Raw genomic sequence first — 57671 nt, forward strand, 5'->3', positions numbered from 1 at the left:
GTTACGCCCTACCTTGTCATTGATGTCGTTGGCACCAAAGCCATCAGCAGACTTTATTCCGTCTTTCACAATCAAAATTCGGTTGCCTGTCATCCCACGGATCGTAATGTTTTGAGGTCGACCAGCTCCCCCAGAAACACTGACTCCAGGCTCACTCTTTATTGCGTCATAAAGCTCCGTTGCGCCTTTTCTTTCTAGATCTTCACCCGTGATCACGGCAACTGAGCCCGCGACTTCAGATAATGGTTGCTCTATTTTATTGGCTGTTACAATCACTTCTTCAAAGTGGTAAACCTCAGATTCGGCGTGCACGAGGTTGGCAGCAAGTACACTCAGTACTGCCGCTGATAGGGGGGAAAGCTTCATTTACTGCTCCGCTTTAATGTCTTTCAGGGTAAGTGATAAAAGAAATGCGTACTCAAACGCTTGTTGCGATTGGGACTGTCGCCTGTCTGTCGAGTGTCCTTGAGTAAAATTTGTCGATAATAGGTAAGGGCCGCTTCCAGTCGTAAGTTCACTGAGTTTTGCGTAATACTTAGCCCCTTCCCAATAAGGTACGCGGCGGTCATTCAGTCCAATCTGAATCAATATTGGTGGGTAGTTTTGTTCGCTAAGATTCAGATAAGGGTCATATTGCTGCATTACCTTCAATTCATCGGCGATATTTGGGTTGCCCCACTCACCGTACTGCTGAGCCGTTAGAGGTAATGCAGAATCAGACATGCTGTTCACAACATCGACAAAGGGCACTTTAAGGACAGCACCGTCAAACAAGTCAGGAGCCTGATTTAAAGCTGCAGCAACAAGAGTGCCACCAGCACTGCCACCCATCGCATAAATAGGGCGCTTACCGAGATTGTATGCAGTCAAATCACGAGCAGCGGCGATGAAATCCAAGATGGCATTTTCTTTTTTAATTCCCTTACCTGCTTGATACCAAGCGTCACCATAGAAGCCACCACCTCGAACATGTGCAATCGCATAAATTACACCCTCATCAAGTAGGCTAATGATTTGGGGCATAAAGTAGGGCTTCATCGTCATGCCATAAGCACCATATCCATACAAAAACACTGGAGAGGTCTTTGTAAGTTTATCCTTGCGATAAGCCAAAGTGACAGGGATGGATACCCCACCAGAATTCACCATGACCTGCTCGGTTTGATACGCTGATTGTTGGTATTGAGGGTAATCGTCTTGAGAAAAGCGTTCTCGTTGTAAAGTATCAGTATTCAACCGGTCCCACTTCGCAGGCTGAGTCAAAGACATGCTGCGAATGTGCAATTTGTTACTTTGATAGTCGCCAACTTGGCTTACCCAAGCAACTTGGCCTGCGTCAGCCAATAACTGGCTTGAACGATAGCGATTGTCATTATCGAAGAAGTGCAAAGATTGAGACGCGCCACTCTGACTCACAACAACAGCGCCAGACTCAAACAAATAGAAGTTACTGATTCTAGATTCGTCCGTTGGTTCAAAAACCGTTCGCCAAAGGTTGATATGTGTAGCCTGAGTAAGTGGTGCAGAGTAAAAAGCAAAATCATTGCGCTCGTGATTACTGTTGGCAAACAACATAGAACCCGCAACATCAACGTAGTATTCCACTCCCGCTTTGCGTGGTAAAAGTGGTTCAGAAACTTCGCCGCTATCAAGGTTTAACAAACGTTGCTCGCTCGAGTTTTCACTGTTTGCCTGAACCACAGCAAATTGCGTATCACTAGAAAGGTAATACGAAAGCAACCAAGCGGAATCCAGCTCTTCCGTTAATTGAATCGGCTTTGACTCATTTAAGAAGTATTTTGTTAACGCATATGGTCTCGAAGTTTGTTGTTCAAGTTGAATCAAATATAGGGATTGACCGTCTTTCGACCACGCAAGCGAACTGTCTACATTTTGAGCTACTGATGTGACTTGCTGAGTTTTAAGATCAACAACACTCACTCGATACTGTTCAGTGCCCGTAATATCTTCTGCTATCGCGAGCTTGGTTTTAGTTGAGTCGAGCGCCCAATCACCTAACTGATAGTAATCATGTTCGGCAGAACGAGCATCAATGTTAAGCAACTCGGTCAAATCCTCACTCCCAACTAATCGGGACAACAAGGCTCTTTTGCCCTTGTGATTTAGGATCGCATACTCGTAACCACCGATTTCCTGCCATGGTTTATCGGCGCGTTCAGGGCGATTGTCTTGCCATTTCTGTTGTAGGGATTCGCTCAGAGATCGAATACGTTCTTGATATAACTGAGTTTTATCATTCTGTTGATTAAGATAATTGAGTACTTTACTTGCACTACGAGAATCATCTCTGAGCCAAGAGAACTGATCAGATACGCTAACCGCTCCCGTCAGTAAGAGCGCAAAAGCTAACAACACACACGCTTTCATAAATACAACAAATCCATACGCTAATTTAATAAATTTCGCGTATACTGCACCCAAACGATAATGAGATCAATTATCATTTACATAATTATGTGAGATTAATCACGAGAAGGGCATCAATTAATAATGGATTACTATTGTAATCATGGAAGGAATTTATATTTAGATAAGCCTGATAAATCAGTCGATAGTGTTTAGTTCAATCAGAAAACTGACCGTTTACAGAATAAGCAAACGTTTACTAAGTTTGTGAAGCGACTATCTCCACTAAGGCAATTTTGAAAATTTGGCTAACGTCGTTAGCTCAGCAAACTTTACTGACCGTTCTCAGCAGCTCTGATTCTTTCAATCGCTTCTACCCTTCTCAGCTGCTGTGGCTGAAAATGAGCTTCTCTAAGCTGGGCGATCGTCTCTTTTTGTTCAATTTCTGAGAGTGCTGAGTCATTCAAAATGTCATTTCGTTCAACAAAGTAAATCTCTAAAGCTCCATCAAAGTCCGCCCTTTGTTGATCAAGCGCTTCGAGCCTCTGCGTCGCTTCTTCGCCAACCAGTTCGCTTCTCTTCAAGTATTTTCCTTGTTCATCTAGGCCTTGTGAGCTGGATAGTTGCTGTAATAACACCTGATTTTGATAACTGGCTTGAACGTAATCTGGTTGTTCAGATAGATAAGATTCAAGCCTTTGCTGATATTCTTGTTCCTCTAGCCCTTCTTGTTTCAGAAGTAACTTTTCTAAAGCGATTTCCCTCATTTTATTGTCATGGGTAAACAGGATACTTATCTCGCTCTCACTGAAAAATTGAGTTTGAAAGTCAAGCAGAGCTTGATTCAGTGCGCGTAAGTCCTCTGCGGATATTGAGGTGGTGTCGAATTGAACATCCAATGCTGTCAGTGCCGACTTGTACTCGATGTACTTTGCGAACAATGCTTCATCGACCACCGCGGCTTGTGATTGCTCGTGGTGTTTTGCCACATTGTCGCGAATATCTTCGAGGGTTAATTCGGTATTACCGGATACGAAATATTCCATCATGTCTTTGGCTGATGCGTTATCGATTTCGGTATCTTGTTGAGAGGCCACCTTCAATGAAGAAGCGCTTTGTTCGTTGTCACTATATGAATTTGGATCTTCCTTTTGTAGATACAAAAAGACCGCCGCTGTGCTCATCAGGGCTATCGTGGTTATCGACAAAATGGCGGTCTTTTTCATCATACTTTCCTTGTTCTCTTTATGAATGGGCAGTGCAACTTAAAGGCCAGCCAACTTCAATCGATTAGCGTGTTGGCGATATAGCGTCACGGGATCGGTCTCAAAGAGGTGGTGAATACCCAATAACCCATTAATCTCGTCTAGGTGGTTCATCTTGTAATCATCACCAATCACTTTGCCCAAATGCGCGCTGCATGCTCCCACTAAACCATCATTAGGTTCATTGAATGCTAAGCCAAGGATTGCCATAGCTCCGTCGGTAGGATCAAGAAGGTTGGTAAAAGTGGAAGACCCTGTCCATGAATAGTAATAAACGCCGTTACTTGCTTGCCATTCACCATCGCCACACTCAGACGTCGGAACGCCTTCAGGATAAAACTGATTGAATGCAAGCGAACCTTCGGTGGTCAACGCTTCAAGGGAAGCAAGGCCATCTTGATCAAGATCCGTTCCGCCAGATAATAGGTTGATAAGCGTCGTCAATCCACCAGCCAACTTAACCGCAATACCTTCCGCGGCTGAGCCTTCTGATACGGTTCCACGCACGAGGTCGGCGACTTTCGAGCCTTTATGAACACCACCAATGCTCGTCACCGAAGCAACCAAATCAGGACGTACTGATGCCACATAGCGCGCTGTTGGTCCGCCGTGGCTGTGACCAACTAGGTTCACCTTACTTGCCCCTGTCGCGGCTAACAGTGTTTCAACTTGAGCCAACAATTGCTCGCCACGTACTTCAGAGCTATTGGTGGCTGATACTTGCGCTACATAGACGCTCGCACCATCTTTGGTTAGGGATTCAGGTACGCCATAGAAGTAATCGACACCCGCTAATGTATCGAAACCAAACAGACCATGTACCAACATAATGGGGTATTTCGTTTGTGTGTATCCACTGACCTCTAATGCCGATGCGCTTGTTCCGGCATAAGCGCCAAAACTGGATAGACAGGCTATCGTCCAAATTAATATCTTTTTCAATGCTCTTTCCTTAAACAGATTAGACCTCTGATGAGTAAAGAACCGTAGTTGATGATTTTATAAAACAGAAAATAGCAACTCGATATTTGTGATGTTGAACTTGAATTAAACAGTTGTGATGAACATTAGACAAATAGAATCAGACCAGACATCGAAATACAATAAGCTATTGATTAAATTAATATTTAATAAGAAACCATGAAGCTATAACTTCAATTATCTTGACCAAATAAAAACCAACATTCACAAAACAATTTATCTCGTTTAGATCTTCGGCGACAAACTGGCAAGTCATAGCCCACTAAAATCGAATATTAATGATAAATCCCTCGCTTCGACTTGATTGTTTTTCAACCAGAAAGTCGTTGGAAATTTGATACTTATACCAATTATGAAACGCCAACAACCTGAATGTATTGACGAGAATTATTGATTCTAGATATAGGTCGTACCAGTTGTTTACTTATCCAACTATCAACAAACAAGAGGCAACAAGAAATAGACAACAAGCAACAACGTTTTGTTTGGCTCACTAAATACAAAAGAGAATACAGTGATGAAAAATACGGCTTTAATACTCGCGTTAACCATACCATTTGGGGCTTATGCTGCTGATGACTCGATACCGACACCAGAATCGATGACATCCGCACAAGTGCTCAGCACACAAGGTTCAGAGACCTATTCTTATGTTCGATGTTGGTATCGAACCGATGCATCGCACGACTCTGCAGCCACCGACTGGAAGTGGGCGAAAAAAGAAAACGGCGACGATTACACGATCAACGGATATTGGTGGTCTTCTGTCTCTTTCAAGAACATGTTCTACAGTGATACCCCACAGTCTGAAATCAAACAGCGTTGCGAACAGACTCTCGGCATCCAACATGACGCAGCTGACATTACCTACTTTGCCGCAGACAACCGCTTCTCTTACAATCACTCCATCTGGACCAACGATAACGCTGTGCAAGCCAATACCATTAATCGCATTGTCACTTTTGGTGATAGCCTCTCTGACACTGGGAACCTATTTAATGGCTCTCAATGGGTTTTCCCAAATGCAAACTCATGGTTTCTAGGGCACTTTTCAAACGGTTTGGTTTGGACCGAATATTTAGCAAAAGCCAAAGACGTTCCTCTTTATAACTGGGCCGTCGGTGGCGCAGCAGGTACCAATCAATACGTGGCACTGACTGGCGTCTATGATCAAGTCTCCTCTTACCTAACCTACATGAAAGTCGCTAAAAACTACCGCCCAGAAAACTCACTATTTACTCTGGAATTTGGCCTCAATGACTTTATGAATTACGACCGAGAAGTCGCTGATGTGAAAGCTGATTTCAGTAGCGCTTTAATCCGATTAACGGAATCTGGTGCGAGTAATATTCTACTGTTTACATTGCCCGATGCGACCAAAGCCCCGCAATTCAAATACTCGACTGAGCAAGAGATCATTAAAGTTCGTGGCAAGATCTTAGAGTTCAACCAATTCATCAAAGCGCAGGCCGAGTATTACCAAAGCCACGGGAAAAACGTGGTGTTGTTCGATGCAAGTGCATTGTTCGCCAACATTACCGATGACCCAGAACAACATGGCTTTCGAAACGCGAGTGACGCCTGTCTTGATATTAATAGAAGCTCAGCAGCAGACTACTTACGAAGCCATAGCTTGACTAATGATTGCGCAACCTATGGTTCAGACAGCTATGTATTCTGGGGCGTGACACACCCAACTACAGCGACTCATAAATACATTGCCGATCATATTTTGGCGTACTCGTTCTCTACCTTTGATTTCTAACGAGGAAACCTCGTCGAGTATCATCAAATACCGTCTGTAAGTACCAGAAGCTAAGGGCTTACACGAAGTACAGGTATAAAAAAACCGCCATCATCGGCGGTTTTTTATTTGCATCAACCTTTCAAAGCTAAGCTTTTAGGTCACGCAAGTTGATTACTCGTCGTCCACTTTTGGTGCGACTTTCTTCTTAGGGATAAACACGGTATCACCCACAGCCACATTTTGGTGGAAGCTCTTATCGCGCTTAACCGGTTTTTTCGGCGTTTTCTTAACTTGGGTGCTGGTCTTCTTCTTCGCAGGTCCGCCTTTAGCAAAAGCAGGTTTACGAGGCTTAATACCTTTGAATTTACCTTTTAGACCTTCAAGCACAGAGAAAGTAAGATCTTGTTGAAGGTAAAGCTCAACACGCTTAAAGCTGTCCCAGTCTTTTGGACCAACCAAAGAGATTGCATCACCTTTGTTACCCGCACGACCAGTACGACCAACACGGTGCACGTACTCTTCTGTATGCTTAGGCATATCAAAGTTGATAACGTGGCTTACGTTTGGAATATCGATACCACGCGAAGCAACATCGGTTGTTACCAAGATCTTGTAAACCGCACGCTCAAATTGACTCATGATCGCGTTACGTTGCGTTTGGTTTAGGTTGCCACTCAATGCAACGGCTTTAAGCTTCTTCTCGTTTAACTTATCCGTTAAACGATCAGTATCGGCACGAGTTGCGGTGAAGATCATCACCTGACGGTATTCAGCTTCTTCAATCACACGATCCAAAATCGCTTCTTTATGATCGAGATGGTCACACAGGTAGAACTTCTGAGTGATATCAAGGTGCTGCTCGTTAGAAACACCAACAGAGATACGCTTAGGTGCGTCTAGCATTTCATTTGCAATGCCATTCACTTCCGCGTGATCAAGCGTCGCAGAAAACATCAACGTTTGACGACGACGGTGCTTAGCTGCATTTGCAATGCGACGCAATTCAGGTGCGAAACCTAAATCCAGCATACGGTCAGCTTCATCAAGAATTAGCGTTTCAACACCATCTAAAAACAGTGAGCGGTGCTCAAGGTGATCGGCCAGACGACCTGGAGTCGCAACAATAAAACGAGGGTACTTACGCAGGGCTTTAACTTGGTCGTTAAAGTTTTCGCCACCCAAGATAAGTGTGGCTTCGTAAGACAGACCGCCAAGCATGCTACGCAGCTCGCCGTAAACTTGTTTTGCTAGCTCACGAGTAGGAGCCAAAATTACACCACGAGGATCTTTAGCAGAAAACGCTTTTGTTTTTAATGCTTTATGTATCATCGGCAACACAAACGCCAATGTTTTACCTGATCCCGTTTTTGATGAAGCCAATAGATCCTTACCAGCAATAGCAACAGGGATCGCTTTTGATTGGATCTCTGTCGCTTTCTTGAAGTCGTAATGTTTTAAGTTCTTCAGTAAGCGGTTATCTAAGCCTAAATCTTTAAAGTGCAAAGGACTCTCCAGTCATGATGGTATTGAATAAAATTAATTTAACGTGACATGATACCGCGAAAGTACTTTATAAGGATAGAGATCACAGTAAATTTATCCTTTTATCTGATGTTAACTAGAATATTGTATGCGTTGCTAACAAAGGGACCACTCTCCAAAGTAGTATCAAAACGACCTCGAAACCCCTCATCTCAGAAATGAGACAGAACGTGATGCTTAGCTAATTACCTCAAAAATTTAGCAATTTCTTTAGTTATTGTTTTTGCAGTTAAAAAATTAGTCGCTACAATCATTAATGAAGCGACTATATGATAAAGAATGTATAGCGCATCTTTTGATGATAAATAAGCAAGGAGTTCTTATGAATAAGACGTTAATCGCAGCTGCAGCCTCAGTATTTATTTTAGCTGGTTGTTCTTCAGAACCTGAAGAAGCAGCAGTATCAGAAATGGACCAACTAACTAACCAAGTTGCTGAGCTAAGCAGCGAAGTAGAAGCACTTAAGAGTGACAAAGCGGCTGCTGAAATGAAAGCTCAAGAAGCATCAGCTGCGGCTATGGCAGCAAAAGAAGAAGCGGATCGTGCTAACGACCGTATCGATAACATTGCTGAGTCTTACACTAAGTAATTGAGATAGAAACTCAATGAAGCTGTAGATTTCAAAAGACGTATATACATGCAGTAAATTGAAAACACCACCTCTTTCGAGGTGGTGTTTTTTTATTGAGGGAAAAGAAAAAGAAGGCTATTGGGCTTTACTCACAACCGATCAAATTAGAACTCAATCACAGGCGGTGCTATTTCAACAGGCACACCATTTTGAGCAAAGATCACCGCTTTCGCCTTTGAATTAGGCAGATCTGCGTCTTCAAGCCACCATTTTAGTTCAACAGGGATTTGCAGTAATTTCTTAGAGCCATCACTTCGCGTCAAAGGTTCGTGAGCTTCAACAAATACACTTCTATCTGGCTCCAAAGACACCTTAATCGGCTCATCGATTATTGTGACTTGTTCACCACGACTCACCTGTTCAAAAAGCCACTCGATATCTTTAGGTTCCATACGGATACACCCAGAACTGACTCTCAAACCTATCCCGAAATCCTTATTAGTACCATGTATCAGATAATCACCAGCACCATAAGCAAGTCGCAATGCATATTCACCTAAAGGATTTTCAGGCCCAGCGGGAACCACTCTTGGTAGCTCAATCCCTTTTTCTAAGTACTCTTTGCGAATTGAGCTTGGAGGAGTCCAGGTCGGGTTAGGTCTTTTTTGGCTGATCTTAGTGATCATCTCGGGAGTATCACGCCCTACTCGACCAATACCGACAGGGAAAACATGCACCTGATTTTTCTCAGGCTCAAAGTAGTACAACCTCAACTCGGCAAGGTTAATCACAATGCCTTTTCTCGGAGTATCCGGCAGAATCAAACGGCTAGGAATACTTAACACATAGCCTTCAGCAGGAAGAAAAGGGTCGACCCCTTTGTTTGCCGCCATTAAAGAGAGAAAGCCAATATCGTATTGCTTTGCAATGATCGCCAAGGTTTCACCCGCCGCAACTTCGTGTTGCTGTATTCTGCCCACGATACGGCTTTCTGTTGGTGGCAACTCAAAAGTTGCAGCAGACACCCACGACGAAGTCATCGCGCCAGCAAGCAAAATGATTACCCGAGCAAGTAAAGCTGTTCTCACAGCAAACAAAGTCGTTCTAATCGTAATCAATGTGGACTTAACAGCGATCAATGTGGATTTAACAGCGACCAACGCTAGCTTATGTAACCTTGTTTTCGTCTGTAACTGTGTTTTCATCGAGTGCGAAGGCGTCGAGTTAGCGCAATACGACATACAATTCCTTGGTTTGTCTCTTTATCAAAGTTTAGATTATCGCTGATCAAACGTCTCTACAACGTATTGTTGCCTCCAAGGCAATATGCAACAGATTTAAATTTCGAGCTTTATCTTTAAATATCGAGCAATTTACCCATACAAAATCGATTGCCTTTACGCTTTCAACATATTTGGTTATCAATATTAATAAAACTATAATGGCAAAGCGGTTTTGTGACTAAAGTCTCATGGAGCCTCGTTTTAACTCGCTAATATTGCCTCAACAAAACGAATTCAATTCAACAGAATCGGTAATTGATTAAATCCTGTTCCTATCATTACCGTTTAAACTTTGGAGAACGACCATGGCTACACCTCATATTAATGCTCAAGCTGGTGATTTCGCAGAAACAGTACTTATGCCGGGCGACCCGCTTCGCGCAAAATACATTGCAGAAACATTCCTTGATGACGTGAAGCAAGTTTGTGACGTTCGCAACATGTTTGGTTACACAGGCACTTACAAAGGTAAGAAAGTTTCTGTAATGGGCCACGGTATGGGTATCCCATCATGCTGCATCTACGTACACGAGCTTATCGCTGAATACGGCGTGAAAAACGTTATTCGCGTAGGTAGCTGTGGTGCGGTACGTGACGACGTTAAACTAATGGACGTTGTTATCGGTATGGGTGCTTCTACAGACTCAAAAGTAAACCGCATTCGTTTCAACAACCACGACTTCGCTGCAATCGCTGATTTCGGTCTTCTAGAAGAAGCTGTAAACCAAGCACGTGCACAAGAAGTTCCAGTTAAAGTTGGTAACGTATTCTCTGCAGACCTTTTCTACACTCCAGAAGCTGACCTTTTCGAGAAAATGGAAAAGCTAGGCATCCTTGGTGTTGATATGGAAGCGGCTGGTATCTACGGTGTTGCTGCGGATCTTGGTGCTAAAGCACTAACCATCCTAACAGTGTCTGACCACATCATCCGTGGTGAGAAATTAAGCTCTGAAGATCGTCAAAAATCTTTCAACGACATGATGAAAGTTGCTCTAGAGACTGCAATCAACATCTAACGACTTGAATAAGATACATTGAAAAGCGTTACCCCGCAGCCAAGCTTACTTGGCTGCTCAAATAATCCCGAGGGGGAGATCGTGTCTAACGACAAGCTGCCAAAAGATGCGGATGGTTTGCAACTCAACTTTTGTAAAACATTGGCGTGTGACAACTTTGGCTTGAGCGATGCAAAACGGTATGTTTTGCAACACGCAAACCCTAAGCGTCCGGCGATGGTTTGTCGTGAATGTGGAGCTTTCCCCCCCTTACTTAACAATCGTGAAGTGTTAAGCGAACTTCATCGCCTAAGACAACTTCACAGCGATGGCCTTCCTGCTTGCCGCAATGATGATTGCGATAACTTTGGCCTATCGGTTCACACCCACAAACATCTTTATCATGCCTTCGGTTACAGCGGTGACAGGCAGCGTTATCGATGCAAAGACTGCCAATCAACCTTCGTTGACAAGTGGTCTGGATCCAATAAAAAACTTCAGTTTCAAGAGAACCTCATGGGCTTGTTGTTCATGGGCTATTCCGTACGTGAAATCTGCAGAAAACTAGAGATCAACCCAAAGACTTTCTATGATCATGTTGACCACATCGCGAGCCGTTGCCGTCGTAAATTAGCGATGATCGATGCACGATGGGTTAATCATGCCAAAGATTATCAATTCGCTTCTCACTATCAACGTCTACAACCGCAAAGCAACAATGGTGTGGTTTGGATAGCGACGGGTGAGGCGCATTCTGGCTATATCCTTTGCCAACACGTCAACTATTCTCAAAATGAAGAGCCTTCAGGGAATGTTGATCACAATCCTTACGATGACGTTGCGCGTTTTGTATCCAAAGATCACTCATCAGAAGCGAACCTCGAACAACCTCAGCCATCTGACAAGTTGAAAGAGCGTATTGAACAGCAGTACCAAGTGATTTTAGCGAGAGGTAACGTTGAGGATCCTATGGGTAACCTCACCACATTTAGCTACCCTTCGAAAGGCGCGCTGATTCGACCGCCTTATACCTCTTATGCTCACTTCCTACATGTGCTTGATATGTGTAATGAAGATAAGCATGTCGCTATCTATATGCCACAAGATCCATTACTAAGATCTGCCGCTTTAAGTGTATGTTTGCCGCGCATTCAGAGTCAAAATATTGACCTTATGTATGTAGAGGAAGATCCCGGCTGGCAAGACGATCAAAGTTTCGAAAAGATCGACATCGTTCACATGAGTTGGTGGCGCGATCGTTGGGCTATCGCAAATCAAGGTGATAACCAGAAAGGTATTTGCTACCTAACGGGTAACAATCCAGAACCAAAACAGTGGTTTAACACTGCCTCAATTCAGCAAACCAAGTTCTATCAACAACGCTTCCAGCTGTTATTTGATAGCTTCATTAATGAGCCCAGACGTAAGCTTCGTCCTGGGGGCATTCTTCCATTACTCGACATATTTAGAGCTTGGCACAATCTGTGCTACCAAGATAAGCAAGGGCTCACGGCAGCGCAGCGCTTAGGTGTAGCAGAGCAGCCATTGACCCTAAAGCAACTACTTTCATAGAAACAGACCTCTAGATAATTATTCGGGAACTCATTGATTTTAAAGCAACAACATGAGGTAACACCCATAATTGGAAAAGATACATGTTCCTTTAAGGCCCTAAGAAAGATAATTGGTGCTTATCTCAAATCACACTCTTATAATGATTGTGTTATCAATATGTTCGATAATTATGGATCTAACTCTTGGACAAAAATCAGTACCTTCTTGAAGCAGAACTAGAACAACTCAAAACTCGTGTCGACTCTGAGCCATCGGTGATCCTAGAGATTGCTCAACAGTGCCTAGTCCGATCGGAGCAAGTTCTGTTTGAAGAGGGTGCTATCCAGTCGTTAATGTTAATGGCAAGGTGTAGCTGGAACCTGATGGATTACCAAAAAGGTTTGAAGTACATCAAGGAAGCCTATAAGCGCCAGAACCGATTAGATACCGACCTTTTCCTCCCTGAAATCCTCCATTTACACGCGCTCCAGTACTGGGGACAAGCCAAGTACTATTCCGCCCAACAGTTCTGGATCAATGCCTTAGAGCAATCTGCACTGGTTGATGAAGTCGAGATTCAAATTGAATGTCTCATTGGGCTTGGCAACATTTGGCGAATGACTCATGAATATAAGCTTGCACGTTCTACCCATCAGCTTGCCGTTAAAGTGGCTAACAACAGCCGCATTGGTTGGCTAGAAGGCAAAGCAAGAATACTGCTCGCTTGGGATTACTACCTGCTTAACAACTATGTTGAAATGCTGTCGGTACTCGACGGTGCAGAAGAAGCGTTAAAAGAGCATAAAGATAACACTTGGCATGCCGAAGTATGGGACTTTCGAGGCCTTGCTCTGCTTGGGCTTGAACGCCTAGATGATGCAGAGCGCGCGACAGCCAAAGCGCACAATCTAGCCGTAGAACACAACCTCGTTTGGATGAAAGCGCACTCTTACATCAGTCGAGCTCGATTGGAGCTCCTGAGAAAAAGACCAGAACATGCGGCAGAATTGCTGAAACTCGCTGAACACTCTGCAAATGAATTCGATAATGGTGAGTTGCTTAGCCAGATTTGTTACCAACAATCCTTGGTTGCAGAAGAAAACCAAGATTTCAAAGCTGCGTTGGTCGCCTTTAAAAAGTACCGTCAATATTCCATCGGTATGCTTAAAGAGCAAACTAATCGTGTCGGTTTAGACAAAGCGCGCAGTTCAAAACGCCAGCTTGAACAGAGAGCACGAAAGCTGATTAATCGTATTCGTGGCCAGCATGAGTACGATCCTGAAAAGCACCTCTCTTATGTCGTTTCTGAAACCTTTTGGTGGGAGAAGCTGGTCCTCTTTAAGACAGAACTTAAGCGCTCGAACCACAGCATCATTATGTTCCATCATGTCGATACCGATTACTTAGATGTCTGTACCGAGATTGCTCATACCTTGTGTAATCAAAACGACTTCATCGCTAGGCTGAGTTCAGAGCGTGTTGCTATGATGCTTTCAGAGAAAGGCGAAGCCGCAGAACAAACCTTCCAAACTCTCAGCACCATGCTAGAAATATATCCATGGCATAGAAAAGGATTAAAAGGTTCGAGACCTACCGTCAGCCTCAATGATATTTTGACGTTCCCGTTCACTCTTGAACAATTAGAAGAAGACGATGCTGAGGTAATAGAATAATGGAAACCCTATTACGCAAGATCACAGATGCTGGTTTAGACCCTTCATCGGTATCGGGTGAAGAAGCGATCATATTCTGGAACCACATTCGCCAGCACGTTTCGACCACGCAAACTGAGCAAGCGCACTGCTATATCATCAGCTCTGAGTACCGTGCCGAGTTACAACAAAATCAAACCAGTATCGAAGAACTCAGGCTGGCACTCGACCTACTCCACCTTCCTGTTGATATCGAAGACATTCTCACAGTAAAGACCAGCCTAAGCGACCGCTTGGTTGAAATTGGTGATTACACATCGGCACTGAATGAATTCGTCAGCTCATCGACAATTGCGGTTGAACACGGCCATATCGATGAATATGTATTGGCTATCTTAGGCATGGGGAACCTGTGTGATGCCTATGGTGATCACAACAGAGCTCTTCGCTATTACCAAAAAATCAGCAGTATAGACCACGCGATAAGCAGTCGCTCACTTCGCCTCAAATTCAAGCTGCATATGGTAGCAAGCCTACTTCTGCTCAACCGCATTACCGCGGCCAGCGATTTACTGAATGAGTGCGAAGAATTAAGTATTCTAGTGAGTGACAAGTTGCTCACAGCTCAAATATTGCTCTACCAAGCGAAAGTGCTTCGTGCTAAGAAAAAATACCATGAAGCCTTACGTTGCCTATCAAAAGTTCAATACCCAGCCAACAGCACTCAAGCAAGCTGGCTCGCAACCATGACTCGTCTCGAGTTAGCACATTGCCTAAGTGCAACCGGAAAGCAAGACTATGCGAGCATGATTTTGTCGAGCACAGACAAACGTGTAAAAGCCTACTCATCGCCAGTGCTTGCGAAGCGTTTCTATGACTCTTTGAGTGACGTATGTATGAATCAGGGCCGTTTTCAAGAAGCTCTAAGCTATGAGAAAAAAGGTTACCGAATTGAAACGGATCTGATGAAGCAGATCCCGATCAGCGAACTTGGTGCAAGCCAACTACGCCGCCTATCGCGTTTTGAGTTACAACTCAAACTCATTCTCTCTGAACAAGAAAATAGAGAACTCAAAGAGACGACTGAACAACACAAGAATACAGTTGCTCAACTACAACAAGATGTTTTCACCGACCCACTGACCGGGTTACACAACCGTCGATGGTTAGATGTGAAACTAAAAGACCTGCTGCTTCACGAAGCACCTTTCGCATTAATGGTTGTTGATATCGACCACTTTAAGTCTATCAATGATGAATTAAGCCACTTAGTGGGTGATAAAGCGATTGTCAGCGTTTCTCAAGAGTTACGTTCATACTTTAAGTTTAGAGGCGCGTCATGTGTCAGATTTGGCGGAGAAGAATTCCTCGTCATTCTTGAGAACACTGATCTTCCTAAAGCAGAAATGCACTCTGAAAATTATCGAGAGCGCATCTTCCAATTCGGTTGGCATGAGATACTTGGGGAGCGCGGTTTGACCGTAAGTATCGGTATCACTTTACATCGTGACGGAGAGAATACTCAGCGTACCTTCTATCGTGCCGATAAAGCGCTATACCGAGCTAAAGCCAACGGCCGTAATCAAGTGTGTACAGAGTAGTGGCATGTAGCTCTGTGACTCTATAGCTCTGTAGCTCTGTAGCTCTGTAGCTCTGTAGCTCTGTAGCCAAGCCTGCATCTTATTGATAAAAGAACAGAGATATTCCAGCAAGGGCAGCAAGCGTCCCTATGACGCTTTGCTTTGACACCTTCTCCCCTTTAATCGCATAAATCACCAAAATAAAGACCGGACTGGTCGCTATCAATGTTTGTGCAATCGCAGGGTTCGCATTCTTCAATGCAACTTGCTGAAGCCACAATGCCAAAAAGGTTCCGACAAATATCGCCCCTAACAACCAAAGCTTGTCGAGTTTAGTCATCGCCCATAAATCTCTTTTTATCGATGAATACGGCTTCTTTTCAAAAAAAGGGATAATCAGCATTACGGCAAACACACCTATCGTGAGACGAATCAGTGCACCTAATAATGGTGGGATATCACCCGCTACTAACGCGTAATGAGAAATCACCACACCGGATGCCTGACAAACACTCGCCACAAGCCCATAACCAATGCCACCCCACTGTGCTTTGTCATTCGATTCACCGCTCGCCGATTTTGATGGTTGGAAGACAACGAAGGTCACTGCTAGTGTTGTAATCACGACACCGAGCCAACTTTGCAACGTTAATGCGACACCAAGAAACATGAGTGCCAGCACACCAGAAAGAGGCGGTGCTAAAGATTCCAGTAACAGCGTCTTATTGGCACCGATTCTTTTCAACGCCGCAAAATAGGCGCTGTCTCCAATCGCAATACCAATCACACCTGAAATTGCCAATATCAGAAAATGGTTGGTGCTCAATTCAAATTCAGGCATCGGTATTAACGGCATGACCAACAGCATCATGCCAGAGGCTACTACACCCTTAACAATGTTCAATTGCATCGCAGAGAAGCGATGTCCAAATTGCCCATAGATCCATGTCGCACATGCCCACACAATTGCAGCGCCAATGGCCGCCAATTCACCTATATACATCCGTATTTATCCCTTGTGGTTATGCACGTCATTTAGAATCGTAGCTGTCATCATTTCAGCTGAAATACCAACTAGAAAGCCGAAATAGCCTCTTCAAACGCGATGAGATTTTATAAGATTCATCAATGCTTTTATTCGCATTAGAAGCGACAACACATTATTTTCAACTCGGTAAATCATTTTTATAACAATTACTTGGATGATAGCGTAGTATATTTATAACTAATATCTAACATTACAAGGATCTGTTATGTTTTTAGACTACTTTGCGCTCGGCTTACTTATTTTCGTAGCATTAGTAATCTTTTACGGCATCATCGTTATTCACGATATTCCCTATGAAATTGCGAAAGAACGCAATCACCCTCATCAAGATGCTATTCACGTCTCAGGCTGGGTTAGCCTATTCACCTTACATACTATTTGGCCATTTCTTTGGATTTGGGCAACATTATGGCGCAAAGATCGTGGTTGGGGCTTCGCTAAATTAGAAGAAGAACAACACGATATTCATCATCGCGTCGATATTCTCATCGATCAAGTGAGTACTCTTCAGGAAGAAATCGCACAGCTCAAGCAAGCAGGTGCTGAACAAAGCAGTCCAGAGAAAGAGACAAACAACGTTCAAGATCAGGAGGCTAAGTAATGGATTTACTGCTGATAATGACCTATGCGGCACTTTGTATCACCATTTTCAAGGTGTTCAATATACCGCTAAATAAATGGACAGTACCTACTGCCGTACTTGGAGGTGTGATCATAGTAGGTACCCTAATTCTACTAATGAACTACAACCATCCATTTACACAAATCGGTAACCAAGTTTACTCAACAACGCCAGTCGTTTCAGGCGTTAGGGGTAAAGTTATCGAAGTGCCAGTAGAAGCAAACAAACCTCTGAAGCAAGGGGATATTCTTTTCAAAATAGACCCAGTTCCATTCGAAGCTGAAGTCGCAAGGTTAGAAGCCAAGGTAAAAGAAGCAAGCCAAGGTGCTCTTGGAATGGAATCTGAAGTGGTTGAAGCAGAGGCTGCAAAAATCAAAGCCATCGCGGAAAGAGATAAAGCCCAACGTGAGTTTTCTCGTTACAAGCGTGGTTACGACAGTGGCGCTTTTACCGAGCAACAATTGGATACTCGCAGACAAGCTTACAAAGCATCGGAAGCGGCCGTGAAAGTTGCAGATGCAAACCTAGAACAAACAAAGATCGCCTTGGACTCTGAAATAGGTGGCGAAAATACAGCGGTTTTAAGCTTATTGGCTGAATTACGTAAAGCTCAGTTTGATTTAGAACAAACCGTGGTTCGAGCTCCCACTGACGGATACGTTACGCAATTAGCATTACGCCCAGGTGTAATGGCAGTTCCACTTCCTTTAGCTCCCGTGATGACGTTTGTTCACACAGAGGAGCAGTTCTATACCGCTGCATTTAGACAAAACTCGCTACAGCGCCTACAACCGGGTTACGAAGCTGAGTTCTTGTTTAGAGCATTGCCAGGAAAAGTATTTAAAGGACGTATTGATGAAGTAATTCCAGCCATTGGTGAGAGCCAATTTCAAGCTAGAGGCGCGCTTCTAGGTACTGATGCGTTGCGTACCAGTGGCCGTGTGTTTGTTAAATTGAGCATCACTGATGATCTGTCTGACTACCATTTACCTATGGGTACCGCGGTTGAAGTTGCCGTTTATTCTGACAGCTTCACTCACGTGTCTATCATGCGTAAGGTCCTTATTCGCATGAAGAGTTGGCAAAACTATCTATATCTCGACCACTAACTATATCTAGACCACTAAATGGTCATAGATATACGACGATCCCGCTTAACACATTGTTAAGACGAATGAAAAAGCCAGACCCGCTCTGGCTTTTTTGTTGCTTGATTAACCGTAAAATTGCGCTTTTTACACGATATTTAGGTGTTCAGATGGAATTTTAGACATCTAGACACTTACCTTCCCTTATGGAAGGGTTCTACTGTATAATGCGCGCCTTATTTTTTATATTTGCCCAAAAAACGTTCTCATTGAGACACATATTAATAATGGCGAATATTCGTTCTTTATCATGCTTTATCTTTCAGTATTCGAGGTTATCTATGAACTTTTCAGCTAAAACAGTGGTCGTTATCGCCATTGGCGCGGCACTGTACGGCATTGGTGGTTTACCTATGTTTGGTGTCCCAGTGTTTGCGAACACGACATTGAAACCAGCAATGGCAGTCTTAGCACTATTTTCTGTTTTGTTCGGCCCTATCGTTGGCTTCTTGGTTGGCTTTATTGGTCACTGGGTAACAGATTTATTTGCTGGTTGGGGCGTATGGTTAACTTGGGTACTAGGCTCAGGTATTGTAGGCATGGTTATCGGCTTGTTCCCTATGATGACTAAGAACCGTCTTCAACAAGGCGAACTGCCAATGAAAGATTTTGTATTGTTCGTGGTACTTGCCCTTGCAGGTAACGTTGTAGGCTACGGCTGTTCCGCGTTCCTAGACACTATCCTATACGCAGAACCGTTTACTAAAGTCTTCACTCAACTGTCTATCATCGCAGCGGGTAACACCGTTCTGATCGCTGTTGTGGGCTTCCTGATCCTAAAATCAGTCGCTAAACGCAACAGACAAAGCCGCAACCTGACTGAGGCATAAGCGATAATGACTATAGCATTTTCGAACTTCTCTTTTAGATATGAATCGCTGGATAAACCGACGCTAAAAAATATCAATCTAAGGATAGAGAAAGGAGAGAAAATCGTCATTATTGGACCAAGTGGCAGTGGTAAATCTACCCTAGGTCAATGTCTCAATGGTCTGATACCTCATGCAATCAAAGGTGAGGTATCGGGCTCTTTAGAGATAAACGGCAAGAGTATCTCTGAGTTTTCGATGCACGATTATACCGAGCAAATCGGCACGGTATTGCAAGATACTGACAGCCAATTTGTGGGTTTGAGTATCGGTGAAGATATCGCATTCGCATTAGAAAACCAGTTGATGTCGAACATTGACATGTACCCGTTAGTTAAGTCGACTGCAAAAATGGTTGACCTAGCGGACATGCTTGAGCGCTCTCCTCATGACCTATCTGGTGGTCAAAAACAGCGAGTATCGTTAGCGGGTATCTTAGTTGATGACGTTGATATCTTGCTGTTTGATGAGCCTCTGGCAAGCCTTGACCCTAAAACAGGTAAGGCAACCATTGAGATCATCGACCAACTGCATAAAGAAACCAACAAAACCATCGTGATTATCGAGCATCGCCTTGAGGATGTCCTGCATCGTGATATCGATCGTGTGATCTTAATGGAGCGCGGTGAAATCGTCGCGGATATGACTCCCGATGAAATTTTAGCGTCTAAGTTGCTTGATACACACGGTATTCGTGAGCCTCTTTACTTATCTGCGCTTAAAGCAGCGAAAGCCCCACTAACCTGCGAAGATAAACTGTCAAACCTCAAAGCTTTGGATTACAAAAGGTTCCGCCCAGCAGTTCAAGCTTGGTTTGCTGATCGCCCTGCCCCAGCTGCAGAAAAGCAGTATCAACCTTTACTCGAAGTTCATGGTCTGACTTATTCTTACGACGGCGAGAAGAACGCACTCGAAGATGTGAGCTTCAAGATTGGCAAAGGCGAGTTTGTTTCGATTCTGGGCAAGAACGGCTCGGGTAAATCTACCATCACCAAACTCATCATGGGTGTGATCGATGCCGATTCAGGCTCTTCCTATCTAAATGGTGAAGACTTATCTGAGCTTTCTATCTTTGAAAGAAGCCAGAAAGTCGGTGTCGTGATGCAGAACCCAAATCATATGATCTCGCATCATATGATTTTTGACGAGATTGCTTTTGGTCTTCGTAACCGCAATATTGCAGAAGAGCTGATTACAGAAAAAGTAGAGCATGTTCTTGAGCTATGTGGGCTGAGCAAGTTCCGCCACTGGCCGATCGAAGCTCTGAGCTACGGCCAAAAAAAACGTGTAACCATCGCTTCTATCTTAGTGCTGGAACCTGAGCTTCTTATCTTGGATGAGCCGACCGCAGGTCAAGACTACCGTAACTACACATCCATGCTGGCATTCATCCAAAAGCTTAACCGTGATTTGGGTATTACTGTGGTGATCATCTCACACGACATGCATCTTGTTCTAGAGTACACCACACGTTCGATCGTAATCGCTGACAGCAAGCTTATTGCCAATGCAGCCATGACGGAAGTGTTTAGTCAGCCATCGCTTCTAGAACGTGCAAACCTCTGTACCACTAGTATTTATGAACTCGCGACTATGATGAAAATCGACGATACCAATGCGTTTATGCAGTACTTCATCGACTACGAGAGAAGTTCTCTATGAACGCATCAAAAGTAAAATTCGGCATCAACTACATTGATACCAAATCCCCCCTGCACGCATTAAATGGCATCACGAAATTTGCACTCTTCTTAGCTTGGGTAACCGTGGTATTGACTACGTTCGACCTGAGATTGATTACGCTGCTTATTATGACTGGTTTATACCTATTAAAGCTCACCAATGTGCCTATACGCGTGTATAAGCCTTTGTTATTAGGTACGGCGAGTGTCTTAAGTCTAAATGCTTTATTCATGTTCCTGCTTGCTCCGCAGCAAGGCACTGAGCTCATCGGTAGCGAAACTGTATTACTGACATTACCGGGTAACTACTCGTTGAGCCAGGAGACTCTATTTTACTTAGTCACGGTGACGCTCAAGTACATGAGTATGTTTCCGATAGCGTTAATATTCGTCTTCACTACGCACCCGACTGAGTTTGCCGCAAGCCTCAACCGTATCGGCGTTCCGTACAAGATCGCCTATGCGGTAAGCTTAACACTGCGTTACTTGCCAGAGGTTAAGAAGGACTTCATCAATATCATGCATGCTCAGCAAGCTCGTGGTGTAGAACTCTCGAAGAAAGCGCCCCTAATAACTCGGATCAAAAACGTGGCTAAGGTTCTAGGACCGCTCATTTTCTCTAGCTTAGACCGCGCAGACGAGATCTCTAACGCAATGACGTTACGAGGCTTTGGCCGACACAAGGCACGTACTTGGTATAGCTATGCGCCTTTGAAACGTATCGATTTTGTTTGTTTGAGTGTCATTGCTTTTATTGTGGTGTTGGCCATAGCGAAACGGATTCTTGAACCTGAATTGTTTTGGTATCCATTCTAAGTTTTCATTTACCACATACAAACAACGACTTAAAATAACACACCGCTCAATAGGGCGGTGTTTTTATGTGTGCCAAGATCTGATTAACAATTGAACCAATAACTCAATACTGACTATTTTTGACGATAAACTGACCGTTTACTTACGTCTTTGGTTTGAAATCTAATTTAGAAACTCTTAATATACACGTTTACAGAATGTTACACTCAATAGAGATTTGTAATGGCTCGAATTACTCAAGTACAGAAACTAGAAAATCAAAAGCACTACGATGAGATCGTACTAAACCTTTTTCTGGCTGAAGGACATGAAGCACTAACTTATGCAAGGATTGCTCAAGAAATCGGCATTAGTTTGACGACGCTTCAGGGCTATTATCCATCGACCCGCGCTATCCGATCAGCGTTACACCAACACATGCTATCAATTGTTATAGAGAATCTAGAGTTCTCATCGGAAGAAGTATTCATTCAATCTTGGCAAAACGCTCTAGATAATGATCAATTTCGATTCGTGATCAAATTGATGTTTTTTCATGCCTCCCAGGTCAAGAGCCCTGAACAGTTTAACATCAGTTCAGATGGTCAATTCCGCGAGATAATGTTTAATAGCTTTGGGCTTGATACCGTTCGAATCCTTGAGACTGTCGTAGGACGTTCAATGTTCTATCTCACGAACTTCAAGCAGCATTAAACCAAGCGTTAGAAATACAAAAATGGGAGCCTTTCGGCTCCCATTTTCTTTTTAGTTATCGCTTATTTCAACTTATAGACCTAATTTAGCTTGTAAAAAACGGTCGATAACGGTGGTAAACGCAGCTCAATCGATGTGTCTAAGCCTTCGCTTTCTACTGATTCAACCTTAGCAACCGGCTTCACTTCAAAGCCACTGCCTGCATAATCCGCAGAGTCTGTATTCAATAACAAAGAGTACTGACCTTGTGCTGGAACACCTAAGCGGAAGTGCTCATGAGGAACGGGGGTAAAGTTAGAAACCACCAATACACGCTCGCCTGATTCACTGATACGCTCATGAGCTAAGATGCTCGCTTCAGCTGAATCCTGTAGACGCCATTCAAAACCTTTCGGGTCGAAATCAAGATCATGCATTGCGGCTTCAGAACGGTACAGATTGTTCAAATCTTTCGTTAAGCGCTGAACACCTTGATGACGTTCATAATCTAGCAAGAACCATTGCAGTTGATCATCGTGGTTCCATTCCGCCGTCTGACCAAATTCAGCACCCATGAAGTTCAGCTTCTTACCCGGTTGCGCGTACATGTAACCCATGTAAGCACGCAGATTTGCCGTTTGCTGCCACTCATCACCAGGCATTTTTTCGTGGATAGATCCTTTGCCATAAACCACCTCATCGTGAGATAGAGACAATACATAGTTCTCACTGTGTGCATAAACCAATGGGAAGGTAATTGTATCGTGGTGATATTTACGATTGATTGGATCTTCTTGGATGTAAGACAAGCTATCGTGCATCCAACCCATGTTCCACTTAAACCCGAAGCCTAAGCCGCCCATAAAGGTTGGGGCTGAAACACCAGGGAAAGCCGTCGATTCTTCAGCAATCGTCATCGCATTCGGGAAGTGCTTGTACACTTCTTCGTTCATCCACTTAAGGGTGGCGATGGCATCGTAGTTTTCGTTGCCGCCGTCTGCGTTCGGAATCCATTGATCATGGCTACGCGAATAATCGAGGTACAACATCGAAGCAACCGCATCAACACGAATGCCGTCGATATGGAATTGTTCGAACCAGTACAGTGCGTTTGCAACCAAGAAACGACGCACGTGCTCTTTGCCTAAATCATAAATGTACGAATTCCAATCTTGATGCCAACCGCGACGTGGATCTGGATCATGGAACAAAGGTGTTCCATCAAAATTGGCTAAGCCGTGATCATCACTAGGGAAGTGCGCTGGAACCCAATCCAGAACAACACCTAAACCAGCTTGGTGACATTGATCGACGAAGAATTTGAAGTCATCAGGAGAGCCAAAACGACTCGTTGGTGCGAACAAACCTATTGGCTGATAGCCCCAAGAGCCGTAAAACGGATGCTCTGAAACCGGCATCAACTCTACATGCGTGTAACCCAAATCCGTTAAATATGGGATCAATTCAGCAGCAAGTTCACGGTAGTTTAAGAATTCCCCTTCAGCGTTACGCTTCCAAGAACCGGCGTGCAGTTCATAGAACGAAAGTGCTTCTTTACGCTTTTGCGTTACTGGGCGATTCTGCCACTGAGTATCTTGCCACTCGTAACGAGCGTGATCGTAAGTCACAGAAGAAAATGAAGGGTATTGCTCAGAGTAAAAACCCCATGGGTCAGCTTTGTGTGGTAAGCCTTCACCATCAGGTCCTTTTAATTCAAACTTATATTGAGCGCCTTCTTCCAGTTCAGGAATGAATAGGCCCCACATGCCATAATCTAAGCGTTGCATTGGATGACGACGACCATCCCAAGCATTGAAGTTACCCACTAAGCTTGCCGCTGTTGCATGCGGTGCATACACCAAGAAACGCGTACCTGAAATCGTCTGTCCATCACGCTCTAGCGTAATAAACTGAGCCCCCATGTGATGATACATATCTTTAGGTGTATGGAGATCTTCATAACTCGCGTACAGATCGTGGTACTGGTATGGATCATCGATGATCTGCTCGACTCCAGCCCAATCAACCGCGAGCTTGTAGTGAGTAAAACGTAAATCTCTCTCTTGCTTAAGAATGAAACCACTTTCACCCTCTCGCGCTAACTCAATACGAGGTTCCTTTCCAACAATCAACTCGACTTTATTTGCCCCAGGAATCCATACACGTAATGCACCTTGCTCAGAAGGTAGGTATGGCCCTAAAAACGCAAATGGGTCAGTGAAACAAGCCTGTGATAGTTGGGTATATATTTGTTTTTGCTTTGAAATCGAACTTAGTTCCAAAACGCTTCTCCCTAACCAAACATCCAAAAAATATAATACAAAAATGCCCGCTATTAGTGCGGGCAATATAACGACGGTTTATTCTACCAGATGAGCATTCATTATTGAGTGACCGAGGTTGTAGTTTCGTACGGCGTAAGCAAAAAACCACCTATTTTCAAGCCACTCAACGTCATTACTTAGCTGCTTTTTCTCGAACGTCAGTCAGCTTAGAAGCGATACGATTTACCCCTTCGTGAGCAAATATTTCGTCCAAGTTCATTGATAGTTTACGACGCCAGTTAGGGTACTCATCGACCGTACCAGGGATGTTAACGGGCTTATCCATTTCTAGCCAATCTTCCAGTTGAACACTAAGAAGTGTCGAACCACCAGCCGCAACGTGCAGTTGAAGCGCTTCAGCAAGATAAGAGTCCATAGGTACTTGGCTTGCATCACGACCAACACCTTCAGGTAAGAAGCCATGCCATGCCACTGAATCTAAGATACCTTGTTTGCATTCCAGACGGTCGTCGAACAAGGTTTCTAGCTGTTCTGCATCTGGGTATAAACCAATCTCTTGACCCATTTTCAAGTCATCACAATGCCAGAAGCCGCGAAGCGTTGGCATATCATGAGTACAAAGTGCCGCCATCGATTGTGGTGCATAATGTTTCGGTGAGATAAAGCCACCGTCATCTTCTGATGTTTCGAAGAAGAATACTTTGTAAGAATGCACGCCCGCATCCGCTAGGATATCGACGATTTCATCCGGCACCGTACCTAGGTCTTCACCGATAACGCTACATTGGTAACGGTGAGATTCAAGCGCCAGAATTGACAGCATGTCTTGTACTGGGTAGTAGATGTACGCACCCTTGGTTGCGTTTTCACCTTTTGGAATCCACCACAAACGCAGTAGGCCTAATACGTGGTCAATACGAAGGGCACCACAGTGCTTCATATTGGCACGGAGTAGCTTGATGTATGCGTCGTAGCTTGTTTCTTGAAGCACTTCAGGATTAAGCGGTGGTAAACCCCAGTTTTGACCTAGAGGACCAAGCACATCCGGTGGAGCACCGATGCTCGCATCCATCACTAGGTTGCCTTCATCGGCCCATGTTTCGCTGCCTGAATCCGCAACACCAACGGCTAGGTCACGGTACAAACCAACGGCCATGCCTTTCTCTTCAGCAAGAGACTGTGCATCGTTGATTTGGCAATCCGCTAACCACTGCAGGTACATGTAAAGATGAACATTCTCTAGGTTCTCTTTAATGTATTTCTGTGTCGCTGGGCTTTCGTATGTGCGGTATTTCTCAGGGAATACAGGCCAGCCCCACATACCTGAATCTTCGGCATGTAACTCACCGTGCAGAGCATCAAACGCCGCTTGATGCATCAGGCTTTCACCGCCCTCTTCTACAAACGCTAAGAACGCTTGTGCACGATCGCTGTTCTTGTCTAGATGACGAGTCTTAAATTCTGCGTATAACAGAGGCAAGATGCTCATCTTAAGCTCAGACACTTCGGTGTAGTTTACCCAGTGCGCTTCACGAGCTTTTTGTAGACGCTGTTGGAATTCAGCGCTGCCTACCGTTTGTTGTGCTTCAGCACTTAATGCGAATTCAGGTACTGAGCTCACATCAATGTATAAGATGTTCAACCAACGACGTGACGACGGGCTGTATGGGCTCGCGCCTTCTGGGTTCGCTGGGAACAATGAGTGAATTGGGTTTAGGCCAACAAAATCACCACCACGAGAAGCGATATCAGCAACAAGCTGTTTAAGGTCACCAAAATCACCAATACCCCAGTTGTGCTGAGTTCTTAGTGTGTAAAGTTGAACACTTGGTCCCCAAAGCTTTTTGCCTTGCTCGATTGGTGACTGCTTGAAACACGCTTTTGGCGTAATGATCAATGTCATCTCGTAAGGCTTCTTACGGCGCTTACGGCTCACAATTAGCTTGTGATAACCCCATGCCAAATCACTTGGCAATGCAAACACTAAAGGGCCACCCTCGGCACGCTCGTCACGAACGACTTGAGATTGAAGATAGCCTTCAAGTACCTCTCCTTGCTCGGTTTCTAAGCGCCAGCTGAACTCACTTTCACGAGCACTTACACCTAGATTAAGCGCCACTTCTACTGGCTCACCGTCACGCAAGACAAGAACTGGGTCTAGTACATCTTTTTTGTGTTTTCTTTCTGCAGATTTAAGCAGTGCATCATCACTGCTTGTATCGTAGCCCAATGAAGCCAATAGAGACGTAATCGTCTCTTCTGATACTTGTGCTTCATCGCCCCACGCACTAACGTAACTGTCGGCAATGTTTGCCATTTCTGCGACTTGTTTTAATACGGTCTGTTCTTTCATCGCTCTCTCCGAAAACGTTCTGACGCTTTCTATTTTGTAGGGTTGTTAATTTAATTTTTTACTAATCAATTAGCTTGTGACAATCGGTTTGTAAGCAGCTTGTTTATAAACGACAAACCTTTAAGCCTTTCGTTTGCTCACAAGCTAATTGAGCCAAGGCAGAAACTGCCTTGGCTACTTTGGAAGTATTAACGGTTAACCGCTTCAAGTTTCCAGATGTTGTTCACGTAGTCGCGGATTGAGCGGTCTGATGTGAACTTACCAACCAATGCTGTGTTAAGAATTGCTTTCTTAGCCCAACCTGCTTGGTCTTTGTACTGCTTGCCCATGTCTTCATGTGCTTTCACATAAGATGCGAAGTCAGCAAGACATAGGTACGGGTCGCCACCGTCTAGTAGGCTATCAAACGTTGCACGTAGAAGGCCTGGTTGACCTGGAGAGAACTCATCGCCAGTCAGTAGGTCTAGAGATGCTTTCAGCAGTGGGTCTGCGTTGTAGTAATCGTATGGGTTGTAACCCTGAGCTTGCAATGCCACTACACCATCAACGTCTAGGCCAAAGATGTAGATGTTTTCATCGCCAACTTCTTCACGAATCTCAACGTTTGCACCATCCATCGTACCGATAGTTAGCGCGCCGTTTAGCGCCATCTTCATGTTGCCCGTACCCGATGCTTCTTTACCAGCCAGTGAGATTTGCTGAGAAACGTCTGCCGCAGGAATAATGATTTCAGCCATGCTTACACGGTAATCAGGGATGAATACCACTTTCAGCTTGTTGCCAATGCGAGGGTCGTTGTTGATCTTCTCTGCAATCTTGTTAACCGCGAAAATGATCTCTTTCGCTAGGTGGTAACCCGGTGCTGCTTTCGCTGCGAAGAAACATACGCGTGGCTCACACTCGAAACCAGGTTCGTTAAGAATACGGTGGTACAGAGATAGAATGTGTAGCAAATCTAGGTGCTGACGCTTGTATTCGTGAAGACGCTTGATTTGCACGTCGAAGATAGCGTTCGTATCTAGCTCGATACCCATGTTCTCTTGAACCCAATCAGCAAGGCGCTGTTTGTTTTCTTTCTTAACAGCCATGAATTCTTTTTGGAATTTCGCGTCTGTTGCAAACTTAGCGATGCCTTCAAGCTGCTCTAATTTTGCTGGCCACTCAGTGCCGATCTTGCCAGTAATTAGCGTAGATAGGCCTGGGTTACAGAACTTCAACCAACGACGTGGCGTGATGCCGTTCGTTACGTTAGTCAGTTTGCCAGGGAAGATTTCGTTGAACTCTGGGAACAAGTCTTTCTTAACCAGTTGAGAGTGAAGCGCAGCTACGCCGTTTACTTTGTAAGAGCCAATCACACATAGGTTTGCCATGCGAACCATGCGGTGGAAACCTTCTTGGATGATAGAAAGCTTCGCTTGCTTCTCACCGTCACCAGGCCACATCTTACGAACTTCTTGCATGAAGCGGTGGTTGATTTCAAAAATGATTTCCATGTGACGTGGAAGAAGACGTTTGATCAAAGATTCAGACCAAGTCTCTAATGCTTCTGGAAGTAGTGTGTGGTTCGTGTATGCGAACGTATGAGCACTGATTTCCCAAGCTTGGTCCCAAGTTAAACCTTTTTCATCGATCAGGATGCGCATCAATTCAGGGATAGCGATAGTTGGGTGCGTATCGTTCAGTTGAATCGTTTCTTGCTTAGGCAAATCTTCTAGAGAGAAACCTGCTGCTTCGTGACGACGTAGAATATCGCGAACAGACGCTGCTGAGTGGAAGTACTGCTGCATTAGACGCAGTGTCTTACCTTTCTCGTGGTTGTCGTTCGGGTAAAGTACTTTAGTAATGTTACCCGCATCGATTAGCGAGTGTTGCGCTTCGAAGTAGTCACCGTTGTTAAAGCTTGCTAGTGAGAATGGTGCGATTGCCTGACATTCCCAAAGGCGCAGTGGGTAAACCGTGTTTGACTCGTAACCTACGATAGGTAGATCCCAAGGCATTGCTTTCACTTCCATACCCGGAACCCAAGTACGAACTTCTTTACCGTCGATGTATTCAACTTCTACATGACCGTAAAAACCAATGTGTTGTGCTAGTTCTGGACGAGCTACTTCCCATGGGTAACCTTCAACACCACGCCATGCGTCAGGTGCTTCTTGTTGACGACCGTCTTGGAAAGACTGTTTGAATAGACCGTATTCGTAGTGAAGACCGTAGCCTACTGTTGGGTATTCTTGAGCGGCACAAGAATCCATAAAACAAGCGGCTAGACGACCAAGACCACCATTACCTAGTGATGGATCGCGTTCTTCTTCTAGAAGATCAGTTAGGTTTTGACCTAGCTCTTCCATTGCATGAGTGATCTGTTCGTACAGACCCATGCTGATCAGGTTATTACCTGTTAAACGACCAATCAAAAACTCTAATGAAAGGTAGTTAACGCTCTTCGCGTTCTTAATTTTTTCGTCATTTTCAGTTTCTAACAGATCAAATGTTGTGAGTTCTGCTAGCGCACGCCCCATTGCTAGGTACCATGCGCGGCTATCTGCGTTTTCAATCGTTGTTGCGTAGGTTGCAGATAAATGCTTTTTAACGCTTTCTTGGAACGACACTTTATCGAAAGTTTTTTGCTGAGTTGGTTTCATTTCAGAAATCTCGCTTTTAATAGTTCTAATTCATCTGTGACATATCGTGCATGGTCACCATTAACTAAACATCCTCCCGCTAACGCGACAAACTAGGAGTAGATGGGAGGGCGTAGGGGGCGTACCGACATAGGGTTAGTGATCTGACTCTCATGTTCTGACTTCGAACAAAAACTTGGAGTGACTAAGATCACAAGCTCCCGTTCGATAACTTACCTTCAATTGATGTGACTTTTATTTAACCGGATTAAAGTCATTATCAAATTTGATATTCAGATCACGAAAATAATTTCGTCCTCTCATCTTTTGCATAGATTCACGTGTTGAAATGAAGGAAGTCACATTCACAAACCAACCCGCTATGTGAGCAAAGTCTCAAATAAAGGGCGTAGAAGCCTAAAAACATGCAGGAGTGCAAGGTTTCTGAGGAGGATCATAGTCGGTGCCGTTTTGCTTCACGTAATATGATTGAAGACTTAAGTAATTAGGCTGATGTCATTCGATTACACTCAACGATAGATTGAGGTAATCCAGAACATAAGCCACGGAATAGGTGAAAAACTTCGACATGTGGATCCCTTCGAAACTGACTCGTCCCGGCCGCTTACATAATGCAATCCTACGACCTAGGGTTCTCGATCTGCTCCAACACGCAGATTGCTATAAGCTTGTATTATTCCGCTCTCCAGCGGGGTACGGCAAAACCACAATGGCAGCACAATGGCTGGTAGATAAACCCAATGTGGGTTGGTACAGCATTGATGACAGTGACAACGATGCTTTTCGCTTTATCAACTACCTAATGCAATCACTCAATAAAGCAACTCAAAATGCCTGCCCTAATGCCCAAAAGCTGGCAGAAAAACGACAGTTTTCATCGTTGCATTCTTTGTTAAGTGAAGTGTTTGCTGAGATGTCTGAATTCCATCACGAATGTTTCCTTGTGTTGGATGACTATCACTTGGTCAACAATGACGACATCCACGAAGCAATGCGCTTCTTCCTTAAACACATGCCTGACAACCTGACGCTTGTTGTGACTAGCCGTGGGACACCACCACTTGGCACAGCAAACCTTCGTGTTCGTGATCTGATGATTGAAATTGGCAACGATTCACTGGCTTTTGATACTGAAGAGACGACGCGCTTCTTCAATCAACGTGTCGCCGATGGCGTAGATGACACCACCGCTGGCAGTATCTGTACTTATGTTGAGGGGTGGCCTTCGGCGTTACAGCTTATTGCCCTTCAGGCTCAACATCAAAAACGTACCCTTGCGCAATCTGCAGAGTCGTTTTCTCACTTTAACCATGCCCACCTTTGGGATTACTTGGTTGAAGAAGTATTCGATCTACTGGATAAAGAAACCCGACAGTTCTTAATGCAGTGTTCAGTACTTGATCATTTCAATGACGAATTAGTCTGCGCGCTTACACAGCGTGAAGACGCACTGGGTATGATCGAATCACTCAACCGATTTGGCTTATTCATCTACCCGCTTGAAGGCGAGAAGAACTGGTACCGATTCCACAATCTATTCGGCGAATTTCTTGCCCACGAGCGCCAAGCTCGAATTCCACAGCAAGAAGCCGAGTTGCACCGAAGTGCCGCGAAAGCGTGGATCAAACAGAAAACGCCTCATCAAGCACTACGACATGCACAACGTGCTGAAGATCCAGAGCTGATCATTCAAATTTTGACGGAACACGGTTGGCCGATGTTCAACCAAGGCGAACTTTCATCTCTAGAGATGGCGATCAAGCAACTGACTACGGATCAACTATACAGTGAGCCGAAGCTATCAATGCTGCGCGCTTGGCTGGCACAAAGTCAGCACCGGTATGATCAAGTAGGTACTTTGTTGGAAGAGGCTGAGACTCAATATCAAGCTCGAAGCATTGAACTTGATACTCAGCAGCAAGGCCAATACAACGCCTTGCGCGCCCAAGTTGCCATTAACAGCAATGAGCCTGAGAAAGCATTGGAATTGGCTGAGCTTTCGTTAAGCCAGCTGAACACCACCGTTTATCGTAGCCGCATTGTCGCAACCTCTGTTGTAGGTGAAGTGAATCACGTGATGGGCAACCTGAGCCGTGCGCTACCTATGATGCAGCAAACAGAGAAGCTTGCTCGCCAGTATCAAGTTTACCATCAGGCGCTGTGGGCGATTCTGCAACAAAGCGAAATCTTGATTGCTCAAGGTTATGTTCAAGCTGCGTTTGAGCTACAAGACAGCGCATTCAAATTAATTGAAGAGCACCAGCTGCAATACGTGCCTCTACATGAATTTTTGCTGCGTGTTCGCGCTCAGATCTTCTGGTGCTGGAACCGACTAGATGAAGCGGAAGAGTGTTGCTACAAGGGCTTAGATATCCTTGGTCACCACTCACCAAGTAAACACCTACACAGTTACTCAATGCTGGCTCGTATTTCATTGAGCCGCGGCGAGATTGATAAAGCGTCGAAGTTTATCGACCAAATTCAACACCTGCTACGTCAATCAACTTACCACGTGGATTGGACGGCAAATGCTTCTTTGTCTTTGATTCTTTTTTGGCAAGTAAAAGGCAATAAAGAGGCAATCCGTGATTGGCTAAGCGTGGCGGTTCGACCTGAATCGGCGAGTAACCACTTCTGTCAGCTTCAATGGAGAAACATCGTACGTTCTCACATCATCCTTGAGCAGTATGAAGATGCGGAAGAAGCGCTGACTTTCCTTAAGAGTGAAGCGCAGCGTTCACATCTGATTACAGACACCAACCGAAACTTGATCGTTGAAGCGGTGTTGCGTACACAAATTAACGATGAAGACAGCGCGCGCGTGCTACTTGAAGAAGCGCTTCATATGACCAACCAAACCGGTATGGTTGGTAACTTCTTGGTCGACGGTGGAACTATCGGGCATATCTTGGATAAATTGAGCAACAAGCCAGGCTTAGGTGACTTAGAACGCCATCGCGCTCAACAGATCATGAAAGATATCTCAACCACTCAACGCAGCCGCTCGGTTCACTTCGATGAAGACTTTGTTGAGAACTTGGTTAATCACCCGAATATTCCTGAGCTTGTGCGCACTAGCCCACTCACCCAGCGTGAATGGCAGGTACTTGGTCTTATCTATTCAGGGTTCAGTAATGAGCAGATAGCTCAAGAGCTCGATGTAGCGGGGACCACGATCAAAACTCACATCCGTAACCTTTATCAAAAGCTGAACATTGCTAACCGCAAAGAAGCAATCAGCACGGCAGAGAACTTGCTGCAGTTGATGGGTTACTAAAACGGATTCGAGATTGATTCGAGATTGATTCGAGATTGATTCGAGATTGATTCGAGATTGATTCGAGATTGATTCGAGAAAAGCTTAAGCTAGTCACCAATGGTGGCTGGCTTTTTTTTCATCTGAAGTTTAGAGCTTAAAAATGTAGGAACTGGAAAAGAAAAAAGACAATCACCAAACGACAGGCAAAAAAATAGCCAACCGCAATAATCGCGATTGGCTCTATATATTTGTGAACAAATCATAAGTTCACTAACAACGTCAGTTGGCTAGGTGACCCTCGGCTTAAGAAGGGTCAATGTATATAATGCAGTTAGCGTGCCAACTTTAATTCGGCGTTTTATAAGCCCTGCATCGCATAAAAACCATGAATTTGTCATGCGAATTGCAAAGTGCATTTGCATAATGCAACCAAGATGCAATATTGATAAGAGATCAGTTTCATCTCTGTTCTTAATGACAAATTACTAAGTGGTTGTATTTTAAATGTAAGGCAAATGTTCACTTCAACTTATTGCCTTACAATTAAGAGAGCAATAAAAGCCCCTCCCCAATGGCATATTCATACTTTTTTTACACTAAAGTTTGTATACTGCACAAAATCACCCTCAACTCTATGAAGCAATGAACTACTTAAGTACTTTTTTCAAAGGCATGGCAATGGGCGCAGCAGACGTTGTTCCTGGCGTGTCGGGCGGAACCATCGCATTCATCACTGGTATCTACGATACGCTGCTAGAAAGCATTCGCAGGATTAACCCTAGCGTACTTGGCTTATGGAAACGCGAAGGCTTCAAAGCCGCGTTTAACCACATCAATGGTTTCTTCCTGATTTCACTGTTCGCAGGCGTATTCACAAGCATTGCGACATTTGCAAAACTGATTTCTTGGTTATTAGTCACCCACCCCGTTCCACTGTGGTCTTTCTTCTTTGGCCTGATCTTAGTATCGGTTTTCCATATTCTTAAGCAAGTAGAGAAGCGCGATATGATTCGATTCGTGTTTTTGCTGCTTGGCGTTGCTTTCGCCTATAGCATTACCGTGCTTAAGCCGCTGCAAATGGAACCAACCAGCATCAATGTTCTCATTGCGGGTGCGATTGCGATCTGTGCGATGATTTTGCCGGGTATCTCGGGTAGCTTCATTCTGCTATTGATTGGTATGTATGGTCCGGTTCTTGGTGCGGTTAAAGAGTTCCAAATCGATGTGCTTGCGCTATTCCTTAGTGGCTGTGTGATTGGCCTACTGACTTTCTCGCACGTACTTTCTTGGTTACTGCGCTCATTCCGCGATTTCACATTAGTGTTCTTAACTGGTTTGATGATCGGTACGCTGCCTAAGATTTGGCCGTGGAAAGAAACCATCAGCTGGCGCACAAACTCAAAAGGTGAGCAAGTTCCTCTACTTCAAGAAAATCTGTCACCGTTTGATTTTGAAGCCGTAACCTCTCAGCCTTCTCAGCTGGTAATGGCGATTGTGATGATGTTGGCTGCTATTGCCTTGGTTCTAGGACTAGAGAAATTTGCAGAGCGCAACGCTGACTAATCATTCAGCCAGCTTCTGGAAAGCGTTTAGAACGGATAATGCTTAGAAATACTAAGCTCACCTCTCGATTAAACAGACAAAAGCGAAGCCAATGGCTTCGCTTTTTTAGTTCTACCATACGCACAAAATTGCTTTTTGATACAAGCACGTATTAAGGGGTATGATAACATCGCCGCTCTTATAAAATTAGATGAGAACACGACATGCACCCAGCATTAAAGGTGGTGGCTCTTGGCATTGCTCTCGTGGCAGGTTTTTATGGGCCGCAAGTATTTCAAAAATTTAAGTCGGTCATTGAGCACTCAACTGCCGAAGTCAACTTGGATGACTACTGCATGCTTTCAACCATATCGTGTGAGCAGGAATTCATTTCAATGTCGCTTGATCGCGAAACCGCGCAACCTCTTCTACCCACAAAGATAAAGGTCGTTTGGGAAGGGGCTGCATCTGAGACACTGATGTTATCGCTCACCGGTTTAGAAATGGAAATGGGATCAGCGCGTTTTCAATTGAAGAGCATTGGCAATAATACCTATGAAGGTGAAGTGATTTTACCTGTATGTACTTTAGATAAAATGACATGGGTCGGTGAACTCACTGATGGTGTCGATACTGTAAACCCTGCAATAAGGATGGCAAGATGAGTAGAAATTGGTCGTTAGCATTGGTTGTCGCTTTTGTACTTGGCTTTGGTGTCAAAAGCTATCTTGATGGGCAAAACGAAGTTCAAGAACAACGCGCTGCAAAACAAGAGTTCTCCGCAACGACTCTTTTCGGCAAAGACAACCAACCAACGGAAATCTTTGACCAAACCGATGACAGAATTCGTATCGTTTACTTCGGTTTCACACGCTGCCCAGATGTGTGCCCCACTTCTCTAGCGATGTTAGCCGGAGCACTTAACCAAGTTTCTGATGAAGCAAAAGCCAAGATTCGCCCGATGTTTGTTTCTCTCGATCCTGAACGTGATGCCGCTGAAGCCTCGTATGAATACGCGCAATACTTCCACCCGATGATGGAAGGACTAAGTGGTCCATTGGATGTCACAACGACTCTGGCTCATAACTACGGCGTTATTTTCAGAAAGACCAAGCTTGAAGGTTCAGAGTTGGAATACACCCTAGACCACAGCTCATATTTTTATTTTTTAAAGCCCGACGGTACCTTGATTACCAAAGTACCGCACACGTTGACGCCAGCGCCAATTGTTGAGGCTATCAACAAGCTGACGCAGTAAAACGTAAAAACAAAGAACTTACTCAATAAAGTTCAAAAAAGTCAGGTCCCAGACCAAAAACATAAAAATTAAGGACAACAACATGAAGTTAAAAGCACTTGCTCTAGCAGGCTTATTGCTCACCCCTTTTGCTCAGGCTAGTAGCGATATTATGGTTCATGACGCGTACGCTCGTGCAACACCGCCTTCAGCAGTGAACAGCGCGGTATTCACGACTCTGATGAACCACAGCGATAAAGATCGCGCTATTGTTTCTGCAACAACACCTGCAGCAGGTAAAGTAGAACTTCATGATGTAATCATGGATGGCGATGTTATGAAGATGCGCCAAGTTCAAGAGATCACAATCCCAGCGAATGGTGAAGCGGTACTTAAACCTGGCAGCCTACACATCATGTTGTTCGACCTAGCAAGCAGCCTAAAAGAAGGTGAGCAAATCGAGATGACACTGACTTTCGCCAATGGTGAAACACAGACCTTCGATGCGCCGGTTAAGAAAGTAATGAGCGGCATGAAAAAGATGAATCACGATCATCATTAATCGTATTCACAATTGATAAAATAATTTAAGCCACGATGACTTCTCGCCATCGTGGCTTTTTGTTAAACTGAGTTCGCTTTTTATTCAAAGCCTGAACACATAAATAACCCAAGGAGAATAGAAGATGATTGTAATGAACACACTAAAACTGGCAGTAAAAGTAACGCGTTAATTTGTTTGGTTAATCAAACTTAAACACCGATCGACCAACTTATCGTCACCCGTGACGACAGCACACTTTTACCCGGTTTACTATTGATCGTAAGTGATCAATATATGCATGCCTGTAGCGCATGACTCAATCCGGGGTCCTATCTATTTGAATTCGACCCAAGCTCAAAACATTTTTGACGTCTCGACGCTTTTTAATCTGACTAACGCTTTTCGATCTCATCAACAATCTGAGGTCTTACAAGACGTTAGTGCTCTCATAAGACTTTAATTCACTGATAAGACTTTAATGCTCTCACAAGAAAAGAAAGCTCGCACGTCTGGGTAAATAGACATGAATTCACAAAACGCATTTTCTCATCCAATGTCGCTTCAACAGCTTGGATGGCAACCTGTATTCCAACAACAACTGACACTCGAAGACTATGACCATTCCGTCATTGCTCGCATTACCGCGCACCATCGCAGCGGTTATACGCTTGCGTCAGAACAAGGCGAAATCGTTCTACCCGTTCACCAAAAACAACCCGCAATGACGGTTGGTGACTGGGTGATGTTGAACTCTGATCTGCAATTCGACCGCTTACTTGAGCGTCAGTCTCTCTTCAGCCGTAAAGCAGCAGGCAGTCGTGTGGCAGAACAGTACATTTCAGCCAATATCGACACCGTATTTATCGTGGTTTCGTTAAATAACGACTTTAATCTAAGCCGCATCGAGCGCTATCTAGCACTCGCCAATGAAGCACAGGTTGAAGCGGTTATCGTACTTACCAAGAAAGACTTGTGTGACGACTACCAAGACAAAGTACAGCAAGTGCAAAGCTTAGATTCTATGCTGATGATCGAAGCCGTTAATAGCCTAGACCAAGACTCTACTCAAGTATTGTCACCTTGGTGTAAAACAGGCAAAACCGTCGCTTTGATGGGTTCGTCTGGTGTCGGTAAATCGACACTCGTGAACTCGCTACTTGGTGAAACTCAACAAGAAACGGGCGGTATTCGTGAAGACGACAGCAAAGGCCGTCATACAACCACGTCACGATCGCTCCACTTGCTAACGTCGGGCGGTTTATTGCTCGATACTCCTGGTATGCGAGAGTTACAACTCGCCGATTGTGCTGAAGGAGTAAGTGAAACTTTTTCTGATGTGGAAGAATTAGCGATGCATTGTCGCTTTTCTGATTGCAGCCATGAGTCAGAACCAGGATGCACAATACGCAAGGCCATTGAAAGCGGTGAGCTTTCTGAAAGACGATTCTCTAACTATGAGAAGTTACTCAGAGAGCAAGCAAGAAATGGAGCCTCATTGGCAGAGCAGAGAGCGAACAGTAAACAGCTTTCTAAAATGTACAAAACCGTGCAGTCAGAGAGCCGTAATATCAAGAAATCGTCTAAATAGCCGATTATTGGATTAGGTTTACAACACGTAAATAAGCCCTATGTCCCTATCGCGTATTAGCTCATTAATTCATGAGCTCTTTAATGCATTGGGCTGGGGCTTTTTTGTATCAGCGAGGCTTCTTTGTATTAACAGGTCTTCTTTATATCAATAGGAATTCGATGAGATCATTTCTGCACACAATGATCTTGCCAATCGACTCTGACGACACCAGAGCCAGAACATTGACCCGAATGAGTATTATCATGCAGATTTATATCTCAACAAGAGTACAAAAATTTAACATTTAGCTCTAAAAACACCACGTAGCGCAAACAATCACCCTAAAAGTAAACTATTCCTAGACACCCTCTTAGATCCCGCTAATATGACCGCCCATTCCACTAGTGTATAGTTGGATTTGGTACAACTTTATAAAAAAACACATCACTATAATAAATTAACAATTGCAGGTATTTTATGCAAAATCACAACATGCTCGCCCGCATCGCTCGTGGAAATCTCGTTCTACAGATCCTTGCTGGTATTGTTTTCGGTGTCGTTCTCGCCATGGTTTCTCCTTCAGCAGCCCAAGATGCAGGCCTATTAGGTAGTCTGTTTGTTGGTGCTCTGAAAGCTGTTGCCCCAATTTTAGTATTCATTCTTGTTGCAGCTTCTATCGCAAACCAAAAGAAAGGTCAGCATACTCATATGCGTCCAATCATTGTGCTTTACCTGATTGGTACGTTCTCTGCAGCACTGACTGCTGTAGTACTGAGCTTCATGTTCCCAACCACTTTGACACTGGTTGCTGGCGCTGAAGGTGCTAACCCTCCTCAAGGTATTGCAGAAGTTCTTCATACGCTTCTATTCAAGCTTGTAGATAACCCAGTTAGCGCACTAATGAATGCGAACTACATCGGTATTCTTGCTTGGGCTATCGGTCTTGGTCTTGCACTGCACCACGCATCTGCAACAACCAAAGCGGTTTTCGAAGACCTTAGCCACAGTGTTTCACACATTGTTCGCTTCATTATTCGTCTTGCGCCATTCGGTATCTTCGGCCTTGTTTCGACTACATTCGCAACAACGGGCTTCGATGCACTAGCAAGCTACGGTCAACTGCTAGCGGTTCTACTAAGCTCAATGCTGATCATTGCTCTTGTCGTTAACCCACTGCTTGTCTTTGTAAAGACAAAACAGAACCCATACCCACTTGTACTGCAATGTATTCGTGAATCTGGTGTAACGGCATTCTTCACTCGTTCAAGCGCTGCAAACATCCCAGTGAACATGAACCTTTGTAAGAAGCTAGAGCTAGATGAAGATACTTACTCTGTTTCAATCCCTCTAGGCGCAACCATCAACATGGCGGGTGCTGCAATCACCATCACTGTGTTAACGCTTGCAGCTGTACACACAATGGGTATTGAGATTGATATCTTCACTGCGATTCTACTAAGCCTTGTTGCTGCAATTTCAGCATGTGGCGCATCAGGCGTTGCCGGTGGTTCACTGCTACTGATTCCTCTAGCTTGTGGCCTATTCGGTATCTCAAACGATGTAGCGATGCAGGTTGTAGCGGTTGGTTTCATCATTGGTGTGATTCAAGATTCGGCTGAAACAGCGCTTAACAGCTCAACTGACGTAGTGTTCACTGCGGCTGTATGTAAAGCTGAGCAAAACAAAGCTTAACAGCTCTTGGGTATTAGGCTTAAGCTCTAAGCTCTAAGCTCTAAGCTCTAAGCTCTAAGCTCTAAAAGCAAATAGCACACAAATAAAAAGGGAAGCATTCGCTTCCCTTTTTTGTTGTCTTGGTTTTCTAGATTACGGTTAGAAGCTATATAGATTTATAGATTTATAGATTTATAGATTTATAGATTTATAGCTTCACAGCTTTAGTCATTCTTATCTAACTCGTCAAAGCTAACCAACACGTTTTAGTGGTTGCTTTTCCAGCTTGGATCCACTGCTGCCTGACTGAAGTCTAGAGAGTTAGGGCTTGCTTCTTTGTTATGCGTTGCTTGATCGCTGGATGACCCTTGATTCGCAGCACCGCTATCATGGTTTGGCGTCGCCTGCTGGCTGTAATCGACGTTAGCACCTTGCTCACTCGAAGCTTTGGTCTCTAAATGACTACCATCGACGTTTAACTCTTCACCTTCTTCATCGGACGCTTCTTTAACCTTCTTAGGGACAGGAACATTGCGTTTGTAGAGCTTGTTAAGCGCCTTAATGATTGAGTGCTTAGTGATTGCTTCTTGTGTCAGCTTAGTCATTATCGGTTTAGTTAGGGCCTGTAAGCCCACGACGGCATCCACACCAAGTTCCCCGCCGACTTTATCCCTCAAATGCTTGGCTTCTGAGTAACCAAAATGAGCCGATAAAAATAGCCAGATATAAGCAATGGCATTGCCGTGTTCACCATGGTCAATCCAAGCTTCACCTGCTCTAAACATCGCTTCTGCACTGTTCTTTTCTGCGGCCGTCTCAAACCAGTAAACAGCCTCGCCATGGTTAAGCTCAACACCCACACCGTTCAAATAACTCATACCAAGTTTGATCTTGCCGTCTAAGCTATTCTTTTCCGCGGCCTTTTGGTACCACTCGACAGAGCTTTCGGCAGAGTAGTCTGGGTTTTCTTTATCTAGACACCAGTCACCGATGAACAGCATCGCTTCAGTATTACCACCAGCCGCAGATTCTTCGATATAGGTGTAACCTTTAGGGATGTTTTTATCAGTTCCACGACCAAAGACAAGCGCTTTGCCCATCTCAAATTTCGCAGACACGTCATTGTCCAATGCGGATATCGCAAGCTGCCAAAAGTTGGCTTTCTCTCTTAAAATTAGGTCTTCTTTGCGCTTCATGCTTAGGCGCACAATGCCGTACATGCCATTGATATTATCGAGTTGCGCCGCTTTGTCGTACCAATACAGAGCTTCCTTAATATTGTTACGTTCAGCTTCTTTTGCCAAATACAGTATCGACGGTACATGCCCAGTTTCGGCTTTGAAGTGGCGCTCTTTTTGCTCTTGTATGCGCGCTTTTTCAATCGCTTTTCGATAAGCGACAGCACGAGCCTTACGTTCTTGCTCCAAGCGCTGCTTTCTTAACGATAAAGAGATCAGCCACACGGCGACAAGTATTAAAGAAAGAGCCGTCGCACCAATTGCGATTCCCATTGTACTCATAAAATATTTTAACCTAACTCGGCTGATACTAGCCCCGATATAGGGAAAGTGATCAACCCATAGTGAATGGTATGTTTCTAATTACAGGGAAAAGCGCCGTTATTAAAACGTTCCGCCCTAAAATGAACTCAGTTCAGTATCTCAGGAATACATAACGATAAAAAGTCTACTTAGACCTATCCTTATGCACTCCATAAATGGTGTGATCTTGCTTCAATAGAGTTCGATAATGAAGACTACCTTTGAGCAAAATAATCTTAAAAAACGACAACGAAATTGATGAATACCTATCAGCAATTTCGTGTCGCTGTAGTTAGTTCAGTTGACCGTATATGTAAGCCAACTCGGCAACTGTCTTCGCTGAGAATTTCTTCATTAAACTCGCTCGGTGTACTTCTACCGTTCTCATCGCGATACATAATTCATCAGCGATTTTCTGGTTACGTTTGCCATCGATAATCTGCTTAAGAATATCGATTTCTCGCTCAGTTAACGACGCATACGCTTGGCGATAAACATTCATGTGTAAATGCTTTTCAGAAGCGTCCAAACCTTGTTTGATTGCCTCAGCTAACTCACCGCCTTTAACTGGCTTTTGAAAGAAGTTCACCGCGCCGGCTTGTAAGGCTTCAACCGCCATTGGCACATCACCGTGACCCGTCAGGTAAATCACCGACAGTGGGCTCTGAGCTTTCACCATCAATTCATGAACTTGTTGCCCTCTCATTTCAGGCATTCGGCTGTCTAACACCACGCACCCCGGCGCACTCAAATCCACTGAGTCCAAAAAACTCGGGCCATCTTCAAAAGCTGACACAGTGAAATCATGCTCTTCTAATAGGAACACCAATGAGTCACGCATCGACTCATCGTCATCAACCACGTAGACAGGAAGCCTTTGATGAAGTTCAGGCATAGCAAGATTCCTTATGAGTCATTTGAAATAGAGGAAGGCAGTGTCACCGCGACATGACAACCATGAGGAGTCAGTGAAGTGATGCTCATTTTGCCACTGTGGTCTTCAATCACATCTTGGCAAATCGCAAGCCCTAACCCCAAGCCGTTTTCTTTGCTGCTCACAAAGGCTTGAGTGACTTGTTGCTCGGTAAAATCTAAACCGGTGCCGTTATCGATAACCGACAGCATCATTTTATCCGGTTGATACTCGGTAATCACTTTAATTGTCGATGGTTCGTTGTTTTTGTTACCAATATCAGACGTAGCGCTTTGTTCGCGATGCATCTGAGCATTACACGCATCAGTCGCATTGTTGATCAAATTTACAACCACCTGCTGCAGTCCGACAGGGTCAACATGTAGCTTGATAGGTGTACCCACAACATAACGTTCAATGGTTATCTTGTGTTTATGTAATCGAAATTGCAGTAGCTCGATGGTATCTGTAAGAAGCGCTTCTATATCAATTTGAGATTTATCTGATGAGCGCTTTTTGATCATGTTTCTTAAGCGTTGGATAATCGCATCAGCACGGTCCACTTGCGACTGGATCTTCTCAAATACAGGCTCTATGTCAGTCAGCGGTTTGTTCTTCGAAATCCGCAGTAAACCACCTTCGCTATAATTCCTAATGGCTGCCAGAGGCTGATTAATCTCGTGTGCCAAGCTACTTCCTAGTTCACCAACTACCGCGATACGTTGTGAGTGCTCTAGCTGTTCACTCTTACTTTTCAGCTTGTACAGCGTCGCTTCTAGTTGCTTTTTGCTGCGACTGAATTTGTATTCTAGCCAGAAGTGGTAAGCATTTAGAGACACGACAAGAATAAAGAACGCCCATGCCCACTGTTGATTGTACTTGAGCCAGATTAACGCTTCTTTCCACCAAGGTTGTTGCAATGGATGCATGTCGAGTTGTTGATATAGCTTGTCGATCGACAGCAAGCTTGTCGGTGAAGTCCAGCCCGATGCATTCGCTGCGATGGCGGGCGCACTGCTTTTTGGCATCGCAAATAACACCTGACTCATTTGTTTCGCCAGTGCCGAAGACGCTCGCTCTGTTTTGGCAAACGACCAGTTAGGGTACAACGGCGTAGACACCTGACATTGGAACCCTTCTGGTGCTTGATTCTCGATAACACGATATTGACCCGCCACCAGCAAACCTTCGCTGATCATGCTCTCGACCAAACACGCAGGCACCACCGCAGCTTCAATGTGTCCTTCACGCAGTTGATACAAGCTGGCATCAATAGGGAAACCTAAGAACTGAGTATTGGAGAAAAAGTGATTGGGGTTGAGCCCTTGCTGCATCACTTGGTAACGCATAGTGAGGTAACCACCAAAAGCGTTTTCAGAGACTGCCGCAATCGGCTTACCGCTAAGTTGTTCGAGAGAGATATAAGGCGACATTCTTCTCACCACCAAGGCGGAACCAATGCTGCGTGTATTACTGGTGCCTTGAGCTTCAAAGTTATGACTGGTCATGGTTGCCATCCAAGAAAGCGCATACTGGCGTCCTAATCGAACCGCCTGGCCGGGGTTGGTGATAACAAAATCAACAGTCACATCTTTTACCGCTTCGGCCATCTCTTCCAAGTTGAAAGGCTTGAGAACAAAGTATTTTCCGGGAATGCGCTCAGACAACCAATCCATTGTCGGCTGCCAACGCTGTTGAGCGGAAAGCTTACCTCGAGTCGCCAACACGCCAACCTCTATGATTTGCTCAGACTCAACAGTGCTTGTCGTTGCAATCTCTTGCTCCGATTGAGCGGCTAAACAGATTCCTGCGGTTAAGCTCAACCAACAAAGGCCAACGATTGATATTAGGTTTCTGACTGTCACTGAAATCTCTTTCTCCAAATGGACTGTTTATTCAATTTATTCTCGATTCATTTTATGTCAGCGGCGTGTTTCGCGCTTAGCTCATGCTTGAGCGCCCTAAATAAGCCTCTAAAACAAAGCATAACAGCTAGATTGGTAAAACCACATTTGTTCTAGATCAACTTTGATCTGGGTATGTGGAAATCCACAATACCCCGCGTACGCCCAAAATCTGACAATGAGCCCAACAGATAGAATACCCATTTATAGGTACCAACATGGACTCATTGAAAAGACGGTTTCTCAGCCAGTTCGGTAAGGTTTCCGCTGGTGCTGCGCTCATTCCCATTGCCGGAATCAACACCGCAGTCGCAAGCACAGCCATTCGCAATAACAACCAACCTGACCGCAAAGGCGAAATAGGTAAACGCTACGCCATGGCGATTGATTTACGTAAGTGCGTTGGCTGTCAGGCGTGCACTGTTGGCTGTAGCGTTGAAAACCAAGCACCAATTGGCCAGTTCAGAACCACCGTAAAACAGTATGAAGTCTCCCTTGATGATGGTTCGACGGCTCAACAAGACGTGAAATCTTTCATGTTACCTCGCCTCTGTAATCACTGTGACAACGCTCCCTGCATCAAGGTTTGTCCAGTTCAAGCGACCTTCCAACGCGAAGACGGCATTGTCATGGTCGACAATGAACGCTGCGTAGCCTGTGCTTACTGTGTTCAAGCTTGTCCTTACGATGCTCGTTTCATTAATAACGACACCCTTACCGCAGACAAATGTACCTTCTGTGCACACCGCCTTGAAGACGGCTTACTGCCCGCTTGTGTAGAAACTTGTGTTGGTGGCGCGCGTGTCATTGGTGACCTCAAAGATCCAAACAGTGAGATAAACCGCCTACTCAATGAAAATCGAGACGACATCAAGGTGCTTAAGCCAGAGCAGAATACCAACCCCCATGTTTTCTATATCGGCATGAACGAGCGATTCGTTAGCCACATTGAAGGCCAACCTGCGATTTATGATCCAGCCGCCATCGATAACTCATCCTCTAGCAAACAAGAATTGGCAATCGCGACACAAGGCAAACAAGGAGAGACAGCATGAATATCACTGAGGTGTTAGTCCCCGCTCAAGAGATCGCTTGGCTACCGTGGGCGGTTCAATATTTCTTCTACATAGGTTCGGCTTACGCGGCCGCTATTCTGTTTTTGATTGCACTGATATTTAAGAACTCAACCAGCCACCAATTTCGTTCTGCCCTTGTGCTTGTGATGGCAATCGGTGCGATTGTTGGGCCATTAGCGCTTACTGGTGACTTGCATCAACCCGGACGTGCGTGGCATTTCTATGCTCACATCACACCTTGGTCATGGATGTCATTGGGCTCTCTGTTTCTACCTTTGTTCTCTGGTCTGGCTGTCGCAACCGCATGGGTTTACCTGCGTGATGACATCGCACAACTGAAAGAGAGTGAAAACCCACTTCTAAAACGTTTGGCTTGGCTGACGCTAGGTCAATGGCAAATATCATCAAAGCTGATGATTGCGCTCGCTGCTGTGACGGCTATTTCGGGCCTAAGCATCGCGCTTTACACAGGCGCAGAGATTGCGATTTTGGCGAGCCGACCGCTTTGGCATCAACCGGCTTCTCCGCTGCTTTGGTTCACGACCGCATTCTTTGCTGCAACGGGTTTAACGCTGTTGATTTGGGCTCTGCTGCCTTCAAGCAAACCAAACTTAAAACCAACAGACCTAGCTCTGATACAAAGAACCATTACCTTAACGGGTGGCCTTGCCATCATTCTCACGTCGATTTGGGCATCTAACCATGGTCACTTCAGCCTGTATGAGAACGACGCTTGGGGCATAAATTTAGGCATCATGACCACCAGCATTTTGCTGTGCATGATCTTGGTTCTACCACTGCAACGCCTATCGCAAAGTAAGCTAGGAATTATCTGTGTTGCGCTTGCGACCATAGTTTCTGCATGGGCGGTACGTTGGGTCACCATGATGGAAGTTCAAACCATTCCACGTTTCGATGTTGGCCCATTCCCTTATGAACTGCCGATGGGTAGCGCAGGATTACTCGGCATTGTTGGTATGTGTGGTCTTTGGTTAGCACTTGCGTTGTTCGCCTCTGAGATCGTGTCTACTGGTTCTACACGAACAACTGGTTCTGCACCAAAGACAACATCGAAGCCAAACCAAAATACACCTTCACCACTTAACCGCTCACATAGCTTGTAGTCTGAGGAATCATCATGGATAACAAACGTCGTCAATTTTTGAAAACAGGCCTTGCTGCCGGTGGTGTTGGAGCTTTTGCTGCAGGTTATGCGACAACCACAAAGCATATGGTTCACGGTGCTATGGATGGCACCGCAGGTAAGAAAACCAATCACATCCATCACGGTAACTCACTCGAGACGGAATACAGTGTGGATGAGCAAGGTAAGATCTCACCGAATCCGAACCAACGCGTGGCACCATCAATGTGTTTTGGGTGCTGGACACTGTGTGGCTTGCGTGTACGTATCGATAATCGCAATGATGAGATTTTACGCATCTCGGGCAACCCGTATCACCCACTATCAAGCGACCAACAAATCCCGTTCAAAACACCGGTAAAAGATGCCTACATTGGCTTGTCTGGTGAATCCGGTATCAATAACCGCTCGACAGCCTGCGCACGCGGTAACGGAATGTTAGAGATTCAAAACAGCCCATACCGAATCACTCAACCGCTCAAACGTGTCGGTAAACGTGGTGAAGGCAAGTGGGAACCGATCAGCTACGAACAACTTATCTCTGAGATCACCGAGGGTGGTGATTTGTTCGGTGAAGGCGAAGTTGAAGGTTTACGTTCGATTCGCGACATCGAAACACCACTTGATCCGAACAATCCTGAATACGGACCAAAAGCCAACCAACTGCTTGTGACTAATGCCGGTAATGAAGGCCGTGACGACATCTTGAAGCGCTTTGCATTTAACAGCTACGGCACTCGTAACTTTGGTCACCATGGATCTTACTGTGGCTACGCGTTCCGCGCAGGTTCAGGCGCGATCATGAACGATCTAGACAAGTTCTCGCACTTAAAGCCCGACTTCAACAACGCAGAGTTCATTCTTTTCATCGGTATGTCTCCAGCTCAAGCGGGTAACCCGTTTAAGCGCCAAGCAAGACAGCTGGCTGAAGCTCGTACCAACGGAAAACTGAGCTACACCATAGTGACTCCGAGCCTTCCTGCAGGATCTTCAAGCCTTGCTGCGGGCGATCGAAACAACTGGCTACCGATCAAACCGGGCACCGATTCAGCATTAGTTCTGGGTATGATCCAGTGGATCATCGAAAACCAGCGCTACAATCACGACTTCTTGTCTCGCCCAAGTGCGCAAGCGATGAAGAAAGCAGGCACCACACACTGGTGTAATGCATCTCACCTTGTGATCAGTGACGAATCGCACCCACAAAATGGGCGTATGCTTCGCGCATCGGATATGGGTTTGCTAGAAACAGGCGAACCGATGTCTGACGATGACGGATTTATCGCACTAGATGTGACAACGTCACTATTGGCATCACATATTCAGGTGAATGAAGCGGCTCTGTTCGTCGATCAAGACGTAGAAATCAATGGTCAGACTGTTCGTGTTAAGTCTTCTCTGCAAAGATTGAAAGAAGAAGCCTTCAAATATGATCTTGCTTACTACAGTGAGCAGTGTGAAATCCCACAAGACCAGATTATTGCGTTGGCAAAACGCTTCACCAGCTACGGGACGAAAGCAGTCGTGGATACTCACGGTGGCAACATGCACACCAACGGCTTCTACAACTCGTTCTCTATCCTAATGCTGAACGCGCTGATCGGTAACATCAATGCAAAAGGCGGGGCGATGGCGAAAGCAGGTGGCTACCCAACTTCGGTTGCAGGCCCACGTTACGACTTTACCAAGTTCAAGGGTAAGACTAAGCCGCAAGGTGTGTTCTTGTCTCGCAGCAAATTCCCGTATCACAAGACCAGCGAATACAAACGTCGCGTTGCCGCAGGCGAGTCACCCTACCCAACACGTGCTCCGTGGTACCCAATCTCTGCGCCGCTTTTAACCGAGCATTTATCAGCTGCGATTGATGGCTACCCTTACCGCGCAAAAGCGTGGATCAACCACATGGCGAACCCACTTTATGGCGTTCCGGGTTTAGATAACTTACTAGGCGATAAGCTGAAGGATCCAAGGCAGCTTGGTTTGATCGTGTCTATCGATGCCTTCATCAATGAAACGACCGCCTTATCGGATTACCTAGTGCCAGACACAGTGACCTACGAAAGCTGGGGCATGGCAACCCCGTGGCATGGCGTCGCGACCAAAGCGATCACCGCTCGTTGGCCGATTGTTGAGCCTAAAACCTCACGCACTCAAGACGGACGTGCCATCAACCTAGAGAACTTCTTTATTGATCTAGCAAAAACACTGGGATTAGGTGGCTTCGGAGACAACGTAATCAAAGACCATCAAGGCAACTGGCACGGTATTCATAGCGCTGAAGATTTCTACCTGCGCTCGGCTGCTAACTTGGCGTTCGTAAAAGGTGGTGTGCCGAATGTAGACGCCGAAGATATCGTTTGGTCTGGTCTAGAGCGCCTTATACCTGTAATGAACAAAACGCTTAAGCCAGAAGAGATGCTCAAAGTAGCGTATATCTTTGCTCGTGGCGGTCGTTTTGAAGACGCCACCAATGCCTACACCAATGAAACCATGAAGTACAAATGGACCAAACCACTGGCTATTTGGAATGAAAAGCTCGGTACCTCTCGCAACACCATCAGTGGTGAGCAGTACATGGGTTGCCCGACATGGTATCCACAAAAACTTGCAGACGGCACACCTTTGGCAGAGCAGTTCCCGACCAAAGAGTGGCCATTTACTCTGACCAACTTTAAGTCCAACATTCACAGTGCGGTGTCTAACTTGTCACCACGCTTGGAATCCATCAAGGGGGTAAATCCGGTTTACATCCACCCGCAAGATGCTTCTTCTGCCGGTATCAAAACCGGTGACGTGTTTGCTATTGAAACGCCGAGCTCAACCACACATGCGTTGGCGATGGTGATTGATGGCATCAAACCGGGAACATTAGGCTTTGAACACGGCTTTGGTCATAAAGAGCTCGGTGAGCGTGCCCACTGGATCGGTGACACACAACAACCAGTAAAAATGAAGTCGAACGATGGCGTTAACATCAATGATATTGGCTTGATTGATCCGACGAGAGAAGGCAAAGGCGTGATGTTGGATTGGGTTGTGGGCGCAGCAGCCAGACAAGCGCTTCCGGCTAAGATCTACAAGGTCTAGCTTAAACTCAGTAAGCTATAACTTAGGCACAGAGTCAAAACACTTCCTTATCTGATCTGCAGATGAGAACACAACAGGGCAACTTCGTCATTCGAGATTGCTCTGCTTTTTCGTCCCCTTGATCTAAAAAAACACCCTATTTGGATAAAACATCCAATCTACATAAAGTACCCAATCTAGATAAAGCATCCGCTCTAGATAGAGTAATCAGCCCAAAGCCATTAGGTAATCTTCATTTCACCACAACTTTTTTAGCCCGCATCCATAAAGCAGCTATGCTTATACAATCGGTGCCATAAAAGAGCCTTAACAAGCAGTTATACCGAGGCGAACATGGCAGTTCCCTTGCATTTCATAAACGGCAGTTGGATCAACCTATAGAAGTTCACATCAATACCATTATGGTGATTGAGGTTATTAATGTGAGACTCACCTCAAGTTCCAAGTGAATTAATGTGGAAATCCACAATAGCGCGAACAACCAATTATGTCGAAAATGCGTGCATTACAACCAATAGCGACGCCTCATGACTAAGCTGACAATTAAAACTCAAACTCTAACGCTTTGCATCGCTGCTCTAGGAAGCCTTTCTTTATCCGCTTTTGCACAAGCAGCACCCAATCCAATGCCAGAAGCCGCAGAAACTTGTAGTGGCTGCCATCAAGCCGACGGTAAAGGCATGCCCAACATTGCCCCTATGCTTGCAGGGCTCAATGCTGACTATCTAGAACATCAACTGGTTCTGTTCTCAAGTGGTGAACGTCAAAGCGCGATCATGAAGGGAATGGCTGACGGTGTATCTGATCCCGCTGTTCGTCGTGAGGTCGCAGAATACTTTGCATCACTGCCTTCATACGAATTTACCGATTTAGAGCAGCGCGGCTCACAGGCTGATATCGATAACCCCTATCGTAAACTTGTATTCCAAGGCGATTGGGATAGAAACATTCCAGCCTGTGCAACCTGTCATGGGCCAAGCGGTATGGGCGTAGACAAATTCCCGCGCCTAGCAAGCCAGCATGCCGACTACATTCAAACTCAGCTCAACGCTTGGAAAAATGGCACTCGTAAGGGTGATGATTTGAACATGATGGGCAACATCGCCGGTAAGTTGACCGACGATGAGATCAAAAACCTGTCTTACTACTTCGCCTCTTTCCGATACTAAAGGGCTCGCATGAAAACATTACTTTTAATTACCGCAACCCTTGCCTCTGGAATCGCTTATGCCGAAGCTGAGTTGCCCGATCGCCAAACCGAACTGCCAGCCGTTGAGAAGCCTCAAGATAACAAATATCTGGTGCCACGAGACTTGGTTGATATCCCTGCTGGGGAATTTGGCGACAAAGTAAAATTGGGTTATTCGCTGTTTGTCGATTCACAACAGATGCGTGGTACGTTCGTAGGCAATGAACAAAACTGTGTAAACTGTCACATGAAAGCGGGCATGAAGCCTAACGCAGCACCTCTTTGGGGTGCGTACATGGCCTACCCTGCGTATCGTTCCAAGAACGACAAGGTAAACAGCTACGCAGAACGTATCCAAGGTTGCTTCACCTACTCAATGAATGGCCTGCCACCGGCTGAGGGTTCAAAAGAAATGGTCGCACTCACGGCTTATTCATACTGGCTGGCGATGGGTGGAATCTTAGACAAGAACGGCATGCAAGACACACCCGTTCCTGAGATCAGCGATGCTGACTTACAAGTCGGTGGTAAAGCGGAAAGCTTCCCTCTCCCTGAAGAGCTGTTAAGCAAATACCCAATCGATGACCGCAGTAAACTGGCCGGCCGTGGCTACCCTAAGATTGCAAACCCTGAGCAAGAGCCATCGATAGCGCGTGGCGAAAAGGTTTACCAAACCAGCTGCCAAACCTGCCATGGTCAAAATGGTGAAGGCATTAAAGGGGCGGATGGTCGCTCATACCTACCACCTCTTTGGGGCGAGAACTCGTTCAACTGGGGCGCTGGTATGCACCGTGTAAATACGGCGGCGTACTTCATCTACGAAAACATGCCGCTTGGGAAGAGCGAACAGCTTTCAATTCAAGATGCTTGGGATGTGGCTGCATTTGTGAATAGTCATGAACGCCCACAAGATCCTCGATACAAGGGTGATGTTGCCGGCAATGCTAAGCGTTACCACAACCACCAAGGCTACTATGGCAAAGAAGTTGATGGTCATGTGTTGGGTACAAAAGCGTACCCAAGTGGTAAAGAAGTGATTCATGAGCATTGATAGGCATTAGTGCACAAGAGCCGTTCACGTCAGCTATAGCTAAGCTTTACATTGTAAATCAGCTATAGCCCGAGGAATAAAAAGGAGCCAGATCGTTCGACGTTCTGGCTCCTTTTTTATGTTTGAACGATTAGAGATCCAGCTAACCTTGCTGCATCTTCTCCCAAATGGTTGGAGAGCCGATATAGTCTTGAACCGTCATAATGAACTCTTTGACCAGTTTGGTCTGTTTACGGTGTGGATACACAGCGTAGATTGCGGTATCAATCGTCGAGATCGGATAATCCGGAAGCAAAGTAACCAAGCCAAGCTCTTTCATTGAGGCATACAGGTTTGATTGATCAAGGAAGCCATAACCTAGACCATCTTTCACGCAAGACACCATGGTGCGAACATCACTCACCTTATAGTTACCGCGAATCGTTAGGCTTTGGAAAGTGTTGCCATGCGGCTCTTCACTGATACGTAGATGATCAACCGTCATATCACCATTGGTATAAATCACAGCAGGTAGCGCGAGCAGATCTTGTGGTGTCTTCGGCTCACCGTGCTCTTTCAAAAAGTCGTTCGATGCAACGAGCATGAAGTTACTGTCGGCAATTTTCTTCGCAATCAAATTCGATTCAACGAGCTTGCTAAAGCGAAACGCGATATCAAACTGTCCTGCAATGATGTTGGCGATCTTATCGTCTAGTGAAAGTACGATCTGAACATCCGGGTACTTTCTCATGAACTGAGTGATGATAGGTTGCAGATATTGCTGCCCAAAATAGATCGGTGAGGTAATTCGCAGAACGCCTTTAGGCTCTGACTGGTATGAATCTGCAATGCCTTGGATCTGATTGATGGTGTCTTTCAGCACATAGGTTTGTGCGAGAATATCTTCCCCGGCCGACGTCAACGAAAACGAGCGTGTAGAGCGGTTCAGCAGCTGAACACCTAAATCTTGCTCAAGCTTTTTGATCTGTTTAGAGAGCGATGAGTTGTCCATGTCATGCAAAGTTGCCGCTTTGGTAAACGACCCTTGTTGAACCACATCTAAGAACAATAACAACTGATTGGTATTTGGCACTGCGCCTCTCCTGAAATAAAAACTCGACTAGCGTTCATCTTTGGGGGTGTCCATCACAACCATAGTCGTAATAGATTGCACCTGAGCACATTCCCCAAGCACATCGGCATGAAACTTCTTATAGCCCGGTAGATCTTTGGTTTCTACCCTTAGCAAGTACTCGTTAGCACCGGTAATGTTGTGGCACTCCACTACCTCTTTTTCCATACTGACGTGTTGTTCAAACTCCAGCTGAGCCGCTTTGCTGTGGCTTGATAAACCAATCGAAACATAAGCAATAAAACCGACCCCCATCAGCCCATTATCCAGAACCGCACGGTAACCTTGAATTATTCCTTTACGCTCAAGATCCTGAACTCGCCTTAAGGTCGCAGAAGCCGACAAGCCAATCCGTTCTGAAAGCTCAATGTTGGAGATTCTGCCGTCCAATTTAAGCTCTTGCAATATCCTTTCGTCAAATCTATCCATAAGTACTTATTATTGTGCAATTAGTGATAATAGAGGAAATAAAAGCACATAATTGCCTCACTTTCCACCTACTATGTTTCTCAACACGTGAAAGTCATGACCGGTCAGTCACTTCGTTCATTTTATTGCTGGAGAACCATAATGCCTTTAGAACAACTTAGCGCACTTGCCTTGTTTGCGTTCGTCTCGACCTTCACGCCAGGTCCAAATAACATCATGCTCATGACATCAGGAGCAAATGTTGGCTTTGCCCGTACTATTCCGCACATGCTCGGCATTGCTCTAGGGTTCGCAGCCATGTTGCTGTTAGTTGGCTTCGGTTTAATGGGAATTTTCAACGCGTACCCAGTTACTCACCAAATACTGAAATACCTAAGCCTTGCTTACCTCGTGTACCTTGCAATCAAGATAGCATTGAGCGGCAAAGCCAAAAGCAGCGAGGCTTATAAGCCAATGACCTTCATCGGCGCAGCAAGTTTTCAATGGATAAACCCTAAAGGTTGGTCAATGGCGCTGACTGCATTCTCAGTGTATAGCAGCGGCAGTTCATGGTGGGAGCTTGCGATCATCGCAGGTATCTTCACGCTAGCGAACTTACCGTCAGTCACATTCTGGACAGCGGCAGGTAAACAACTGCAGCATTGGTTAACAACACCCGTTCGCATCAAAAGCTTCAACTATGGTATGGCCGGCTTGCTGCTCGCGTCGACAATTCCGATGCTCTAATCAAATAACGTCCTATATTGTGATGGTTAGTGCACGACTACTAGCCATCATTCTCGTTAAAGATATCCAATAATCTCGCTAAGCCAACGACCAAAAATTGCATGCCCGCTTGGGGTTAACGTCCACGCAAACGCCGCTACATTAATTACCACTGTCAGCCAATAGATAGATCTGAACGGCTGCTTCTGCGTTTTATGACGCAGCTTCTCTTGAGCTATCAACGCCCCTAACCAGCCACCAGCAACAGAAAAAGTATGCAGGGTTTTCTCTGGCACACGCCAATTGCCATTGATCGCTGCTCGCTTGTCCTTCGCATACACAAAAAACGTCACCACACCGATAACCAAATACCACACCAACAGCGCTTTAGAACTTTCCGCAAACAACACAGATACCGCTACCAGAACAAGATAAGTGATAACGATTTGAATAGATGAAGACAACATCAACTCCTTTTGGGCAACAGCTCACATACTGTGGCAATTACGCCCGGTAGATTTTGATAAGGATGAGTAAGGCATATTGTAATTCGGTTAGCCTGCAAAGAATAAACAAGCCCATTCATCCCTACATAACATGATGGAAGTTAAAGGAATTATAAATATGTACAACCAAAAGTACGCCATCTACCAAGTTTTTACGCGTTTATTTGGTAATAAGAACACCCAACATGTTCCATGGGGCACAATCGAGCAAAATGGCGTCGGTAAGTTCAGTGATTTTACCGATAAAGCGCTGTCTGAAATCCGCAAACTCGGTATGACTCATATTTGGTATACCGGAGTGCCACATCACGCCATCATCAATGATTACAAGCACATCGGGATTTCAGACGATCACCCAAGCGTGGTAAAAGGCCGAGCAGGTTCCCCTTATGCAATTAAAGATTACTACTCCGTCAATCCGGACCTCGCCAATAATCCTGACCATCGGTTAGAAGAGTTTGAGGCATTGATAAAAAGAAGCCACGACAACGGTTTAAAAGTGATCATCGATATCGTACCGAATCACGTTGCGCGTCATTATCAAGGCTTACACAACCCACAAGGCGTCAGTGACTTCGGCGCTCAAGATGACACAACGCTGGAATACCACAGAGACAATAACTTCTACTACATTCCCAGCAGCACCTTTGAATTGCCAGACATAGAGCCCGCCTTTACGCCGCTAGGTGGTGAACAGCACCCTAACCTAAACTCCCCTTTTATAGAGACGCCCGCCAAATGGACAGGTAATGGCTCACGCTTGGTTAAGCCTGGTTTTGACGACTGGTATGAAACCGTGAAGATCAATTACGGTGTGCGCCCTGACGGTTCAAAAGATTTCCCAGAGCTACCGAGTGACTATGCTCAACGAAATTACATGGATCATTTCCGTTTCTGGGAATCTGTTGATGTGCCTAACTCTTGGGTTAAATTCCGGGACATCGCCTTATTTTGGTTAGGAAAAGGTGTTGATGGGTTTCGCTACGATATGGCTGAGATGGTGCCCGTCGAATTTTGGAGCTACCTTAATTCATCTATAAAGATGAAAAACCAAGATGCCTTTTTAATGGCAGAGGTGTACCAACGCCATTTGTACCGCGACTATATTCACCTAGGGAAAATGGACTACCTGTACGATAAGGTTGATCTTTATGACGGTCTAAAAGACATCATGCAAGGCAAGGCTTCAACGGCTATCATCCCCGAAATCCAACATCAGATGATGGATATTGAACATCACATGCTGCACTTCTTGGATAATCACGATGAGCAACGCATCGCTTCTCCAGAGTTTGTTGGCAATCCACATATCGCAAAGCCTGCGATGCTCGTCAGCACGTTATTGAGCAGTTCTCCAACCATGATCTATTTTGGGCAAGAAGTAGGAGAACCCGGTGCAGAGAATGCAGGGTTTGGACAGCCCTCACGAACCTCCATATTTGACTACATTGGCGTCCCACAACACCAAAAGTGGATGAATAATGGTGCGTTCGATGGTGAGTTACTAGACGATAACGAAAAGCAACTACGTCACTTCTATCAAAAAGTAATGAATTTTTCGCTTGAGCACTCTTCAATGACTGGTGAATATCGAGACTTACACCAGAGCAATAACTTGAGTGATTCCGTTTACGTATTTCTGCGATATGACGACCAAGAGGTGACAATAGTTGCTGCGAATTTCAGCCAACATGTCACAGAGAATATTCACTTAACCGTTCCAAATGATCTTATACAAACGCTCACAATCGCTGATGACAGTTACTTGTTAGATGAACATATTGAAGGTATTCAACAACAGGTATTAAACGTTGAGGAAAGTATTGGCAGTTTTAGTCTTGAACTAAAGCCACTGGCTTCGTTGGTTTGGGTGTTTTCCTTATCTGAACAGGATATTTATCATTATTAACTCCCAAACAATCTGAGTTTTAATTAATTGACAAATAACTTAATTTCCACATTAAATTAACTTCACCTCAATTCGATACATTCCTCACATTAATAAGGATGAGCTCTCATCCTTATTATCTACTCCTAGCTTCTACGCCTTGGGTTATTAATATCGAACATATGAGCTATTGATCCAATTAATTTCACTTAAACCAAATACAAAGCGTGATACTGACACTAGGTTTCCTATTTTTACGTATTAAAAATAACTTTACATATAGCCATCACAAATAGTTGGCCATCATTCGGACTAGGATATTCATCTTCATAAAAAATGAAATATGGATATCAAACGTGAAAAACATAAATATTAATAAGAACATCACCCTACAACGCACCTTCAACATTACTAAAAAGAGAAGCTTCAAACGATCAACGCTAGCCAAAGCGATTCTGCCTCTCTTCACTGCCACCCTTATCGCAGGCTGTGGTAGCGATAACGACAGCGACACGGATGCTGGCAACAGTGGCTTATACAAAGCAGGCGAAAACGAAGTCGTTGTGTATTACAAACGTGATGTTGCAGCTGCAAGCGCTTCTGGCTCGACTTACGACGGCTGGGGGCTTCACCTATGGAATGGCGAAGGTTGCACTAGTACAGATCTAATCGGTATGGGACTAAGCGAAAGCGGTACCAACTGGGAAGCACCTTATGAGCCTGACGGTATCAGTGATACCTACGGTGCTTACTACGTATTGAAAGTCAATCCTGATGCTTCTGACCCACACAAATGCATGAATTTCATCTTACATAATGGCGACGAAAAAGGGTTTGGTAGTGCAAATTCGAAAATCAATCTAATCACGCTTGGCGATTCACAAGGCGTGTTTGGTTTTCATGGCAGCAGTGAGTTGTACTACGACCCAATTTCAGAACGCCCAGTCAATATCGATGGTCAAAAAGCGCATTGGTTGAACGCAGATACTATCGCTTGGGAAGCAGCTGGTAATGCCGATTCTGTGAAATTGTTCTACGCACTAGATAACAGCATCACCATGAACGACAAAGAGATCTTGGGAGGCACTGCCGTTGATCTAGCCAAAGATGGCGAGCTATCCTCTGAATTGAAAGAGCGTTTCCGTCATCTAGCTAGCCTACCTGCTTTATCGATCGATGTTGACGACAACACGCTACGCACCATTTTTAAATCTCAGATAATTCTTGTTGCCTACAATGCCAATGGCGACGTTACCTCTTCAACAGAGGTTCAAAAACCAGGTGTACTTGATGCTGTCTTTGCTGACGAAGACACTGGTAATGCGATGAGTGAAGCATTAGGCGCTATTGTTGAAGGCAGTACGGCTACGTTTAAGCTTTGGGCACCAACAGCACAAGATGTAGAACTGGTCCTATACAGCGAAGATCTGCAAAATTCACAAGTGTTCCCAATGACAGAAAGCACTGAGACGGGGATTTGGGCGACTGACGCGGTACCTAACGCTGTCAACAGTTACTATCGCTACCAAGTGAAGGTTTACCATCCAACCACAGGTAACATTGAGACTCGCCTAGTAACCGACCCTTACTCACTCAGTTTGTCGAAAAACTCTGCATACTCTCAAGTTAT

Annotated in this window: 43 protein-coding genes (2 of these 43 running past the window's edge); 27 read left to right on the plus strand and 16 right to left on the minus strand. The window is 44.9% G+C overall.

The genetic code is table 11. The annotated features are described in order from the left end of the window. The 4 genes from NX845_RS13780 to NX845_RS13795 form a co-directional block, all read right to left on the minus strand. Window positions 1-366: the 5' end (the start) of a TonB-dependent hemoglobin/transferrin/lactoferrin family receptor gene (locus NX845_RS13780; RefSeq protein WP_017078608.1), read on the minus strand. Its footprint begins 1776 nt before the window's first position; the window shows 366 of its 2142 coding nt (coding positions 1-366); it begins with the start codon at window positions 364-366; its stop codon lies beyond the left edge, outside the window. Beyond that, complete coding sequence (locus tag NX845_RS13785) at window positions 367-2388, minus strand: prolyl oligopeptidase family serine peptidase (RefSeq protein ID WP_065682258.1); 2022 nt, start codon at window positions 2386-2388, stop codon at window positions 367-369. It abuts the gene before it with no gap. A gap of 311 nt (window positions 2389-2699) precedes the next feature. Further along, on the minus strand, window positions 2700-3593 hold the full coding sequence (locus tag NX845_RS13790; RefSeq protein ID WP_260256922.1) for a lipase secretion chaperone: 894 nt from the start codon (window positions 3591-3593) through the stop codon (window positions 2700-2702). A 39-nt stretch (window positions 3594-3632) separates the two neighbouring features. After that, entirely contained in the window at window positions 3633-4574 is a 942-nt protein-coding gene (locus tag NX845_RS13795; protein ID WP_017094631.1) for a triacylglycerol lipase, read from the minus strand. A 556-nt stretch (window positions 4575-5130) separates the two neighbouring features. On the opposite strand from NX845_RS13795, the gene NX845_RS13800 reads away from it, so the two are divergent. Then, on the plus strand, window positions 5131-6378 hold the full coding sequence (locus tag NX845_RS13800; RefSeq protein ID WP_108109746.1) for an SGNH/GDSL hydrolase family protein: 1248 nt from the start codon (window positions 5131-5133) through the stop codon (window positions 6376-6378). 153 nt (window positions 6379-6531) lie between these two features. Here the strand turns inward: NX845_RS13800 and NX845_RS13805 are convergent, their stop codons facing one another. Further along, window positions 6532-7863, minus strand: coding sequence for a DEAD/DEAH box helicase (locus tag NX845_RS13805; RefSeq protein WP_004732064.1), 1332 nt, complete (start codon window positions 7861-7863; stop codon window positions 6532-6534). Between the two features lie 361 nt (window positions 7864-8224). On the opposite strand from NX845_RS13805, the gene NX845_RS13810 reads away from it, so the two are divergent. Beyond that, window positions 8225-8491, plus strand: a complete 267-nt coding sequence (locus NX845_RS13810; RefSeq protein ID WP_004732066.1) for an Lpp/OprI family alanine-zipper lipoprotein — start codon at window positions 8225-8227, stop codon at window positions 8489-8491. Between the two features lie 146 nt (window positions 8492-8637). Here the strand turns inward: NX845_RS13810 and NX845_RS13815 are convergent, their stop codons facing one another. After that, window positions 8638-9714, minus strand: coding sequence for a L,D-transpeptidase family protein (locus NX845_RS13815; RefSeq protein WP_076649345.1), 1077 nt, complete (start codon window positions 9712-9714; stop codon window positions 8638-8640). 347 nt (window positions 9715-10061) lie between these two features. On the opposite strand from NX845_RS13815, the gene deoD reads away from it, so the two are divergent. From deoD to NX845_RS13835, 4 genes are all read left to right on the plus strand, one after another. Continuing rightward, on the plus strand, window positions 10062-10772 hold the full coding sequence (deoD, locus tag NX845_RS13820; RefSeq protein WP_004732072.1) for a purine-nucleoside phosphorylase: 711 nt from the start codon (window positions 10062-10064) through the stop codon (window positions 10770-10772). Between the two features lie 81 nt (window positions 10773-10853). Continuing rightward, the gene (locus NX845_RS13825; RefSeq protein ID WP_029222154.1) at window positions 10854-12323 is read left to right on the plus strand and encodes a lactate dehydrogenase; all 1470 of its coding nucleotides are present in this window, start codon (window positions 10854-10856) and stop codon (window positions 12321-12323) included. Window positions 12324-12508: 185 nt separating this feature from the next. Further along, a complete protein-coding gene (locus NX845_RS13830; protein WP_017094634.1) occupies window positions 12509-13978 on the plus strand; it encodes a hypothetical protein in 1470 nt (489 codons plus the stop codon). Beyond that, the gene (locus NX845_RS13835; RefSeq protein WP_017094635.1) at window positions 13978-15558 is read left to right on the plus strand and encodes a GGDEF domain-containing protein; all 1581 of its coding nucleotides are present in this window, start codon (window positions 13978-13980) and stop codon (window positions 15556-15558) included. Before NX845_RS13830 ends, NX845_RS13835 begins: the two co-directional genes overlap by 1 nt. A gap of 79 nt (window positions 15559-15637) precedes the next feature. Here the strand turns inward: NX845_RS13835 and NX845_RS13840 are convergent, their stop codons facing one another. Beyond that, on the minus strand, window positions 15638-16540 hold the full coding sequence (locus NX845_RS13840; RefSeq protein WP_017094636.1) for a DMT family transporter: 903 nt from the start codon (window positions 16538-16540) through the stop codon (window positions 15638-15640). Window positions 16541-16790: 250 nt separating this feature from the next. On the opposite strand from NX845_RS13840, the gene NX845_RS13845 reads away from it, so the two are divergent. From NX845_RS13845 to NX845_RS13870, 6 genes are all read left to right on the plus strand, one after another. Then, entirely contained in the window at window positions 16791-17186 is a 396-nt protein-coding gene (locus tag NX845_RS13845) for a DUF3302 domain-containing protein (RefSeq protein WP_017064245.1), read from the plus strand. Next, on the plus strand, window positions 17186-18316 hold the full coding sequence (locus NX845_RS13850) for an HlyD family secretion protein (RefSeq protein ID WP_017092875.1): 1131 nt from the start codon (window positions 17186-17188) through the stop codon (window positions 18314-18316). Before NX845_RS13845 ends, NX845_RS13850 begins: the two co-directional genes overlap by 1 nt. 320 nt (window positions 18317-18636) lie before the next feature. Continuing rightward, window positions 18637-19185 carry an ECF-type riboflavin transporter substrate-binding protein gene (locus NX845_RS13855; RefSeq protein WP_065682253.1) on the plus strand — a complete coding sequence of 183 codons (549 nt, stop codon included), beginning with the start codon at window positions 18637-18639 and terminating at the stop codon, window positions 19183-19185. A gap of 6 nt (window positions 19186-19191) precedes the next feature. After that, complete coding sequence (locus NX845_RS13860) at window positions 19192-20886, plus strand: ABC transporter ATP-binding protein (protein WP_065682252.1); 1695 nt, start codon at window positions 19192-19194, stop codon at window positions 20884-20886. Next, complete coding sequence (locus tag NX845_RS13865; RefSeq protein ID WP_017086560.1) at window positions 20883-21722, plus strand: energy-coupling factor transporter transmembrane protein EcfT; 840 nt, start codon at window positions 20883-20885, stop codon at window positions 21720-21722. The genes NX845_RS13860 and NX845_RS13865 overlap by 4 nt, the downstream gene beginning before the upstream one ends. A 222-nt stretch (window positions 21723-21944) precedes the next feature. Beyond that, the gene (locus NX845_RS13870; protein WP_004732091.1) at window positions 21945-22415 is read left to right on the plus strand and encodes a TetR/AcrR family transcriptional regulator; all 471 of its coding nucleotides are present in this window, start codon (window positions 21945-21947) and stop codon (window positions 22413-22415) included. 80 nt (window positions 22416-22495) lie between these two features. On the opposite strand, the gene glgB is transcribed toward NX845_RS13870, so the two are convergent. The 3 genes from glgB to NX845_RS13885 form a co-directional block, all read right to left on the minus strand. After that, on the minus strand, window positions 22496-24676 hold the full coding sequence (gene glgB / locus NX845_RS13875; RefSeq protein ID WP_004732093.1) for a 1,4-alpha-glucan branching protein GlgB: 2181 nt from the start codon (window positions 24674-24676) through the stop codon (window positions 22496-22498). Between the two features lie 175 nt (window positions 24677-24851). Further along, complete coding sequence (gene malQ, locus NX845_RS13880) at window positions 24852-27032, minus strand: 4-alpha-glucanotransferase (RefSeq protein ID WP_065682251.1); 2181 nt, start codon at window positions 27030-27032, stop codon at window positions 24852-24854. 188 nt (window positions 27033-27220) lie between these two features. Continuing rightward, a complete protein-coding gene (locus NX845_RS13885; RefSeq protein WP_017081831.1) occupies window positions 27221-29674 on the minus strand; it encodes a glycogen/starch/alpha-glucan phosphorylase in 2454 nt (817 codons plus the stop codon). 568 nt (window positions 29675-30242) lie between these two features. Here NX845_RS13885 and malT point away from each other — a divergent pair. From malT to sstT, 7 genes are all read left to right on the plus strand, one after another. Continuing rightward, the gene (malT, locus tag NX845_RS13890; RefSeq protein ID WP_065682250.1) at window positions 30243-32951 is read left to right on the plus strand and encodes an HTH-type transcriptional regulator MalT; all 2709 of its coding nucleotides are present in this window, start codon (window positions 30243-30245) and stop codon (window positions 32949-32951) included. A 624-nt stretch (window positions 32952-33575) separates the two neighbouring features. Continuing rightward, window positions 33576-34496: a DUF368 domain-containing protein gene (locus NX845_RS13895; protein ID WP_029405904.1), complete on the plus strand. Its 921-nt coding sequence runs from the start codon at window positions 33576-33578 to the stop codon at window positions 34494-34496. A gap of 203 nt (window positions 34497-34699) precedes the next feature. Continuing rightward, entirely contained in the window at window positions 34700-35140 is a 441-nt protein-coding gene (locus NX845_RS13900) for a hypothetical protein (protein WP_017094645.1), read from the plus strand. Further along, on the plus strand, window positions 35137-35733 hold the full coding sequence (locus NX845_RS13905; protein ID WP_260256923.1) for an SCO family protein: 597 nt from the start codon (window positions 35137-35139) through the stop codon (window positions 35731-35733). The genes NX845_RS13900 and NX845_RS13905 overlap by 4 nt, the downstream gene beginning before the upstream one ends. A gap of 82 nt (window positions 35734-35815) precedes the next feature. Beyond that, complete coding sequence (locus NX845_RS13910; protein WP_017061862.1) at window positions 35816-36274, plus strand: copper chaperone PCu(A)C; 459 nt, start codon at window positions 35816-35818, stop codon at window positions 36272-36274. A gap of 505 nt (window positions 36275-36779) precedes the next feature. Continuing rightward, entirely contained in the window at window positions 36780-37844 is a 1065-nt protein-coding gene (gene rsgA / locus NX845_RS13915) for a ribosome small subunit-dependent GTPase A (RefSeq protein ID WP_260256924.1), read from the plus strand. Window positions 37845-38303: 459 nt separating this feature from the next. Continuing rightward, on the plus strand, window positions 38304-39518 hold the full coding sequence (gene sstT, locus NX845_RS13920) for a serine/threonine transporter SstT (protein ID WP_004732110.1): 1215 nt from the start codon (window positions 38304-38306) through the stop codon (window positions 39516-39518). A gap of 245 nt (window positions 39519-39763) precedes the next feature. On the opposite strand, the gene NX845_RS13925 is transcribed toward sstT, so the two are convergent. From NX845_RS13925 to NX845_RS13935, 3 genes are all read right to left on the minus strand, one after another. Continuing rightward, complete coding sequence (locus NX845_RS13925) at window positions 39764-41008, minus strand: tetratricopeptide repeat protein (protein ID WP_065682248.1); 1245 nt, start codon at window positions 41006-41008, stop codon at window positions 39764-39766. A gap of 322 nt (window positions 41009-41330) precedes the next feature. Next, the gene (locus NX845_RS13930; protein ID WP_017086569.1) at window positions 41331-41933 is read right to left on the minus strand and encodes a response regulator transcription factor; all 603 of its coding nucleotides are present in this window, start codon (window positions 41931-41933) and stop codon (window positions 41331-41333) included. 11 nt (window positions 41934-41944) lie between these two features. Then, window positions 41945-43816, minus strand: a complete 1872-nt coding sequence (locus tag NX845_RS13935; protein WP_260256925.1) for a sensor histidine kinase — start codon at window positions 43814-43816, stop codon at window positions 41945-41947. 257 nt (window positions 43817-44073) lie between these two features. Between NX845_RS13935 and dsrO the strand changes: the two genes are divergently transcribed. The 5 genes from dsrO to NX845_RS13960 all read left to right on the plus strand — a co-directional run bounded on the left by dsrO (window position 44074) and on the right by NX845_RS13960 (window position 51402). After that, window positions 44074-44910 (plus strand): sulfate reduction electron transfer complex DsrMKJOP subunit DsrO, encoded by an 837-nt coding sequence (gene dsrO, locus NX845_RS13940; protein WP_102448289.1) that lies wholly within the window; start codon window positions 44074-44076, stop codon window positions 44908-44910. Beyond that, a complete protein-coding gene (gene nrfD / locus NX845_RS13945; RefSeq protein WP_260256926.1) occupies window positions 44907-46055 on the plus strand; it encodes an NrfD/PsrC family molybdoenzyme membrane anchor subunit in 1149 nt (382 codons plus the stop codon). Before dsrO ends, nrfD begins: the two co-directional genes overlap by 4 nt. A gap of 14 nt (window positions 46056-46069) precedes the next feature. Next, on the plus strand, window positions 46070-49162 hold the full coding sequence (locus NX845_RS13950; protein WP_260256927.1) for a tetrathionate reductase subunit A: 3093 nt from the start codon (window positions 46070-46072) through the stop codon (window positions 49160-49162). A 527-nt stretch (window positions 49163-49689) separates the two neighbouring features. After that, on the plus strand, window positions 49690-50331 hold the full coding sequence (locus tag NX845_RS13955) for a c-type cytochrome (RefSeq protein WP_017064226.1): 642 nt from the start codon (window positions 49690-49692) through the stop codon (window positions 50329-50331). Between the two features lie 9 nt (window positions 50332-50340). Continuing rightward, window positions 50341-51402 carry a c-type cytochrome gene (locus NX845_RS13960; protein WP_260256928.1) on the plus strand — a complete coding sequence of 354 codons (1062 nt, stop codon included), beginning with the start codon at window positions 50341-50343 and terminating at the stop codon, window positions 51400-51402. Window positions 51403-51544: 142 nt separating this feature from the next. On the opposite strand, the gene NX845_RS13965 is transcribed toward NX845_RS13960, so the two are convergent. Together NX845_RS13965 and NX845_RS13970 are read right to left on the minus strand one after the other, a co-directional pair. Next, a complete protein-coding gene (locus NX845_RS13965; protein ID WP_017094655.1) occupies window positions 51545-52474 on the minus strand; it encodes a LysR family transcriptional regulator in 930 nt (309 codons plus the stop codon). A gap of 27 nt (window positions 52475-52501) precedes the next feature. Beyond that, window positions 52502-52942, minus strand: coding sequence for an Lrp/AsnC family transcriptional regulator (locus NX845_RS13970; RefSeq protein ID WP_009845852.1), 441 nt, complete (start codon window positions 52940-52942; stop codon window positions 52502-52504). Between the two features lie 141 nt (window positions 52943-53083). Between NX845_RS13970 and NX845_RS13975 the strand changes: the two genes are divergently transcribed. Continuing rightward, on the plus strand, window positions 53084-53668 hold the full coding sequence (locus tag NX845_RS13975) for a LysE family translocator (RefSeq protein WP_029405907.1): 585 nt from the start codon (window positions 53084-53086) through the stop codon (window positions 53666-53668). Window positions 53669-53724: 56 nt separating this feature from the next. Here the strand turns inward: NX845_RS13975 and NX845_RS13980 are convergent, their stop codons facing one another. Then, a complete protein-coding gene (locus NX845_RS13980; protein ID WP_017090341.1) occupies window positions 53725-54114 on the minus strand; it encodes a DUF1294 domain-containing protein in 390 nt (129 codons plus the stop codon). Between the two features lie 157 nt (window positions 54115-54271). Between NX845_RS13980 and NX845_RS13985 the strand changes: the two genes are divergently transcribed. Beyond that, the gene (locus NX845_RS13985; protein ID WP_260256929.1) at window positions 54272-56062 is read left to right on the plus strand and encodes an alpha-amylase family protein; all 1791 of its coding nucleotides are present in this window, start codon (window positions 54272-54274) and stop codon (window positions 56060-56062) included. A gap of 386 nt (window positions 56063-56448) precedes the next feature. Then, on the plus strand, window positions 56449-57671 hold the 5' end (the start) of the coding sequence (pulA, locus tag NX845_RS13990) for a pullulanase-type alpha-1,6-glucosidase (RefSeq protein ID WP_260256935.1). 2431 nt of this gene lie beyond the right edge of the window; 1223 of the gene's 3654 nt are visible here — the first part of the coding sequence; the start codon lies at window positions 56449-56451; the stop codon falls past the right edge of the window.

The sequence above is a fragment of the Vibrio sp. NC2 genome (assembly GCF_025195005.1).
Lineage (GTDB): Bacteria > Pseudomonadota > Gammaproteobacteria > Enterobacterales > Vibrionaceae > Vibrio > Vibrio splendidus.

Excerpts from the sequence above, each read along its gene's own strand:
- NX845_RS13970 (WP_009845852.1), bottom strand. The coding sequence starts at position 52,942 with ATGGATAGATTTGACGAAAGGATATTGCAAGAGCTTAAATTGGACGGC.
- NX845_RS13930 (WP_017086569.1), bottom strand. The coding sequence starts at position 41,933 with ATGCCTGAACTTCATCAAAGGCTTCCTGTCTACGTGGTTGATGACGAT.
- NX845_RS13910 (WP_017061862.1), top strand. The coding sequence starts at position 35,816 with ATGAAGTTAAAAGCACTTGCTCTAGCAGGCTTATTGCTCACCCCTTTT.
- NX845_RS13895 (WP_029405904.1), top strand. The coding sequence starts at position 33,576 with ATGAACTACTTAAGTACTTTTTTCAAAGGCATGGCAATGGGCGCAGCA.
- NX845_RS13790 (WP_260256922.1), bottom strand. The coding sequence starts at position 3,593 with ATGAAAAAGACCGCCATTTTGTCGATAACCACGATAGCCCTGATGAGC.
- dsrO (WP_102448289.1), top strand. The coding sequence starts at position 44,074 with ATGGACTCATTGAAAAGACGGTTTCTCAGCCAGTTCGGTAAGGTTTCC.
- NX845_RS13885 (WP_017081831.1), bottom strand. The coding sequence starts at position 29,674 with ATGAAACCAACTCAGCAAAAAACTTTCGATAAAGTGTCGTTCCAAGAA.
- NX845_RS13955 (WP_017064226.1), top strand. The coding sequence starts at position 49,690 with ATGACTAAGCTGACAATTAAAACTCAAACTCTAACGCTTTGCATCGCT.
- NX845_RS13925 (WP_065682248.1), bottom strand. The coding sequence starts at position 41,008 with ATGGGAATCGCAATTGGTGCGACGGCTCTTTCTTTAATACTTGTCGCC.
- NX845_RS13800 (WP_108109746.1), top strand. The coding sequence starts at position 5,131 with ATGAAAAATACGGCTTTAATACTCGCGTTAACCATACCATTTGGGGCT.
- malT (WP_065682250.1), top strand. The coding sequence starts at position 30,243 with ATGTGGATCCCTTCGAAACTGACTCGTCCCGGCCGCTTACATAATGCA.
- NX845_RS13905 (WP_260256923.1), top strand. The coding sequence starts at position 35,137 with ATGAGTAGAAATTGGTCGTTAGCATTGGTTGTCGCTTTTGTACTTGGC.
- NX845_RS13840 (WP_017094636.1), bottom strand. The coding sequence starts at position 16,540 with ATGTATATAGGTGAATTGGCGGCCATTGGCGCTGCAATTGTGTGGGCA.
- NX845_RS13960 (WP_260256928.1), top strand. The coding sequence starts at position 50,341 with ATGAAAACATTACTTTTAATTACCGCAACCCTTGCCTCTGGAATCGCT.
- NX845_RS13975 (WP_029405907.1), top strand. The coding sequence starts at position 53,084 with ATGCCTTTAGAACAACTTAGCGCACTTGCCTTGTTTGCGTTCGTCTCG.
- malQ (WP_065682251.1), bottom strand. The coding sequence starts at position 27,032 with ATGAAAGAACAGACCGTATTAAAACAAGTCGCAGAAATGGCAAACATT.
- NX845_RS13870 (WP_004732091.1), top strand. The coding sequence starts at position 21,945 with ATGGCTCGAATTACTCAAGTACAGAAACTAGAAAATCAAAAGCACTAC.
- NX845_RS13900 (WP_017094645.1), top strand. The coding sequence starts at position 34,700 with ATGCACCCAGCATTAAAGGTGGTGGCTCTTGGCATTGCTCTCGTGGCA.
- NX845_RS13980 (WP_017090341.1), bottom strand. The coding sequence starts at position 54,114 with ATGTTGTCTTCATCTATTCAAATCGTTATCACTTATCTTGTTCTGGTA.
- NX845_RS13855 (WP_065682253.1), top strand. The coding sequence starts at position 18,637 with ATGAACTTTTCAGCTAAAACAGTGGTCGTTATCGCCATTGGCGCGGCA.
- NX845_RS13845 (WP_017064245.1), top strand. The coding sequence starts at position 16,791 with ATGTTTTTAGACTACTTTGCGCTCGGCTTACTTATTTTCGTAGCATTA.
- NX845_RS13860 (WP_065682252.1), top strand. The coding sequence starts at position 19,192 with ATGACTATAGCATTTTCGAACTTCTCTTTTAGATATGAATCGCTGGAT.
- deoD (WP_004732072.1), top strand. The coding sequence starts at position 10,062 with ATGGCTACACCTCATATTAATGCTCAAGCTGGTGATTTCGCAGAAACA.
- NX845_RS13865 (WP_017086560.1), top strand. The coding sequence starts at position 20,883 with ATGAACGCATCAAAAGTAAAATTCGGCATCAACTACATTGATACCAAA.
- NX845_RS13815 (WP_076649345.1), bottom strand. The coding sequence starts at position 9,714 with ATGTCGTATTGCGCTAACTCGACGCCTTCGCACTCGATGAAAACACAG.
- NX845_RS13810 (WP_004732066.1), top strand. The coding sequence starts at position 8,225 with ATGAATAAGACGTTAATCGCAGCTGCAGCCTCAGTATTTATTTTAGCT.
- NX845_RS13835 (WP_017094635.1), top strand. The coding sequence starts at position 13,978 with ATGGAAACCCTATTACGCAAGATCACAGATGCTGGTTTAGACCCTTCA.
- NX845_RS13950 (WP_260256927.1), top strand. The coding sequence starts at position 46,070 with ATGGATAACAAACGTCGTCAATTTTTGAAAACAGGCCTTGCTGCCGGT.
- sstT (WP_004732110.1), top strand. The coding sequence starts at position 38,304 with ATGCAAAATCACAACATGCTCGCCCGCATCGCTCGTGGAAATCTCGTT.
- nrfD (WP_260256926.1), top strand. The coding sequence starts at position 44,907 with ATGAATATCACTGAGGTGTTAGTCCCCGCTCAAGAGATCGCTTGGCTA.
- NX845_RS13985 (WP_260256929.1), top strand. The coding sequence starts at position 54,272 with ATGTACAACCAAAAGTACGCCATCTACCAAGTTTTTACGCGTTTATTT.
- NX845_RS13785 (WP_065682258.1), bottom strand. The coding sequence starts at position 2,388 with ATGAAAGCGTGTGTGTTGTTAGCTTTTGCGCTCTTACTGACGGGAGCG.
- NX845_RS13850 (WP_017092875.1), top strand. The coding sequence starts at position 17,186 with ATGGATTTACTGCTGATAATGACCTATGCGGCACTTTGTATCACCATT.
- rsgA (WP_260256924.1), top strand. The coding sequence starts at position 36,780 with ATGAATTCACAAAACGCATTTTCTCATCCAATGTCGCTTCAACAGCTT.